52 protein-coding genes (2 of these 52 only partly in view) are annotated in these 56,635 nt (G+C 65.5%); 24 read left to right on the top strand and 28 right to left on the bottom strand.

Annotated features, from left to right (window positions below):
• The 3 genes in view from ygfZ to ACY34H_RS15930 are tightly spaced (at most 58 nt apart) and all read left to right on the top strand, a layout consistent with a single transcriptional unit that may run on beyond the window.
• Nucleotides 1-194, top strand: the 3' end of a protein-coding gene (gene ygfZ, locus ACY34H_RS15940; RefSeq protein WP_464978445.1) for a CAF17-like 4Fe-4S cluster assembly/insertion protein YgfZ. It extends 814 nt beyond the left edge of the window; only the last 194 of its 1,008 coding nucleotides appear in the window; its start codon lies beyond the left edge, outside the window; it ends in the stop codon at nt 192-194.
• A 58-nt stretch (nt 195-252) separates the two neighbouring features.
• Entirely contained in the window at nt 253-540 is a 288-nt protein-coding gene (locus ACY34H_RS15935; RefSeq protein ID WP_464978444.1) for a DUF4936 family protein, read from the top strand.
• Entirely contained in the window at nt 531-1,355 is an 825-nt protein-coding gene (locus tag ACY34H_RS15930) for an NRDE family protein (protein WP_464978443.1), read from the top strand. Before ACY34H_RS15935 ends, ACY34H_RS15930 begins: the two co-directional genes overlap by 10 nt.
• A 183-nt stretch (nt 1,356-1,538) precedes the next feature.
• Here the strand turns inward: ACY34H_RS15930 and nfsB are convergent, their stop codons facing one another.
• A complete protein-coding gene (gene nfsB, locus ACY34H_RS15925) occupies nt 1,539-2,192 on the bottom strand; it encodes an oxygen-insensitive NAD(P)H nitroreductase (protein ID WP_464978442.1) in 654 nt (217 codons plus the stop codon).
• A gap of 102 nt (nt 2,193-2,294) precedes the next feature.
• On the bottom strand, nt 2,295-3,317 hold the full coding sequence (locus ACY34H_RS15920) for a zinc-binding alcohol dehydrogenase family protein (RefSeq protein ID WP_464978441.1): 1,023 nt from the start codon (nt 3,315-3,317) through the stop codon (nt 2,295-2,297).
• Nucleotides 3,318-3,425: 108 nt separating this feature from the next.
• On the opposite strand from ACY34H_RS15920, the gene ACY34H_RS15915 reads away from it, so the two are divergent.
• A complete protein-coding gene (locus ACY34H_RS15915; protein WP_464978440.1) occupies nt 3,426-4,349 on the top strand; it encodes a LysR family transcriptional regulator in 924 nt (307 codons plus the stop codon).
• On the opposite strand, the gene ACY34H_RS15910 is transcribed toward ACY34H_RS15915, so the two are convergent.
• Nucleotides 4,335-7,331, bottom strand: coding sequence for a sensor histidine kinase (locus ACY34H_RS15910; RefSeq protein ID WP_464978439.1), 2,997 nt, complete (start codon nt 7,329-7,331; stop codon nt 4,335-4,337). The genes ACY34H_RS15915 and ACY34H_RS15910 overlap by 15 nt on opposite strands.
• Before the next feature lie 296 nt (nt 7,332-7,627).
• Here ACY34H_RS15910 and ACY34H_RS15905 point away from each other — a divergent pair, with 296 nt between their 5' ends.
• Nucleotides 7,628-8,383, top strand: a complete 756-nt coding sequence (locus tag ACY34H_RS15905; protein ID WP_464978438.1) for an SDR family NAD(P)-dependent oxidoreductase — start codon at nt 7,628-7,630, stop codon at nt 8,381-8,383.
• 15 nt (nt 8,384-8,398) lie between these two features.
• Nucleotides 8,399-9,448, top strand: a complete 1,050-nt coding sequence (locus ACY34H_RS15900; protein WP_464978437.1) for an alpha/beta fold hydrolase — start codon at nt 8,399-8,401, stop codon at nt 9,446-9,448.
• 9 nt (nt 9,449-9,457) lie between these two features.
• Here ACY34H_RS15900 and ACY34H_RS15895 read toward each other — a convergent pair whose 3' ends face one another.
• Genes ACY34H_RS15895 through ACY34H_RS15880 form a run of 4 tightly spaced genes read right to left on the bottom strand, consistent with a single transcriptional unit; the run spans nt 9,458 to nt 12,015 of the window.
• Nucleotides 9,458-9,883, bottom strand: a complete 426-nt coding sequence (locus ACY34H_RS15895; protein WP_464978436.1) for a GNAT family N-acetyltransferase — start codon at nt 9,881-9,883, stop codon at nt 9,458-9,460.
• Between the two features lie 27 nt (nt 9,884-9,910).
• Nucleotides 9,911-10,906 (bottom strand): NADP-dependent oxidoreductase, encoded by a 996-nt coding sequence (locus tag ACY34H_RS15890; protein WP_464978435.1) that lies wholly within the window; start codon nt 10,904-10,906, stop codon nt 9,911-9,913.
• 25 nt (nt 10,907-10,931) lie between these two features.
• The gene (locus ACY34H_RS15885) at nt 10,932-11,711 is read right to left on the bottom strand and encodes an SDR family oxidoreductase (RefSeq protein ID WP_464978434.1); all 780 of its coding nucleotides are present in this window, start codon (nt 11,709-11,711) and stop codon (nt 10,932-10,934) included.
• 1 nt (nt 11,712) lies between these two features.
• On the bottom strand, nt 11,713-12,015 hold the full coding sequence (locus tag ACY34H_RS15880; protein WP_464978433.1) for a Dabb family protein: 303 nt from the start codon (nt 12,013-12,015) through the stop codon (nt 11,713-11,715).
• A 203-nt stretch (nt 12,016-12,218) separates the two neighbouring features.
• Between ACY34H_RS15880 and ACY34H_RS15875 the strand changes: the two genes are divergently transcribed.
• Together ACY34H_RS15875 and ACY34H_RS15870 are read left to right on the top strand one after the other, a co-directional pair.
• Nucleotides 12,219-13,925 (top strand): MFS transporter, encoded by a 1,707-nt coding sequence (locus ACY34H_RS15875; protein ID WP_464978432.1) that lies wholly within the window; start codon nt 12,219-12,221, stop codon nt 13,923-13,925.
• A 183-nt stretch (nt 13,926-14,108) separates the two neighbouring features.
• Nucleotides 14,109-14,612, top strand: a complete 504-nt coding sequence (locus tag ACY34H_RS15870; RefSeq protein WP_464978431.1) for an N-acetyltransferase family protein — start codon at nt 14,109-14,111, stop codon at nt 14,610-14,612.
• A gap of 6 nt (nt 14,613-14,618) precedes the next feature.
• On the opposite strand, the gene hisC is transcribed toward ACY34H_RS15870, so the two are convergent.
• The 8 genes from hisC to queE form a co-directional block, all read right to left on the bottom strand.
• The gene (gene hisC, locus ACY34H_RS15865) at nt 14,619-15,677 is read right to left on the bottom strand and encodes a histidinol-phosphate transaminase (protein ID WP_464978430.1); all 1,059 of its coding nucleotides are present in this window, start codon (nt 15,675-15,677) and stop codon (nt 14,619-14,621) included.
• A 30-nt stretch (nt 15,678-15,707) separates the two neighbouring features.
• Nucleotides 15,708-16,586, bottom strand: a complete 879-nt coding sequence (gene nadC / locus ACY34H_RS15860) for a carboxylating nicotinate-nucleotide diphosphorylase (RefSeq protein WP_464978429.1) — start codon at nt 16,584-16,586, stop codon at nt 15,708-15,710.
• 10 nt (nt 16,587-16,596) lie between these two features.
• Entirely contained in the window at nt 16,597-17,739 is a 1,143-nt protein-coding gene (gene nadA / locus ACY34H_RS15855) for a quinolinate synthase NadA (RefSeq protein WP_464978597.1), read from the bottom strand.
• A 37-nt stretch (nt 17,740-17,776) separates the two neighbouring features.
• Nucleotides 17,777-19,375 (bottom strand): ABC-F family ATPase, encoded by a 1,599-nt coding sequence (locus ACY34H_RS15850; protein ID WP_464978428.1) that lies wholly within the window; start codon nt 19,373-19,375, stop codon nt 17,777-17,779.
• Nucleotides 19,376-19,464: 89 nt separating this feature from the next.
• Nucleotides 19,465-20,385 carry a muramoyltetrapeptide carboxypeptidase gene (gene ldcA, locus ACY34H_RS15845; RefSeq protein ID WP_464978427.1) on the bottom strand — a complete coding sequence of 307 codons (921 nt, stop codon included), beginning with the start codon at nt 20,383-20,385 and terminating at the stop codon, nt 19,465-19,467.
• A gap of 41 nt (nt 20,386-20,426) precedes the next feature.
• Nucleotides 20,427-20,966, bottom strand: a complete 540-nt coding sequence (gene tadA, locus ACY34H_RS15840) for a tRNA adenosine(34) deaminase TadA (RefSeq protein ID WP_464978426.1) — start codon at nt 20,964-20,966, stop codon at nt 20,427-20,429.
• Between the two features lie 55 nt (nt 20,967-21,021).
• Nucleotides 21,022-21,468, bottom strand: coding sequence for a 6-carboxytetrahydropterin synthase QueD (gene queD, locus ACY34H_RS15835; protein WP_464978425.1), 447 nt, complete (start codon nt 21,466-21,468; stop codon nt 21,022-21,024).
• An 8-nt stretch (nt 21,469-21,476) separates the two neighbouring features.
• Entirely contained in the window at nt 21,477-22,112 is a 636-nt protein-coding gene (gene queE / locus ACY34H_RS15830) for a 7-carboxy-7-deazaguanine synthase (RefSeq protein WP_464978424.1), read from the bottom strand.
• 370 nt (nt 22,113-22,482) lie between these two features.
• Here queE and ACY34H_RS15825 point away from each other — a divergent pair, with 370 nt between their 5' ends.
• The gene (locus tag ACY34H_RS15825) at nt 22,483-23,484 is read left to right on the top strand and encodes a sensor domain-containing diguanylate cyclase (protein ID WP_464978423.1); all 1,002 of its coding nucleotides are present in this window, start codon (nt 22,483-22,485) and stop codon (nt 23,482-23,484) included.
• On the opposite strand, the gene ACY34H_RS15820 is transcribed toward ACY34H_RS15825, so the two are convergent.
• Both ACY34H_RS15820 and ACY34H_RS15815 read right to left on the bottom strand, forming a co-directional pair.
• A complete protein-coding gene (locus tag ACY34H_RS15820; RefSeq protein ID WP_464978422.1) occupies nt 23,485-25,203 on the bottom strand; it encodes a DUF4214 domain-containing protein in 1,719 nt (572 codons plus the stop codon).
• A 163-nt stretch (nt 25,204-25,366) separates the two neighbouring features.
• The gene (locus ACY34H_RS15815) at nt 25,367-27,601 is read right to left on the bottom strand and encodes a prolyl oligopeptidase family serine peptidase (RefSeq protein WP_464978421.1); all 2,235 of its coding nucleotides are present in this window, start codon (nt 27,599-27,601) and stop codon (nt 25,367-25,369) included.
• 226 nt (nt 27,602-27,827) lie between these two features.
• On the opposite strand from ACY34H_RS15815, the gene ACY34H_RS15810 reads away from it, so the two are divergent.
• The gene (locus ACY34H_RS15810) at nt 27,828-29,678 is read left to right on the top strand and encodes a GGDEF domain-containing protein (protein WP_464978420.1); all 1,851 of its coding nucleotides are present in this window, start codon (nt 27,828-27,830) and stop codon (nt 29,676-29,678) included.
• A gap of 29 nt (nt 29,679-29,707) precedes the next feature.
• Here ACY34H_RS15810 and ACY34H_RS15805 read toward each other — a convergent pair whose 3' ends face one another.
• From ACY34H_RS15805 to ACY34H_RS15795, 3 genes are all read right to left on the bottom strand, one after another.
• Nucleotides 29,708-31,075: a tetratricopeptide repeat protein gene (locus ACY34H_RS15805; RefSeq protein WP_464978419.1), complete on the bottom strand. Its 1,368-nt coding sequence runs from the start codon at nt 31,073-31,075 to the stop codon at nt 29,708-29,710.
• Between the two features lie 178 nt (nt 31,076-31,253).
• Entirely contained in the window at nt 31,254-31,880 is a 627-nt protein-coding gene (locus ACY34H_RS15800) for a 3'-5' exonuclease (RefSeq protein ID WP_464978418.1), read from the bottom strand.
• Between the two features lie 9 nt (nt 31,881-31,889).
• Nucleotides 31,890-33,140 (bottom strand): Hsp70 family protein, encoded by a 1,251-nt coding sequence (locus ACY34H_RS15795; RefSeq protein WP_464978417.1) that lies wholly within the window; start codon nt 33,138-33,140, stop codon nt 31,890-31,892.
• A gap of 171 nt (nt 33,141-33,311) precedes the next feature.
• Between ACY34H_RS15795 and ACY34H_RS15790 the strand changes: the two genes are divergently transcribed.
• Both ACY34H_RS15790 and ACY34H_RS15785 read left to right on the top strand, forming a co-directional pair.
• Nucleotides 33,312-33,455: a hypothetical protein gene (locus ACY34H_RS15790; protein ID WP_464978416.1), complete on the top strand. Its 144-nt coding sequence runs from the start codon at nt 33,312-33,314 to the stop codon at nt 33,453-33,455.
• A gap of 153 nt (nt 33,456-33,608) precedes the next feature.
• Nucleotides 33,609-34,685 (top strand): LacI family DNA-binding transcriptional regulator, encoded by a 1,077-nt coding sequence (locus tag ACY34H_RS15785; protein WP_464978415.1) that lies wholly within the window; start codon nt 33,609-33,611, stop codon nt 34,683-34,685.
• A 59-nt stretch (nt 34,686-34,744) separates the two neighbouring features.
• Here the strand turns inward: ACY34H_RS15785 and ACY34H_RS15780 are convergent, their stop codons facing one another.
• The 4 genes from ACY34H_RS15780 to ACY34H_RS15765 all read right to left on the bottom strand — a co-directional run bounded on the left by ACY34H_RS15780 (nt 34,745) and on the right by ACY34H_RS15765 (nt 39,950).
• Nucleotides 34,745-35,062: a DUF3325 domain-containing protein gene (locus tag ACY34H_RS15780; RefSeq protein ID WP_464978414.1), complete on the bottom strand. Its 318-nt coding sequence runs from the start codon at nt 35,060-35,062 to the stop codon at nt 34,745-34,747.
• On the bottom strand, nt 35,055-36,734 hold the full coding sequence (locus ACY34H_RS15775; RefSeq protein WP_464978413.1) for a PepSY-associated TM helix domain-containing protein: 1,680 nt from the start codon (nt 36,732-36,734) through the stop codon (nt 35,055-35,057). Before ACY34H_RS15775 ends, ACY34H_RS15780 begins: the two co-directional genes overlap by 8 nt.
• 13 nt (nt 36,735-36,747) lie before the next feature.
• Nucleotides 36,748-37,044: an iron uptake protein gene (locus tag ACY34H_RS15770; protein WP_464978596.1), complete on the bottom strand. Its 297-nt coding sequence runs from the start codon at nt 37,042-37,044 to the stop codon at nt 36,748-36,750.
• Between the two features lie 260 nt (nt 37,045-37,304).
• Nucleotides 37,305-39,950 (bottom strand): TonB-dependent receptor, encoded by a 2,646-nt coding sequence (locus ACY34H_RS15765; RefSeq protein WP_464978412.1) that lies wholly within the window; start codon nt 39,948-39,950, stop codon nt 37,305-37,307.
• A 483-nt stretch (nt 39,951-40,433) separates the two neighbouring features.
• Between ACY34H_RS15765 and ACY34H_RS15760 the strand changes: the two genes are divergently transcribed.
• On the top strand, nt 40,434-40,622 hold the full coding sequence (locus ACY34H_RS15760; protein WP_464978411.1) for a hypothetical protein: 189 nt from the start codon (nt 40,434-40,436) through the stop codon (nt 40,620-40,622).
• Nucleotides 40,623-40,632: 10 nt separating this feature from the next.
• Here the strand turns inward: ACY34H_RS15760 and ACY34H_RS15755 are convergent, their stop codons facing one another.
• Nucleotides 40,633-41,688 carry a DNA-binding protein gene (locus ACY34H_RS15755; RefSeq protein WP_464978410.1) on the bottom strand — a complete coding sequence of 352 codons (1,056 nt, stop codon included), beginning with the start codon at nt 41,686-41,688 and terminating at the stop codon, nt 40,633-40,635.
• Between the two features lie 244 nt (nt 41,689-41,932).
• On the opposite strand from ACY34H_RS15755, the gene ACY34H_RS15750 reads away from it, so the two are divergent.
• Both ACY34H_RS15750 and ACY34H_RS15745 read left to right on the top strand, forming a co-directional pair.
• Complete coding sequence (locus tag ACY34H_RS15750; RefSeq protein ID WP_464978409.1) at nt 41,933-44,053, top strand: TonB-dependent receptor; 2,121 nt, start codon at nt 41,933-41,935, stop codon at nt 44,051-44,053.
• Between the two features lie 142 nt (nt 44,054-44,195).
• Nucleotides 44,196-45,227 carry a pentapeptide repeat-containing protein gene (locus ACY34H_RS15745; protein ID WP_464978408.1) on the top strand — a complete coding sequence of 344 codons (1,032 nt, stop codon included), beginning with the start codon at nt 44,196-44,198 and terminating at the stop codon, nt 45,225-45,227.
• Between the two features lie 9 nt (nt 45,228-45,236).
• On the opposite strand, the gene ACY34H_RS15740 is transcribed toward ACY34H_RS15745, so the two are convergent.
• The 3 genes from ACY34H_RS15740 to ACY34H_RS15730 all read right to left on the bottom strand — a co-directional run bounded on the left by ACY34H_RS15740 (nt 45,237) and on the right by ACY34H_RS15730 (nt 48,362).
• Entirely contained in the window at nt 45,237-45,956 is a 720-nt protein-coding gene (locus tag ACY34H_RS15740) for an SDR family oxidoreductase (protein ID WP_464978407.1), read from the bottom strand.
• A 33-nt stretch (nt 45,957-45,989) separates the two neighbouring features.
• Entirely contained in the window at nt 45,990-47,777 is a 1,788-nt protein-coding gene (locus ACY34H_RS15735) for a YbhB/YbcL family Raf kinase inhibitor-like protein (RefSeq protein ID WP_464978406.1), read from the bottom strand.
• A 69-nt stretch (nt 47,778-47,846) separates the two neighbouring features.
• Nucleotides 47,847-48,362 carry a chemotaxis protein CheD gene (locus tag ACY34H_RS15730; RefSeq protein ID WP_464978405.1) on the bottom strand — a complete coding sequence of 172 codons (516 nt, stop codon included), beginning with the start codon at nt 48,360-48,362 and terminating at the stop codon, nt 47,847-47,849.
• Nucleotides 48,363-48,565: 203 nt separating this feature from the next.
• Here ACY34H_RS15730 and ACY34H_RS15725 point away from each other — a divergent pair, with 203 nt between their 5' ends.
• The 9 genes from ACY34H_RS15725 to ACY34H_RS15685 form a co-directional block, all read left to right on the top strand.
• Nucleotides 48,566-49,954 (top strand): circularly permuted type 2 ATP-grasp protein, encoded by a 1,389-nt coding sequence (locus ACY34H_RS15725; protein WP_464978595.1) that lies wholly within the window; start codon nt 48,566-48,568, stop codon nt 49,952-49,954.
• Nucleotides 49,955-49,970: 16 nt separating this feature from the next.
• Complete coding sequence (locus ACY34H_RS15720) at nt 49,971-50,903, top strand: alpha-E domain-containing protein (protein WP_464978404.1); 933 nt, start codon at nt 49,971-49,973, stop codon at nt 50,901-50,903.
• 9 nt (nt 50,904-50,912) lie between these two features.
• Nucleotides 50,913-51,716, top strand: coding sequence for a transglutaminase family protein (locus tag ACY34H_RS15715; protein ID WP_464978403.1), 804 nt, complete (start codon nt 50,913-50,915; stop codon nt 51,714-51,716).
• A gap of 33 nt (nt 51,717-51,749) precedes the next feature.
• Nucleotides 51,750-52,586, top strand: coding sequence for a proteasome-type protease (locus ACY34H_RS15710; protein ID WP_464978402.1), 837 nt, complete (start codon nt 51,750-51,752; stop codon nt 52,584-52,586).
• Nucleotides 52,587-52,709: 123 nt separating this feature from the next.
• Nucleotides 52,710-53,210, top strand: coding sequence for a hypothetical protein (locus ACY34H_RS15705; RefSeq protein ID WP_464978401.1), 501 nt, complete (start codon nt 52,710-52,712; stop codon nt 53,208-53,210).
• 107 nt (nt 53,211-53,317) lie between these two features.
• Nucleotides 53,318-54,589: an alpha/beta hydrolase gene (locus ACY34H_RS15700; protein WP_464978400.1), complete on the top strand. Its 1,272-nt coding sequence runs from the start codon at nt 53,318-53,320 to the stop codon at nt 54,587-54,589.
• Nucleotides 54,586-54,987 (top strand): Hpt domain-containing protein, encoded by a 402-nt coding sequence (locus ACY34H_RS15695; protein ID WP_464978399.1) that lies wholly within the window; start codon nt 54,586-54,588, stop codon nt 54,985-54,987. Before ACY34H_RS15700 ends, ACY34H_RS15695 begins: the two co-directional genes overlap by 4 nt.
• 404 nt (nt 54,988-55,391) lie before the next feature.
• A complete protein-coding gene (locus ACY34H_RS15690) occupies nt 55,392-55,889 on the top strand; it encodes an SEL1-like repeat protein (RefSeq protein WP_464978398.1) in 498 nt (165 codons plus the stop codon).
• 222 nt (nt 55,890-56,111) lie between these two features.
• Nucleotides 56,112-56,635, top strand: the 5' portion of a protein-coding gene (locus ACY34H_RS15685) for a LuxR C-terminal-related transcriptional regulator (protein WP_464978397.1). The gene runs 139 nt beyond the window's last position; the window shows 524 of its 663 coding nt (coding positions 1-524); it begins with the start codon at nt 56,112-56,114; the stop codon falls past the right edge of the window.

Raw genomic sequence — 56,635 nt, 5'->3', positions numbered from 1 at the left:
TCGCGCCGGCCGATCCCGGCCAGCCCTGCGGCATGGTGGTCAATGCCGCGCCGAACGGCATCGGCGGTGTCGATGCGCTGGTCGAGATGAAGCTCGACGCGCTGGAAGCGGGCGACGTGCGCGCCTGTGCCGCGGACGGCCCCGCGCTGGCATTCCAGCCGCTGCCCTACGTACTGGACAAGCTGGAACTGTGATGAGGCCCTCTACCGAGAGCCTGGCCTCCATGGGCTCGTGTTCCATGAGCCCGTACTAATGGACCTTTACGTCTATTATCGCGTCCAGGCCCGCGACGCCGATTCGCTGCTGCCACGCGTGCGCGCGTTGCAGCAGGGCCTGGCGGCCGCCCACGGCGTGGTCCCGCAACTGAAACGTCGGCCGGACAGCCCGGACGGCGTGCAGACGTGGATGGAAGTCTACCCCGCCACCACGGCTGGTTTCACGGCAGCGCTGGCACAAGCCGTGTCCGCTGCCGGACTGGACACGCTGATCGCGGGTCCCCGACATACCGAAGCATTCATGGATATCCCCTCATGTGCCTGATCGTCTTTGCCTGGCGCGTGGTGCCCGGCGTGCCGCTGATCGCCGCCGCCAACCGCGACGAATACTATGACCGTGCCAGTGCCGCGGCCGCGCCGTGGGAAGAAAACCCGCAGGTGGTGGCGGGCCGCGACCTGAAGGCCGGCGGCAGCTGGATGGGCGTTACGCGGCCGGAGGAACCGGACTGCCGGTGGGCCGAGAACGTCTCGCCGCTGCGCGCCCGCTGCCAGGACGGCGGCATTGCGCCGGTCGACAGTGTCGGCAAGGCCCCGTCGCGCTTCGCGGCGATCACCAACATCCGCGCACCTCACGACTACGATCCGCACGCACCGTCGCGCGGCATGCTGGTGTCGAACTTCCTGTCGGCGACGATGAGCGCGCGCGACTATGTCGACCAGATACGGCCCGGTGCACAGGCCTACAACGGCTTCAACCTGGTGCTGTGCGACGGCGAGGAACTGGTGTGGTTCTCCAACCGCGGCGACGCGGATGCGCGCAATGGTCAGCCGCTGGGCCCCGGCGTCTACGGACTGTCCAACGCGCTGCTCGATGCGCCTTGGCCGAAGGTGGTCAAGACCAAGGCCCAGTTCGCCAGCTTGCTGTGCCTGGGCGCGCCCGAGGAAGCGTACTTCGAAATGCTGTCCGATACCGCCCGCGCCCCCGACCAGCGGCTGCCCGAGACCGGCGTTTCGCTGGAGCGGGAGCGGCAACTGTCCGCCGTGAAAATCGAGTCGCCCGACTACGGCACGCGCACCTCGACCGTGGTGAAGCTGTACGCCGAGGCCCCCGCCGTGCTGCACGAGCAGGTCTTCCGCTAAGCAAAACTGGGGACGTACCCCTGTTATCGAGCAAGATCAAAACTGGGGACGTCCCCCTGTTTTCGAGCAATATCACCGGCGCTGCGATACGCGCCTGCAGGAGTGGGTTATTTCCCACAAACACGGGTACGTCCCCGGTTTTGCCTGAAAACAGGGGTCCGTCCCCGGTTTTGCCGTGGTGGATCAGATGTCGGTGAACACCTGGTCGGCCGGCAGCCGCGACTTTGGCAGCTTCGCGTTGAAATCCTCGCCGCTGCTATAGCCCAGCGAGATGATCACGGTGCCCGTGAAGCCCTTGTCGCGCAGGCCGAGTTCCTGGTCCAGCACGTCGGCATTGAAGCCTTCCATCGGCGTGGCGCCCACGTCCAGCAGCGCGGCGGCCTGCAGCAGGCTGCCCAGCGCGATGTAGGTCTGCTTCTCGTACCAGAACGGCACGTCCTTCTGCGTGAAGCGGTGCAGGTTCGTGTACGACATGCGGCCGGCGTGCTGCGCCGACTTCGCGGCATCATTGACGAAGCGGCCATCCTTCGCTTCCTGCTCGAGCACGGCGGCCAACTGGGCTTCGTCCGGCGCTACCCTGGTGGCCAGCACGATCACGTGCGACGCGTCGCGGATCTTGGCCGCGTTGTACTGGAAGCCCGCCTCGGCGGCCCTGGCAATGCGCTCCTTGCCTTCCGGCGTGGCGGCGACGACGAAATGCCACGGCTGCGAGTTCACCGACGACGGCGCGAGGCGCAATACTTCGCGCAGCTGGTCGATGATCTCCGCCGGAACCTTGCGTTCGCGGTCATACGACTTCACGGTGTAGCGCTGGCGCGCCTTGGCAACGATGTCCATCTGTTTGATTCCCCTGCAAATTGATAAGTGAAAACGGGCGCCATGGTACCGCGCCGGGCCGGCTGGCGGCAACGCGGTACCGGCGGCTTGGAAGCCGGCGGCTTAGAAACCGGCGGCCTGGAAACCGGCCAGCACCAGCTTGCCGCGCGCCTTGCCGCTCTCGATGATCGCGTGGGCGCGGCGCAGGCTGGCGGCATCGATCTTGCCGATGCGTTCGCCGACGGTGGTCTTCAGCACGCCGCCGTCGACCAGGCCGGCCACGCGGTCGAGAATGTCGCGCTGGCGCGCCATGTCCGCCGTTTCGTACATCGAGCGGGTAAACATCAGTTCCCAGTGCAGCGAGATGCTCTTGCGCTTGAGCGGCATGGCGTCCAGCGTCTCAGGGTCATCGATCAGCGCGAACTGGCCCTGCGGGGCGAGGATGTCGACGATGTCGGCATAATGCTGTTCGGTATGCGTGAGGCTGACAACAATGTCCGCGTATTCGTAGCCGAGCTCCTGCAGCTGCGGCTTCATCGGCTGCGCATGGTCGATCACGTGGTGCGCGCCCAGCTCGCGTGCCCAGCCCGCGGTTTCCGGCCTGGAGGCGGTGCCGATCACCGTGAGGCCGGTCAGCTTGCGGGCCAGTTGCACGAGGATCGAACCGACGCCGCCCGAGGCGCCGATGACCAGCAACGTCCGCCCCGTGGCGCCCTGCTCCGGCACTTTCAGGCGATCGAACAGCAGTTCCCATGCGGTCAGCGATGTCAGCGGCAATGCGGCGGCATCGGCGAAGTCCAGCGAAGCCGGCTTGTGGCCGACGATGCGCTCGTCCACCAGGTGCAGTTCGCTGTACGAGCCGGGACGGGTCAGCGAACCGGCGTAATACACTTCGTCGCCCGGCCGGAAACCGGTCACCTCGCTGCCGACGGCTTCGACGACACCGGCCGCATCCCAGCCCAGTACGCGGGGCGCCGTGACTGCAGCGCCGCGGCGCACCTTGGTATCTACCGGGTTGACGGAAACCGCGTGCACGCGCACCAGCAGGTCGCGCGGGCCCGGCACCGGGTCGGGCAAGTCCATCTCGACCAGCGACTCCGGATGTTCGATCGGCAGGCCATGCCGGGTGTAGACCACTGCTTTCATTGTTGTTCTCCGATGGGGTTGAGTAGCGTATCTTATGACGCGACTGATAACTGAAGAACCCATATAATCGGTCAACACTTTCTCTATTCGAGTGAAAATCACCTGCCGATGACGATTCGTTTCGAAGACCTGTCCCTGTTTGTCCGCGCCGCCGCCTGCGGCAGCTTCACCAAGGCCGCGCGCGAAGCGAACCTGCTGCCGGGCCAGGTCAGCGCCGCCATCATGCGGCTCGAGCGCGATCTCGACACGCGCCTGTTCGCCCGCTCCACGCGCAGCCTGCGGCTGACCGGCGAAGGCGAGCGCTACCTGCCGTATGCCAAGGACGTGATCGGCCTGCTGCACAGCGGCCGCGAGGAACTGCACCGCAGCGACGACGTGCTGGCCGGGACGCTGCAGATCGCCGCACCGTCGGACTTCGGCCGCAACGTGCTGCTGCCATGGCTGACCGACTTCCGGCGCCGGCACCCGCAGCTGGAGCTGCGCGTGCAGTTTTCCGACCAGGTGACGGACGTGTTCCGCGATCCGGTCGATATCGCGCTGCGCTATGGCAGCGTGGCCGATGCCAGCTTCGTGGCGCTGCCCGTCGCGCCGGACAACCGGCGGGTTCTCGTGGCGGCGCCCGGCTACCTCGAGCAGTGCGGCACGCCGCAATCGCTGGACGAACTGCCGCGCCATTCCTGCCTGCTGTGGCATCTGCAGGGGCGCCTGTACGACAAGTGGGGCTTCCCGCTCGACAAGGGCCGGCGCACGGTGCACGTCCGGGGCCCGCTGGCCAGCGACGACGCCGACGTGGTGCGCCGCTGGGCCATTGCCGGCGAAGGCATCGCCTACCGGTCGTGGCTCGATGTCTGTGCCGACGTGCGCGCCGGGCGGCTGCGGATCGTGCTGCCGGAGCAGCCAGGCGAAGCGGCGCCGTTGCAGCTGATCTGCCCGCACCGGCGGCAGTTCTCGCCGGCAGTGCGGCAGTTGCACACGCTGCTGGCGGAACAATGCCGGGCGCTGGGCGGACCGCCCGCGTCAGGCGCCGGCTGAGCGCTTCCATGGCGGCAGGCGCGCGCGCCACAGCCGCCGCGGCGCTGCCTGGTAAGCGGCGCGCGCCGGGATCCTGATGCGTACCGCGGTGCCGCCGCCCGGCGCTGCCGTGACGGTAATGCGGCCGCCCAGGTGACGGACGCGCTCGCGCATGCCGACCAGGCCGAAATGCCCGGCGCGGCCCGATTGGGCCACCTTGCGGTCGATGCCCACGCCATCGTCGACGACCGCCGCTTCCAGCGCGCCTGGCAGGAAATGCAGCACGATGGCTATCCGGGTCGCCTGCGCGTGGCGCACGCTGTTGACGGCCGCCTCGCGCAACGCGCAGAAGATCTCGCCGGCGGCCTCGCCGCGCAATGCCCGCGCTTCGCCGCGCAGCTCGCAACGCAGCAGGTGATCCGAACCCGGCGCCAGCGTGGACACCGCGGCGCGCAGTTCGTCGAGCAGCTCGGCGGCGCGCGGCACCCGGCGCAGCGCCATGACTTCGTCACGCGTGCTGGCGATCAGGCGGTCGGCATCGGCCAGCGCGGTATCGAGCACGGCAGCCGATGGAGAATCCGGCGGCATCCGCATCACCTCCGCCTGGAAGCGCAAGACCAGGCCCTGCACCGCCTGCAGCAGCGTATCGTGCAGCGAGCGGGCGATGCGCTCGCGTTCTTCCAGGCGCGCAGTGGCGCGCTCCGTCGCGCGGCGCGCGGCCACGGCCAGCCGCCAGCGGTACAGCAGCCCCAGCATGAATAAGCCCGCCGCCGCGCCCAGCACGCGGAACCAGGCAGTCTGCCAGAATGCCGGTGCGATGTCGAAGACGATGGAAGCGCCGGCCGTGTTCCATACACCGTCCTCGTTGGCGGCGATGACCTGGAAGCGGTAATTGCCCGGTGCCAGGTTCGTGTAGCTGGCCGCGCGCTCGTGCTGCACGTCGCGCCAGTCCGGGTCGACGCCTTCCAGGCGGTAGCGCAGCCGGGCCCGCTCGGGGATCGACAGCGCCGTCGCGGTGAACGCCAGTTCCACCGTGCGGGTACCCTCGGGCAGTTGCAGCCCATCGGCCGCCGGATAGTCCCGGCCGCCGGCGCGCAGGGAGCGGATCAGGACGCCGGGCGCCCTGCCGTTGCGCGGCATCGCCAGCGGATCGAGCCAACCCGCCCCGGCCATCGTGGCATAGTAGATGCGCCCCTGCACCGCAGCGAGCGCCGGCAGCGGGCGGACCGGTGCCACCTGGCCGCGCAAGCCGTCCTCGAAGTTGAACAGTTCCCCTTCGACGGCCTGCCCCGGCTGCGCCCAGGCCCGCGCGAGGGCACGCGCATCCACGTGATGCAGGCCATCGAGCCCATGCAGCCAGAGCCCGCCGCGCTGGTCGACAGCCATGCCGGCCACGCCCAGCATGGGGCCGGTTCGCTGCAGCGCCAGCGGATGAACGCGCTCGCCGTCGAGCCAGAAGACGCCGCGCTCGCCGCCCGCGAGCAGCCGGCCGCGGTAGTCCGCCAGGCTGAGGACGTGGCCGGTGCCGAGGCCCTGCTGCGCCGTCACCAGCCGCACGCCATCCTGCGTCAGTTCGCCAAGGCGGCCGTCGGTGAAGCCGAGCCAGGTCTGGCCGCGCGCGGTTGTCAGCATGCTGATCGGGGTCGGATCGGCGATGCCGCGCGTGCGCGTGTCCTGCGTCCAACGGCCGTCCTCGAAGCGCCACAGGCCCTTCCGGATCAGCGACACCAGCAGGCGGCCCTGCCGGTCCACGGCCAGGGCCTGGACTTCCACGCCCCACTGGTCGGCACCGGGCAATGCGAAGCGCCGTCGCTTGCCGCCGTTGAATTCCCACAGCGCGTCGGTGGTGGCGACCCATACCCGCTCGGCGCTGGCCCGCAGTACGACGTTTGCGCCACGGAGCCCGGTAGCGCGGCGGCTGCCGTCTGCGGCGAGGCGCATCAGCGCGCCACCGCTGGGGCCGTACCAGACTTCGTCGCCCAGGCCCGGCATTGCCAGCCACGAGGTAGCGCCAGCACCGTCGGGCAGCCGGTGCAGGCGGTGCCGCCGGTAACGCTCGACGCCCGCCACCGTCGCCACCCACAGGTTGCCTTCACGGTCGACCAGGCTGGTGGTGGTGTAGCGCGCCATGCCCCCCGGGCGCTCGAATCGTTCGGCAGGCGCCAGCACGCCATCGGCGCCGGCTGCCAGGCGCACGAAACCATCGTCGCGCGACGTCCACAGCGTGCCGCCGGGACCGCCGACCAGCAGGTCGTCGTAGCGGCGCGGCTGGTCCAGTGTCAACGTCCGCGGCGGCGCGCCGGCGGCCAGCTCGACATAGGCCCGGCCCGGCAGCATGACGACCTCCCGGCCGCCGATGCTCGAGGTGCCCGCCATCGGCGCCCTGAACACCCGCTCGAAGCGCGCCGCGCCGCGCGCCATGGCGTAGTATGTGTAGTCGGACTGATAGGAGTAGTTGAAGACAGCCCAGACGGTATCGTCGCGGTCGACGCTGACGTACATCGGCGATTGCGCCGGTGAACCCGCACCCGGCGGCTCCCAGCGGCCGTCGCGCAGGCGCATCACGCCGCGGCTGGTGCCGGCATACAGCGTGCCGCGGCTGTCCCTGGCCAGCGCGGTCACCGAACCGCCCGGCAAGCCCTTTCCGGGCCGGTAGTGCGTGGCACCGCGCGGCGAAAACAGACTCATGCCGCCGAACATGTAGCCGACCGCCAGGCCATCCGGCGTCGCCTGCATGCAGGTGATGTTATCGGACGACAGCGCGGCGCCGTATACGCTGGCGGTGCGCGCGAAGCGCACCCCGTCGAAGGTGTACAGGCCGGCAGCCGTGGCAAACCACAACAGGCCGTCGCCGGTTTGCGCAATCGCCACCGCGGTTTGCGGCGCGCCTTCAGCCTGGGCCCAGCTGCGCCGTTCGTGGCTCCGACCGTCCGCCGTGGCCCCCGCCACGTGCCCCAACCACAGCCACAGCGATAACGTGGCCAGCGCGCCTTTCCAATTCATACAACCCGGCAAGAATTCAACTCGCCGCAAGTCTAGCGCGAGGGGTGGCATGGCGCACTTCCCCACAAGGGGTAATGCACGCAATGCCTATTGGGGTAGCCCGGCGCCGTCCGGCAGCGTCCAATAGCGGCTTCTTGTATCCCAACGTATCCACCATGCAGGCAGACACACCGGCTTGCGCCCGACCGCATTCCCGACATCCCCGGGATACGCCGCGGCGTTTCAATGGAGGGGTCGTCGGGGCGGCGGGCATCGCAAGCCGGCACCCGGCCCAACCCAACCATGAAAGGACTTCGATGAACTCCAGTTCAACCATTACCGGCAGCAGCGCCAGCACCAGGACGGCGCTGGTCTTCGGCGGCTCGCGCGGCATCGGCGCGGCCATTGCCCGGCGCCTGGCAGCCGATGGCGCCAACGTGGCGCTGACCTACGCGACGGCCGAAGCGAAAGCCGCCGAAGTGGGCCGCGCCATCGAATCGGCAGGCCGGCATTCCCTGGCGATCCAGGCCGACAGCGGCAGCGCGGCGGACCTGCAGGCGGCAGTGCAGCGCACCGTGGCGCGTTTCGGCGCGATCGACATCGTCATCGTCAATGCCGGCATCCTGCACCTTGCCGACGTGGCCGGGTTCAGCATCGAACAGCTTGACCGCATGCTCGACGTAAACGTGCGCGGCGTATTCCTGGGCATCCAGGCCGCCCTGCCGCACATGCGCGCCGGCGGCCGGATCGTGACGATCGGCAGCAATGCGGCGGTGCGCAGCGGCCATCCGGGTTCGAGCGTCTATGCGATGACCAAGGGGGCCGTGGCCGTGATGGTCAAGGGGCTGGCGGTGGACCTGGCGCCGCGCGGCATCACCATCAACAACATCCAGCCCGGCCCGGTCGAAACCGACATGACCGCCGACATGATCGGCATGGTGAAGGAATGGATTCCGCTGGGGCGCGTGGGCCAGCCCACGGAGATCGCCAGCCTGGCCGCATGGCTGGCCGGCGCGGAGTCCGGCTACATGACGGGCGCGAGTTTGACGATCGATGGCGGCATGTCACTTTAAAACAAGGAGAGCAACATGAACAAAGCAGTCAACCAGCGCCGCAGGACCTTCCTGAACACCGCCGCCCTCGGCATTGCCGCGAGCCAGGCCGGCTTCCTCGGCGGCGCGGCCGCCTCGACGGCCGCGGCATCGTCCGGCGCGGGCGGCATCTCCCCAGCCACCAGTACCTTTACCGCTATCCGGCAGGTTCGCGCCGGCGTGCTCGATGTCGGCTACGTCGACGCGGGTCCCGCCGACGGCCAGCCGGTCGTGCTGTTCCACGGCTGGCCGTACGACATCCACGCCTTCATCGACGTGGCCCCGATTCTCGCCGCCGCAGGCTACCGCGTGATCATCCCGCACCTGCGCGGCTATGGCACCACCCGCTTCCTCGCCGCGGACACGCCACGCAACGGCCAGCAGGCCAGCTTCACGGCGGACGCGCTGGCGTTCCTCGATGCGCTGAAGATCGACAAGGCAATCGTGGCGGGCTTCGACTGGGGCGCGCGGATCGCCACCACGCTGGCGGCCCTGTGGCCGCGGCGGTTCCATGGACTGGTGTCCGTCAGCGGCTACCTGATCGGCAGCCAGCAGGCGAACAGCAAGCCGCTGCCGCCGAAAGCCGAACTGCAATGGTGGTACCAGTACTACTTCGCCACGCCGCGCGGCGAAGCGGGCTACCGCGAAAACACCCATGCGTTCGCGCGGCTGATCTGGGAGCTGGCCTCGCCGCAGTGGAAGTTCGACGACGCGACGTTCGAGCGCTCGGCGGCCTCGCTCGACAACCCGGACCACGTCGCGATTTCAATCAGCAACTACCGCTGGCGGCTCGGGCTGGCGCCCGGCGAAAGCCGCTATGACAGCCTGGAGCAGCAGCTGGCCGCCTTCCCCGACGTCACTGTGCCGGCCATCACGATGGAAGGCGATGCCAACGGGGCGCCACACCCTGCCCCGGCGGCCTATGCAAAGAAATTCACCGGCAAATACGAGCACCGGCACCTGGCCGGAGGAATCGGTCACAACCTGCCGCAGGAGGCGCCACGCGCGTTCGCGCAGGCCATCCTGGACGTCGCCAGGCTGGTGTAAGGAGCGCCGTCAGAACCGGTGCCGCATCTCCACGTGGGCGATGCCCGCCTCGTAAAACTCGTCGCCCACCTGTTCGAAACCGTGCGCGCGGTAGAACGGTGCGGCATGCGTCTGCGCCGAGAGCAGCACGTCCGGGTGCCCCCGTTCGCGGGCATGCGCCATCAGCCCGCGCAGCAGCGCGCCGCCGATGCCGGTGCCGCGCACGCCTTTCATGACGGCCATGCGGCCGATATGCCCGTCCGGCAGCAGGCGGCCGGTACCGACCGGGGTGCCGGCCGCGTCGTAGGCGACCGCGTGCAGGCAGACGGCATCCTTCTCGTCCATTTCCAGTTCGGCGGGAACATTCTGCTCCTGCACGAAGACGGCGATGCGGATCACCTGTGCATCGGCGCTGAGCGTGGCCCAGTCGCCATAGCGGATTTCATGCGGATTCATGCTCTCCTCGCTATCATGCTCACCTCATTAAACAAGTTTCACCAGTTGCTTGCCGAAATTCCGGCCTTTCAGCAGGCCGATGAAGGCGTCGGGTGCGGACGCCAGGCCGTGCGCCACCGTCTCGCGGTACTTGAGCCGCCCCGCCGCCACCAGTTCTCCCAGCTCGGCCAGCCCGGCCGGCCAGCAGTCCAGGTGCTCGGTGACGATGAAGCCGCGCAGCGTAATGCGGTTGGCCAGCAGCAGCCGCACGTTGCGCATCGGGATATCGGCGCCGTTGTAGCCTGCGATCATGCCGCACAGGGCCACGCGGGCAAACGGGTTGGTGCGCGCCAGCGCGGCATCGAACACTTCGCCGCCGACGTTCTCGAAGATCCCGTCGATGCCGTCCGGCGCCGCCGCCTTCAGGTCGGCGCGCAGGTTGCCGGCACGATAGTCGACACAGGCGTCGAAACCCAGCTCGCGCACAACGTAGTCACACTTCTCGGCACCGCCGGCGATGCCCACGACGCGGCAGCCGCGCAGCTTCGCCAGCTGGCCGACGGCGCTGCCGACCGCGCCGCTGGCCGCTGAAATGCAGACGGTCTGGCCGGCCCGGCTTTCCAGGATGTGGTTCAGGCCATACCAGGCCGTCATGCCGGGCATGCCGACAGCGCCGAGGTGGGCGGACAGCGGCACGGCGGCCGGGTCCAGCTTGCGCAGGCCGGTACCGTCCGACACGGCCATCTCGGCCCAGCCGCCCATCGCGGCGACCAACTCGCCCGCCGCGAACGACGGATGACGCGAAGCGATCACTTCGCCGACGGTGCCGCCGATCATCGTTTCGCCCAGAGCCTGCGGCGCCGCGTAGCTGCGCGCATCGTTCATGCGGCCGCGCATGTACGGGTCCAGCGACAGGTAGTGGTTGCGGATCAGCAGTTGCCCTGCCGCGAGATCGGGCACCGGCACCGTTTCGCGCCGGAAGTGTTCCGGCGTGACCTCGCCTTGCGGACGGGCCGCCAGCACGATCCTTTGATACGTATTCATTTGCTTGTTGAATCCATTCAGTATGTCAGACGGCGGAAACGCCGCCGTCGATGGCCAGGACCTGGCCGGTGATGTGCCGCCCCGCCCGGGACGCAAACAGCACGACGGCGCCTTTCAGGTCGTCGTCACCGCCCAGCCGGCCCAGCGGCGCATCGGCGGCCAGCCGTTCGCCCATGTCGGCCAGCAGGCCGCGCGTCATCTTCGACGGGAAGAAACCCGGCGCGATGGCGTTGACGTTGATGCCGTAGGGCCCCCATTCGCCGGCCAGCGTTCGCGTGAAATTGACGATCGCGCCTTTCGACGTGTTGTACGCCAGCGTCTTCATCGTGCCTGGCGGATTGCCGGCCAGGCCGGCGATCGACGCGACGTTGATGATGCTGCCCGAGCGGCGCGGGATCATCGAGCGGCGGCCGATGGCTTGCGTCAGCAGGAACACACCGCGCACGTTCAGGTTCATGACCTTGTCCCACGCTTCGGGCGGCGTATCCTCGGCCGGCGCGGCCCAGCTGGCGCCGGCGTTATTGACGAGGATGTCGACGTGACCCAGCTTGTCCAGCGCGGCCAGCGCGAGCGCATCGGCCGCGGCGGGATCGGCCAGGTCGGCAACGACGGCGTGCGCCGCGATGCCCTGCGCGGCCAGCGTGGCCAGCGCTTCGTCGAGCCCGGCTTGCCGGCGCCCGCTGAGGACGACCGAGGCGCCCTGCTCGCCGAGTGCCATGGCCATCTGCAGGCCCAGCCCGCGCGAGCCGCCCGTGACCAGGGCGGTTTTGCCGTGCAGGCTGAACAGCTCACGCACGGCGGTCACGTCACACCTCGTAATCCATGCACTGGCGCCCTTCGCGCACGGCGGCAATGAACGGCTTCAGTGCCACGTGTTGCGGATGGTCCAGGTAGGCATCGAGCGCGGCCTTGTCGGCGAACTCGGAGTACAGCACCACGTCGTACGTCGCTTCCAGCCCGGGCTGGGCCAGTACCACTTCGAAGGTGCCCATGCCCGGCACCAGGCCGATGCAGGCGTCCAGCAGTTCCTTCACCTTGCGCGCGTTGCTGGCGCGATCGGCGCCCTCGGCTTCGTCCTTCAGCTTCCACATGACGATGTGCTTGATCATTCGTGCATCCTTGTTGTTTGCTTAAGAGTACAAGCGCGGGAGGATACCACAGCACCGGAGGGAGGACGCCCGGCGGCCGCCGATCCGTCAGTTTCGTGTAAGTTTCATGAAAGAATCGCGTAAGGTTCGGCGCCCACACTGGGCTGGCCAAAATAACCGGGGGTTACCCGGACGGCACAACCGATAAACTGGAGACTACTATCATGGCTACAACATCTGGCACCGCGGATCCGCGGAACCTGGGGGGCAAGGGGAAGTCCACGCCGATGACAAAGGAGGAGAAGAAAGTCATCTTTGCTTCCTCGCTCGGCACCGTGTTCGAGTGGTACGATTTTTACCTGTACGGTTCGCTTGCATCGATCATCGCCAAGCAGTTCTTCATTGGCGACCCGACCACCACCTTCATCTTTGCCCTGCTGGCGTTTGCCGCCGGCTTCATCGTGCGTCCGTTCGGCGCCGTCGTGTTCGGCCGCCTGGGCGACATGATCGGCCGTAAATACACGTTCCTGATCACCATCCTGCTGATGGGCCTCTCCACGTTCATCGTCGGCCTGTTGCCGGGCCACGCGTCGATCGGCATCGCCGCACCGATCATCCTCGTCACGCTGCGCATCCTGCAGGGCCTGGCGCTGGGCGGCGAATACGGCGGCGCGGCCACCTATGTCGCCGAGCACGCGCCGGAAGGCAAGCGCGGCCTGTTCACGTCGTGGATCCAGACCACGGCGACGATGGGCCTGTTCCTGTCGCTGCTGGTGATCCTGGCGACCCGCACCGCTGTCGGCGAGGAAGAGTTCCAGGCCTGGGGCTGGCGCATTCCGTTCCTGGTCTCCGTGCTGCTGCTGGGTATTTCGGTATGGATCCGGATGGCGATGCAGGAGTCGCCGGCGTTCGCCAAGATGAAGGCCGAAGGCAAGACGTCGAAGGCGCCGCTGTCCGAAGCGTTCGGCCAGTGGAAGAACCTGAAGATCGTCATCCTGGCGCTGATCGGCCTGACGATGGGCCAGGCGGTGGTGTGGTACACCGGCCAGTTCTATGCGCTGTTCTTCATGGAAAAGACGCTGATGATCGAGTCGGCCACCGCGAACATCCTGATCGCGGTCTCGCTGCTGCTGGCCACGCCGTTCTTCGTGATCTTCGGCGTGCTGTCGGACCGGATCGGCCGCAAGTGGATCATCCTCGGCGGCTGCCTGATCGCCGCGCTGACCTATTTCCCGATCTTCAAGGCGCTGACGCACTACGGCAACCCGCAACTGGCTACCGCGCAAACCAATTCGCCGGTGGTGGTGGTGGCCGATCCGGCATCGTGCCACTTCCTGTTCAACCCCACCGGCACCAAGAAATTCCCGTCATCCTGCGACATCGCCACCAGCGTGCTGTCGGCTTCGTCGGTGAACTACACCCGCCAGGATGCGCCGGCCGGCACGGTTGCCACGATCAAGGTGGGCGACAAGGAGCTGACCTCGTTCAACGCGGTAATGACGGCCGACAACCTGAACTTCGATGCCGCCAGCAAGGCGCAGGAAACCGCCTTCAAGGCCCAGGTGACCACGGCCATCCGCGACGCCGGCTATCCGGCCAAGGCCGATCCGGAACAGATCAACAAGCCGATGATGGTGCTGCTGCTGTTCATCCTGGTACTGTACGTGACGATGGTGTACGGCCCGATCGCCGCGATGCTGGTCGAGATGTTCCCGACCAAGATCCGCTACACCTCGATGTCGCTGCCGTACCACATCGGCAACGGCTGGTTCGGCGGCCTGCTGCCGACCACGGTATTCGCGCTGGTGGCGTTCAAGGGCGACATCTACTACGGCCTGTGGTACCCGATCGTGATCGCCCTGGTGACCTTCGTGATCGGCGCGCTGTTCGTTCGCGAGACGAAGGACCGGGACATCTACGCGGCCGACTGATCGTCCGGTCGCCGCAACGGATCGCAAGGCCGCCTACGGGCGGCTTTTTTGCTGCCGCGTTGGTGTCAAAACAACACCGGGGACTGTCCCCGAATTTTTACAACACCAGCGACCGTCCCCTAATTTTGGCAACTTTTTCACCGGCCGCTACAATGGAGAATCGCTAACTCGACAATAAAAACCATGGTCGATTCCACACTGACGATTCGCCCCTTCACGGCAGCCGAATGGCCCGCCTGGCGGGCGCTGCGCCTGCGGGCGCTGGCCGATTCCCCCGATGCGTTTGGCGCGACGCTGGCCGATGCGCAGGCGCGTGCGGAGGGAACCTGGCAGGCATTGCTGGCGCAGACGGTGGCGTCGCCGCATCACCTGCCGCTGCTGGCCGAGGTGGCGGATCTGCCGGCCGGCCTGGCGTGGGCCAACGCCGAAGGAAGCAGCGTGACGCTGTACCAGGTATGGGTGGCGCCGGAGCATCGTGGCCGTGGCATCGCGCAGGCGCTGCTGGCGCGGGCGATCGGCTGGGCGCGCGAGCGTGGCGCAAAGGCGGTCGAGCTGGACGTCACCGCGGGCGATACGCCGGCTGTGCGGCTTTACAGGAGAATGGGATTCAGCGAAACGCGGGAGCCGGTTCCGATGGCGAACCGGAACGGGCTCCAGGAACAGGCCATGCGCCTGCCCCTAGACTGAAGCGGCTTACGCCACCAACGTACGCAGCGCGGCGACCAGCTTGCCGCACTCGGCGTCGGTGCCGATCGAGATGCGCAGGAACTGCTCGATGCGCGGCTGCCGGAAATGGCGGACCAGGATGGCACGCTCGCGCAGCGCCGCGGCCAGTGCCGCCGCGTCGTGGCGCGGATGGCGGACGAACACGAAGTTCGCCTGCGACGGCAGGACCTCGAAACCCAGCGCCCGCAACTCCTCGCCGAGGCGTTCGCGGCTGGCCATGATGGCGTCGCGCGTCTGCTTGAAATATGCCACGTCCTCGACGGCGGCCACCGCGCCGGCCTGTGCGACCTGGCTGAGCGGGTAGCAATTGAAGCTGTTCTTCACCCGCTCCAGCCCGGCGATCAGGTCCACATGGCCCAGCGCGAAGCCGACGCGCAGGCCGGCCAGCGAACGCGATTTCGAGAATGTCTGGACCACCAGCAGGTTGTCATGACGATCGACCAGCGTCGCCGCGCTGCTCGCGCCGAAGTCCACGTAGGCTTCGTCGATCACCACCACCCGGTCCGCGTGCATGGCCAGCAGGCGTTCGATGGCCGCCAGCGGCAACGCATGGCCGGTCGGCGCGTTCGGGTTGGCCAGGATGACGGCACCGCACGGCTGGTCGTAATCGGCCACGTCGATCTCGAAGCGATCGTTCAGCGGCACCGTGCGGTGCGCGATGCCATACAGGCTGCAGTAGGTCGGATAGAAGCTGTAGCTGATGTCCGGCGACAGCAACGGCAGGTCGTGCTTCAGCAGTGCCTGGAACACGTGGGCCAGCACTTCGTCCGAACTATTGCCGACGAAGACCTGCTCGCGCCGCAGGCCGTGGCTGGCCGCCAGCGCATCCTTCAGGGCGGTGCCGTTCGGATCGGGATACTTGCGCAAGCCGTCGGCAGCCGCTTCGCGCATGGCGGCCAGCGCCAGCGGCGACGGGCCGTACGGGTTTTCATTGGTATTGAGCTTGACCAGGCCAGGCATTTGCACCTGTTCGCCCGGCGTGTACGGGGTCAGGCGGTGGACAACATCACTCCAGAAACGGCTCATGCACTTCCTTCGGTTGATTTCGCGGGAAGATCAGCGCGCGGCGCCGTCGACGATACGCAGCGAATAATCGGTGGCCCTGACGTCCTTCGTCAGCGCGCCGATCGAGATGCGGTGCACGCCGGTCTCGGCGATTGCGCGCACGGTGTCGAAATTGACGCCGCCGGAAGCCTCCAACAACGCGCGGCCCCGGTTCACCTGGACCGCTTCGCGCATCAGCGCGAGATCGAAGTTATCGAGCAGGATCGAGGTGGCGCCTGCATCGAGCGCTTCTTCCAGCTCGGCGAGGTTTTCCACCTCGACCTGGACCGACACATTGCCGCCGACGGCCTTGGCCGCCACCAGCGCGGCGGTGATGCCGCCCGCCGCCGCGATATGGTTTTCCTTGATCAGGATGCCGTCGTACAGGGCCAGGCGCTGGTTCTGGCCACCGCCCACGCGCACCGCGTATTTCTGCGCCAGGCGCAGGCCCGGCAGCGTCTTGCGCGTGTCGAGAATGGCGGCGCGCGTGCCGGCGATCGCATCGACATAGCGGCGCGTGGCCGTGGCCACGCCGGACAGCAGTTGCAGGAAGTTCAGCGCCGAACGTTCGGCGGTGAGGATCGCGCGCGCCGGGCCGGCCAGCGTGCACACCGGCGTGTCGGCCTTCATGGCTTCGCCTTCCGCGTAATGCCATTCGATGCCGATCGCCGGGTCCAGCGCATGCATGATGCCTTCGAACCAGGGCGCGCCGCACAGGACCGCGTCTTCGCGCACGATCACGCGCGCGATGGCGCGGCTGGTTTCCGGTACCAGGTTGCCGGTCAGGTCGCCGGTGCCGACGTCTTCCAGCAGCGCGGCGAGCAGGTTGCCTTCGAAGGCGCGGGTCAGCGCCGCGTCGAAAGGCGCGAAACGATTCACTAATGTGCTCATAATGAGGTACTCATGCAGGTCCGATTCCCGAGAACAGTCTTGCTTCCTTGGCCAGGTCCGCGCCCGGCGCCACGCTGGCCTTCTTCGCCGCGGCGAAATCGAGCATGCGGTTGATCGACACCTTGGCCTGCTCGCCCACCGCCGGATCGACGTGGATTTCGTTGGACAGGTTTTCCAGCACGTCGGCCAGGTTGCGCAGGCCGTTCATGGCCATCCACGGGCAGTGCGCGCAGCTTTTACACGTGGCGCTGTTGCCGGCGGTCGGCGCTTCGATGAACGTCTTGTTTGGCGCGGCAAGGCGCATCTTGTGCAGGATGCCGTTGTCGGTGGCGACGATGAATTTGGTTGCCGGCAGGCTGACGGCGGCCGCGATCAGCTGCGACGTGGAGCCGATGACGTCGGCGTGATCGACCACGTTGGCCGGCGATTCCGGGTGCACCAGCACTTTCGCATCGGGGTGCTCGGCCTTCAGCAGATCGAGCTCGACGCCCTTGAACTCGTCGTGCACCAGGCAGGAGCCCTGCCACAGCAGCATGTCGGCGCCGGTCTGCTTCTGGATGTACGACCCCAGGTGCTTGTCCGGCGCCCACAGGATCTTCTTGCCCTGCTCGTGCAGGTGCCTGACGATGTCCAGCCCGATCGACGACGTGACCATCCAGTCGGCACGCGCCTTCACGGCCGCGCTGGTATTGGCATACACCACCACGGTGCGGTCGGGATGCTGGTCGCAGAAGGCAGTGAATTCATCGGGATCGCAGCCCAGGTCAAGCGAGCAGGTCGCATCCAGGTCCGGCATCAGGATGGTTTTTTCCGGCGACAGGATCTTCGCCGTCTCGCCCATGAATTTCACGCCCGCGACCACCAGCGTCTGCGCCGGATGGTCGCGGCCGAAGCGCGCCATTTCCAGCGAATCGGAAACGCAGCCGCCGGTTTCCTCGGCCAGGTCCTGCAGGTCGCCATCCACGTAGTAGTGGGCGACCAGCACGGCATTGCGTTCGCGCAGCAGGGTGCGGATGCGCTCCTTCAGCAGGATTTTCTCGTCCGCCGGCACCGGCGCCGGCGTGCGTGCCCACGCGTGGGCCACGCAACTGCCGCCCTGCTCGTTCTGCTCCAGCAGCGGCTTCTCGTACTCGACGGTCTTGATCGGGGTGATTACCGAATTGGCTACGCTGTTCATCGCTCTTGTACCGTTAGTTGATGCCTTGGCTGGTCAGGTATTCCTCGTAGTTGCCGCGGAAGTCGACCACTTCGTTTTCCTTGATCTCGATGATGCGGTTCGCCAGCGACGACACGAACTCGCGGTCGTGCGAGACGAAGACCAGCGTGCCGGCATATTTGTCCAGCGCGATGTTCAGCGATTCGATCGACTCCATGTCCATGTGGTTGGTCGGCTCGTCGAGCAGCAGCACGTTGTGGCGGCCCAGCATCAGCTTGCCGTACATCATGCGGCCCTTTTCACCACCGGACAGCACGCGCACGGATTTCTTCACCTCGTCGCCGCCGAACAGCAGGCGGCCAAGGATCGAGCGCACGGCCTGGTCGTCGTCGCCCTCTTTCGTCCAGCGGCCCATCCAGTCGGTCAGGTTGGCGTCGGTGGCGAAATCCTCGGTCGGGTCCTGCGGCATGTAGCCGACGTTGGCGTTCTCCGCCCATTTCACGAAACCGGTGTCCGGTTGCAGGCCGGCCAGCTCGCCGGCGATGCAGCGCAGCATCGTGGTCTTGCCGGCGCCGTTCGCGCCGATGATGGCGATGCGCTCGCCCGCCTCGACCAGGATGCTGAAGTTCTTGAACAGCGTCTTGTCGTAGGTTTTCGAGATGCTGTCGACTTCCACGGCCAGGCGGTGCAGCTTCTTCTCGCCTTCGAAGCGCACGAACGGATAGGCGCGCGAGGACGGCTTGATATCTTCCACCTTGATCTTGTCGATCATCTTGGCACGCGAGGTTGCCTGGCGGGCCTTCGACTTGTTGGCCGAGAAGCGGCGCACGAAGTCCTGCAGTTCGGCGACCTTTTCCTTGGCCTTGGCGTTGTTGGCCAGCTGCTGGTTGCGGGCCTGCGTGGAAGCGAGCATGTACTCGTCGTAATTGCCCGGGTAGATCTTCAGCGTGCCGTAGTCCATGTCGGCCACGTGCGTGCACACCTGGTTCAGGAAGTGGCGATCGTGGGAAATGATGATCATCGTCGAGTTGCGCTGGTTCAGCACATCCTCGAGCCAGCGGATCGTATTGATGTCCAGGTTGTTGGTCGGTTCGTCGAGCAGCAGGATGTCCGGGTTCGAGAACAGCGCCTGCGCCAGCAGCACGCGCAGTTTCCAGCCCGGCGCCACGGCGCTCATCGGCCCCTGGTGCAGTTCGATCCCGACACCGGCACCCAGCAGCAGTTCGCCGGCGCGCGCCTCGGCCGTGTAGCCGTCGTATTCGGAAACCTTGCCTTCCAGGTCGGCGGCCTTCATGTAGTCGTCGTCGGTCGCTTCCGGGTTGGCGTAGATCGCGTCGCGTTCCTGCATCGCGGCCCACATCTCGGTGTGGCCCATCATGACCACGTCCAGCACGCGCATTTCCTCGTACGCGAACTGGTCCTGGCGCAGTTTGCCCAGGCGTTCGTTCACATCCAGCATGACGTTGCCGGCCGACGGCTCAAGGTCGCCGCCGAGGATCTTCATGAAGGTGGACTTGCCGCAGCCGTTGGCGCCGATCAGGCCGTAGCGGTTGCCGTCGCCGAACTTGACGGAGATATTCTCGAACAGCGGCTTGGCGCCGAATTGCATGGTGATGTTTGCGGTGGATAGCACTGATGAGCCCTTGCGTTGATGTATTTCGATGAACCGCGCATTTTATCATTTCCATTGCCTGCCCGGCACGGGGCAGGCAAGCACGACCGTCAGCGCTGCGGCGCGGCCAGCGTCGGATAATCGCTCACGACGAGGTCGAAGCCTTCCGCGTCCGACGTCAGGCGGGCCAGGCCGCCGAACGGCAGCGTGCACCGGTGTTTCACGTGGCCGAACGGCAGCCCCGTCAGCACGGGGATCGGCAGCGTGGCGCGCAGGTAGGCCAGCATGGCATCGAAGTCGTAGCCATTGTCGAACGGGGCCAGCCGGTAGCCGGAAAAATCACCCAGCACCAGCGCGCGCTGGCCGTCGAGGGCGCCCGCATACAGCAACTGCAGGAGCATCCGTTCGACGCGGTAGGGATGCTCGCCGATGTCCTCGAGGAACAGGATGCCGTTCGGCACGCGGGCGAAGTACGGCGTGCCGACCAGGTGGTTCAGCATGGCAAGGTTGCCGCCCCACAGGCGCCCTTCCACGTCGACGAGCGGATTGCCGGTGGCCGTGCCGCGCACCGCATGGGCCGGCCCGCGCAGGCAGCTCCAGAACTGCTCCAGCGTGTATTCCACCGGTTCGTCGCGGATGAAATCGTCGCAGATCATCGGGCCGGCAAAGCTCTTGCGGCCGGTGGCGGCCATCAGGCCCATCTGGAATGCGGTGAAGTCGCTGTAGCCAGTGAACAGCTTGCCGCTGTCGGCCATGGCCCGGAAATCGATGCGCGGCAGGATGCGCGACATGCCGTACGAGCCGCGCAACGCGATGACGACCTGCACCTCGGGATCGCGCGCGGCCGCCTCGAGCTGCGCGAGCCGTGCGGCATCGGTGCCGCCGAAGCGCTGGAACTTCTCGCCCGGCTGGTAATAGCTATGGACCGTGCAGCCCTGCTCTTCGAGCCGGGCGATGCCGCGCGCCAGCGCCGCTTCGTCCAGTGCGTAGCCGCCCGGGGCAGCGATGGCGATACCGATATTGTTCAACATGATTCCGCAAGAGACCCGCGCAAATGAAAGGCGCTGTCATCTTACTCGGCGCTACCGCCCCCAGCAAGACGCGCGGCGACGATCGCGGCCCGCTCCGCCTCGTTTTTGCGCTCGGCCTCGCTTTCGCGCTCGGCCCGTGCGGCGCGCGAGGCGGCGCGGCGGCTGGCGAAGAATGCCTTCAGCAGGTTGCCGCATTCCTCTTCGAGCACGCCGCCGGCGGCCGCCGTATGGTGGTTCAGCTGCTCCGATGCGAACAGGTCGACGACCGAGCCGGCGGCGCCGGTTTTCGGGTCGCGCGCGCCATACACCACTTTTGCCAGCCGCGCGTGCATCATGGCCCCGGAACACATCACGCAGGGCTCGAGCGTCACGTACAGTTCGCAGCCGGGCAGCCGGTAGTTGCCCAGCGCCTGCGCGGCGGCGCGCATCGCCACGATTTCCGCGTGCGCGGTGGGATCGTGGCCGGCGATCGGCTGATTGAAGCCGCGCGCGATGACGACGCCATCCTTGACGACGACAGCGCCGACCGGAACCTCGCCGAGGTCCCAGGCGCGCTGCGCCTCGGCGAGGGCCTCGCGCATGAACGCGGCCTCGCCGCCTGCAGCGTGCCCGTCAACTCCTGCTTCGGGCCCCGCTTCAGGCATCGGTGATCTCGGCCCAGCAGTTCGGCGTCTCGTGCAGGACCAGCTTGTGCAGCTTCAGGCCGGTGCCATAGCGGTCCTTGTAGGCCGCCTTGAGGATGTCGAAGGCGACGGCGGCCAGGTTTTCCACTGTGGGAATGCGATCGATGACGACGGTCTTGTGCCCGGGCAGCGAGGCGAGGAATTCCTTGACGGCACTGTCCTTGTCGTAGACGAGGAAGGCATGGTCCCACACGTCGACCAGATGCTCCTTGGCGAGCGCCTTCACGTCGGAAAAGTCCATGATCATGCCATTATCGGAATTGCCTTCGCTGGAAATCACCTCGCCGGTCAGCGTGATCTCCAGCGTGTAGCGGTGGCCGTGCAGGTTGCGGCACTGGCTTTTGTGGTCGGGAATGCGGTGGCCGGCGTCGAATTCCAGCTTGCGGGTAATGGTCAACATGGGAAGAGTCAGGGAATGTTCAGGAGTTTGTGGGTCTGCAGCGACAGCTTCCATTTCGGATGGCGCTTGCACGTCTCGATCGCCAGCGTGGTGTTGAAAGCAGCCAGCGGGCCGTCCATCGGCTGCACGAAGAAGTTGTCGAAATCCAGGTGTTCATAGTCGGCAAGATCCTGCCCGGCCTGCGGGATCACTACCTTGAGTTCGTTGCCTTTCGAAACCACCAGCTGCGAGCCCATTTTCGGGCTGACGCAGATCCAGTCGATGCCCGGCGGCACGGCGACAGTGCCATTGGTTTCGATTGCGATCGTGAAGCCGGCGGCATGCATGGCGTCGATCAGCGGCGCATCCAGTTGCAGCAGCGGCTCGCCGCCCGTGAAGACAACGTACTTGCTGGCCGGGTAAGTATCCGGCCACAGGCTGTCGATCACTTCCGCCAGTGCCTGCGGCGTGGCGAATTTGCCGCCGCGCTCGCCGTCGGTGCCGACGAAGTCCGTGTCGCAGAACTGGCACGTGGCCGTGGCACGGTCGCTTTCGCGGCCGGTCCACAGGTTGCAGCCTGCAAAGCGGCAGAATACCGCAGGCCGGCCGGCATGGGCGCCTTCGCCCTGCAGCGTGTAGAAAATCTCTTTGATACTGTAAGTCACGATGAATCCTGGTGGGCCTGGCGCCAGCCGCGCGGGCGGGCCGGGCCGAAATGGCGAACCTTCGATTATATGCCAAAAGTCGCACGGGGCGCCTTCCCACGGTCAGCCAGACGGTCGGCAGCGGGTGCCCGGCCGGTTCGGCAAGGCACCCTGCTTAGATGATCCGCAGCAATACAACGAAACACGATGCCTCAGCCGCTCCGCCCAGGCCGCTTGCGGCACTTTTGTTCTGAATCAAACGCAGGTCGGATACCGCGCTGCACAATCAAGACTCAGCGCAAGAAAAGCAGAAATAACTGAGCAACAACACTGTCAGCAAGCATAACGCACAGCTTCGACATCAATCGCACCGACTACCGCGGAACAGCCAATGAACAATTCTCAGAAAGCGCAACACCTGATGGATTTCAGCCACGCAGGCCAGTCTGCCGGCGATGCGTTCAGGCTGCTGGAGCTGCTCGCCATTCCCGCTTTCGTGCTCGATGCGCGCGGCCACGCGATCGCATGGAACCGCGCATGCGAGCGGCTGACCGGCGTACCCGCCTTCGAAGTGCTGGGCAGCGCCGACGCATGGCGCTGCTTCCATCGCGAGGCGCGGCCGACGCTGGCCGACCTGGTGGTGCAGGAACGCACGCACGAGGCCGGCTCCCTGTACGACGCCCACGCCCAGCTCTGCGACGAGCCGGGTCACCTGAGCGCCGAAGGGTGGTGCGACATGCCGCGTTCCGGACGGCGCCGCTACCTGGCGGTGGATGTCAGCCCGATATGCGACGAGTACGGCCGCCTGGCCGCCGTGGTGGAAACGCTGCGCGACATGACCGATGAGAAGCAGGCCCAGATTTCACTAGAACAGCTGGCCACCCGCGACGGCTTGACCGGCCTGGCCAACCGTCGCTGTTTCGACGACACGCTGCACGCAGAATGGCAGCGCGCGCTGCGCCAGCAGCAGCCGCTGTCGCTGCTGATGGTGGACGTGGACAATTTCAAGCAATACAACGATGCGTACGGCCACGTCGGCGGCGACGAATGCCTGCGGCGCATCGCCGGCGCGGTGGCAAAGGAAATGCGTGCAAACGACCTGGTGGCGCGCTACGGCGGGGAGGAATTCGCCGTGATCCTGCCGAACCAGTCGCTGAAAGGCGCAGCGATCGTTGCGGAGCGCATGCGCTGCCGCGTCGAGCAGTTGCACCTGCCGAACCTGGGCGCGGCCAAGCGGTTCGTCACGATCAGCATCGGTGCCGCGACGGCGCTGCCGGCGCCGGAATACGAGCCCGCCCAGTTGCTGGCCACGGCCGACGCCGCGCTGTACCGCGCCAAGCACATGGGCCGCAACCGCATCAGCCTGCCGCGGGAAACCGAAGGGGCGGCCTGATCAGGCGAACGGCAGGTAGTCGACGCCGTCGCTCAGCGCGCCGACCAGCGTGGCCCGGAACTCGGCGGATTCGGAGAACTCGGCCAGCACGTTGCCGCGCGCCGCGCCGTTGCCCAGCACATCGAGCCAGTAAGCGAATCCGGCCTGGTCGTAGGCCCGGTCAAGCACGTTGGCGTACAGCTGCGTCAGGAAGCCGGCGTTGTCGAGCATGCCATACAGCTGGGTAAACTCGGGACTTTGCGCGAATACCTGCGCGACGTTGCTCAGCGTCTGGCCGCCATCGGCCCCCTGCAGCCAGTAGCCGAGGCCCGCCGCGTCGGGAGCACGGTCGAATGTCGCCTCGTACAGCCGATACAGCCGGCCAGCCGCGCCATCCACGTCCAGCGCCACCGATCGATCGGCGAACTGCACGCGCTCGACGCCGACCAGGATGTCCGTGATGCCGGAGGATGTGGCGGTGACCAGGAAGCCTTCGCTGCCGGCCTTGACCTGGTAACCGGCCCGGTTGCCGGCGAAGATCACCACGTCCAGTCCCGCGCCGCCATCGATGCGCACGCTGCCGGCCGGCGCGGTGAGGATGTCGTCGCCGCTGGTGCCCACCGGCCCGGCGAGCGCACCGAAAGCATCCCACCCCAGCGTGAGGTCGGCGAACCGCAGGCTTTCGATGCCGGTCAGCAGATCGGTGCCCTCGCCCGTCACCAGCAGCGTATCGCCATCGCGTACCACCGTATAGCTGGCGAAGTTTTTGGTGAACACCACGGTATCCTGCCCTGCCCCGCCGGCGATCGTGTCATTGCCGGCGCCAAGGTGGAACGTGTCGGCGCCGCCGCCGCCCGTCAGGCGGTTGCCGGTGCCGTTCGCGTAGAACGTATTGCTGCCGGCGCCGCCGATCGCGCTTTCGATCGTCACGTTGTAGGCGATCGAGATATTATGCAGGCCGCGCGCGGTCTCGCTGAACGCGCCCGCGTTCAGGTTGATCACCGTGCTGCCGGTGCAGGCGGAAAAATCGAGCGTATCGGCGCCGCCGGCATCCCAGATGCACATCGGTGCCGTGGCGTTCGTCAGCCGGTAACTGTCGTTACCGGCGTGGTAGCTCATGTTGGCGCCATACAGGTACTGGATGGCCTGGATGTCGTACAGCATCGCCGTGGTCGCGAACGTGCGGTTGATGGCGTAGCTGCTGGGATCGTTATACGACATCTGCGTATAGTCGCCGTTATCGGTCGACGCTGGCAGGAACGGGCCGTCGGCGCCGCCGCCGGACGAGTTGTAGTTGCCTGGATGCTTAAGCCCCAGCATGTGGCCGATTTCATGGACCAGCACCGACGGACCGTAGGTGCCCGGCGTGAAGATCGTGTTGTAGGCCGCGTCGGCGTCGTTGTTGACATACATCTGCACTGCGCTCACGCCGATATCCGGCAGGTAGGCATAGGCGCTGCTGCCGCTTTGCGAATTCGTACCGAACTGCAGCTGGCCGGTATCGGCCGCCGCTTCGACGAAGGTGATCTTGGCTACCGCCGCCCATTGGCCGAGCGCATCGCGCACCGCAGCCTGCTGGGTTGCCGACATGGCCTTGAAGCCGTCGCGATCGTCGGCCGATGCCCCGAACGGCGTGCGCGTGAGAAAGCCGTAGGTCAGCGTGACGGGGGTCTCCGGCATGCTGTTCCAGCTGCTGTAGACGAGGGCATCGATGGCATTGTTGCCGGTCGTGAAACTCATGGTGGATGTGGCGAGAACGGTTGGGTCGGATGGTAGCACGCCGCGGGTGGCGGATGCGGCAGTACGGCATGAAGTTGCATTGTAGCATCAACACAAAACCTGTTGCACATAAGAAAAAGGGCGCCGAAGCGCCCTTGTTGCAACGTTGCGACTGCGACCGGCGTTACAGTGCGCTGCCCTGCGCACCCGCCGATGACTCACCCGCCGATGATGCGCCGACCGCTGCCGTCGTGTCCGGCGCGTTCGACATGCCCAGCGTGCGCGACAGGAAGCCCCAGCGGTCCGCCACTTCCTCGATCTGCTTCGAAGTCGGCTTGCCGGCACCGTGGCCGGCCTTGGTTTCGATGCGGATCAACACCGGTGCCGGGCCGCCCTGGGCCGCCTGGGCGGCGGCGGCGAACTTGAAGCTGTGCGCCGGCACGACGCGGTCGTCGTGGTCGGCCGTGGTGACCATCGTGGCCGGATAGCAGGTGCCGGCCTTCAGGTTGTGCAGCGGCGAGTACTTCACCAGTGCCTTGAACTCTTCCGGGTTGTCGGACGAGCCGTAGTCCGATGTCCATGCCCAGCCGATGGTGAACTTGTGGAAGCGCAGCATGTCCATCACGCCGACCGCCGGCAGCGCCGCGCCGAACAGGTCGGGCCGCTGCGTCATCGCAGCGCCCACCAGCAGGCCGCCATTGCTGCCGCCGCCGATCGCCAGCTTGGCCGGCGACGTCACCTTGTTGGCAACCAGCCATTCGGCCGCGCCGATGAAATCATCGAACACATTCTGCTTGCGCAGCTTGGTGCCGGCCTGGTGCCATTCTTCACCATACTCGCCGCCGCCGCGCAGGTTGGCCATCACGTAGACGCCGCCCATTTCCACCCACGCCAGGTTGGCGACCGAAAACGCCGGTGTCAGCGGAACATTGAAGCCGCCGTAGCCGTACAGGTAGGTCGGGTTACTGCCGTCGAGCTTGATGCCCTTCTTCGCGACGATGAACATCGGCACCCGCGTGCCGTCCTTGCTGGTGAAGAATTCCTGGCGGGTTTCATAGGCAGCAGGATCGAAGTCCACCTTCGGCTGCCGGTAGACGGTGCTCTTGCCCGACTTCAGGTCGTAGCGGTAGATCGTCGTCGGCATGGTGAAGCTGGTGTAGGCGTAGAAGGTTTCCGTGTCGCCTCGCTTGCCGGCGAAACCGCCTGCGGAGCCGATGCCGGGCAGCGCCACGTCATGCAGCGGCTTGCCCTTCAGGTCGAATACCTTGACGGCGCTGTACGCGTCGGCGAGGTATTCGGCGACCAGCTGGCCGTTGACGATGTTGGCGCCCTTCAGGGTCTGCTGCGTTTCGGGCACGATGTCGGTCCACTTGCCGTCCCTTGTATCGATGGCGGCGATGCGCGATTTCGGCGCGTTCTTGTCGGTGACGAAATAGAACAGCGGGCCGTCGTTGTCGATGAACGAGTACGACGCATCGAACGCCTCGAGAAGCCCGGCGACCTTGCCATCCTTCTGCTTCAGGTCCTTGATGAAGACACGGTTCTTCGGATCGGTACCCTGGGTGGCATTGATGACGAGGTAGCGTCCGTCATCGGTCACTTCGGCATGGAAGCCCCATTCCTTCTGGTCCGGACGGTCGTAGACGAGGACGTCGCGCTCCTGCGGCGTGCCCAGTTTGTGGAAGTACAGCTTCTGGAAGTAGTTGACACCGGCCAGTTTGGCGCCTTCCGCCGGTTCGTCGTAGCGGCTGTAATAGAAGCCCGAACCGTCATGCGCCCAGGCTGTGTTGGAGAATTTCACCCACTTGATATGGTCGGCGGTGTCCTTGCCGGTCTCGATGTCGCGCACGCGGATCTCGTTCCAGTCCGAGCCCGATGCCGCGGTACTGTAGGCCAGGTGCCTGCCCTGCGGGCTGATGGCGGTGCCGGCCAGCGCCACCGTGCCATCGGCAGACAGCTTGTTCGGGTCGAGCAGCACGCGCGGCTGGTCGGTCAGCGTTTTCAACGTATACAGCACCGCCTGGTTCTGCAGCCCGTCGTTGCGGCTGTAGAAGTAGCGGCCGCCTTCCTTGAACGGCACCGAGTACCGCTCGAAGTTCCACAATTGCGTGAGACGCTGGCGGATTGCCGCGCGCTCGGGAATCTGGCCCAGGAAGCCTTGCGTCAGGCGGTTCTGTTCATCGACCCAGTGCTTGGTCTCGGCGCTGTTGGCATCTTCCAGCCAGCGGTACGGGTCGGCGATCGTGGTGCCATGGTAATCGTCACGCTGGTCGACTTTCTTGGTGACCGGATAGGCCAGGGGCGACTGCTGGCCGGTGCGGGCCGCGCAGGTTTGAGCCTGGGCCTGGCCGGCGGTGCCAGCCAGCAAGGCAGAACAGACAGTAGCGACGGTAGCGAGGGTGGCGCGTTTCAGATGCATGAATATCCTTGTGATGTGGAAGCCCGCTTTGGCGTAGCGAACTTTTCGATCATAGCGTCAACCATGGAAAATAAGAAAGGTTCTGCCGGCGCGAACGACGCAGTTTATTCGGTCGTTTCATCAACTGGTCACAATTTGTTCATACCATTCGTGCGACTTGTTATTGTGAACCGACGTGAATCCCGCCTCCGCCTCATTGCCTGCCAACGCTGCGCCTGTCGCCACCATGACCGCCGACCTCCTGCACGCCGACAGCCTGCACGCCAATCTCCTGCCCGCCAACGTCAGCTACCTGCGCGCCCATGCCGGCGATCCGGCCTGCACGCACCTGCTCGGCATCCTCGCGCGGCGGCGGCTTACCGCGCTGTTCCAGCCCGTGATCCGTACGCAGACAGGCGAGATCATCGGCTATGAGGGCTTGATCCGCGGCCCTTCGAACAGCCCGCTGCATGCACCGATGAAGTTGTTCGGGGCGGCGCGCGAGCATGGCTTGACGCTGGAAGTGGAATACCTGTGCCGCCGCATCGTGCTGGAACGTTTCGCCGAACTGGCGTTGCCGGGAAAGCTGTTTCTCAACGTGAGTCCCGAATGCCTGCTGCCGCGCCGCGGCGCCGGCGATGGCGAAACGCTCGGCTGCATCCGCGAACTCGGCCTGCGCCCCGACCGCGTGATCATCGAGCTGACAGAGAATCAGCCGACCTACGACTATGAGCTGATGCGTGAAGCGGTGCTGCATTACCGGGCGCGCGGCTTCGAGATCGCGATCGACGACCTGGGCGAAGGGTTTTCCAGCCTGCGGCTATGGTCTGAACTGCGGCCCGACTACGTGAAGATCGACATGCACTTCATCCAGGGCATCAACCACGACCCGGTCAAGCTGCAGTTCGTTCGCTCGATCCAGGAAATCGCGGAGAAGTCGCATACGCTGGTGATTGCCGAGGGCATCGAGAAAAGCGCCGAGCTGATGGTGTTGCGCGACCTCGGGGTCGCGTTCGCGCAAGGCTACCACCTGGGCTACCCGCAGACCAACCCGGCGCGTACCCTGCCGGCCGAAGTGATCGACACGCTCGCCCGCACCGGTGTGGCAGTCTACCCGCAGCGCGGTGCCGGGAAGACTGCCGTGAACATCCTGAAGCTGCTGCATTGCGTGCCGGCCGTGCCCTCGGCAACGACCAACAACGATGTGTACCTGCGCTTCGAAGCCGATCCGCAACTGATGATCATCCCGGTGGTGGATGACGGTGTACCGCTGGGCCTGATTTCGCGCTTCGCAATGATCGATCATTTCGCCCGTCCTTACGAGCGCGAGCTGTACGGTCGCAAGTCTTGCCGGCAATTCATGGACCCCAAGCCGCTGATCGCCGACAAGGACACCACCCTGCAAGACCTGTCGTACCGGATGGCCGCCTCGGACGCGCACCACCTGTTCAACGGCTTCATCATCACCGATGGCGGCCGCTACCTCGGCATGGGCACTGGCCACGACCTGATGCGCGAGATCACGCAGTTGCAGATCCATGCGGCGCGCTACGCGAACCCGCTGACCGGCTTGCCCGGCAACGTGCCGGTCAACGAGCATATCGATCGCCTGCTGCACAGCGGTACGCGGTTCTGGGTGTGCTATTGCGACCTCGACTACTTCAAGCCGTTCAATGACGTGTACGGCTACCGGCGCGGCGACGACGTCATCGGCCTGCTGGGCAGCATCCTGGCCCGGCACAGCGACCCTGACCGGGATTTCGTCGGCCACATCGGCGGCGACGATTTCGTGGTCCTGTTCCAGAGCGAGGATTGGGAAGCGCGCTGTCGTGCCATGCTGGCCGAGTTCGCCACCAGCGGACCGGGCTTCTACAGCGCCGATGACCGTGAACGGGGCGGCTACCTGGGCGAGGACCGGCAAGGCCGAAAGGTATTTCATCCACTGATGAGCCTGTCGGTGGGAGCGATCCGGGTGGCGCCACACCAGTTTCACTCGCATCACCAGATCGCCACCAGCGCCGCGGAAGCAAAAAAGCAGGCCAAGAAGATCCACGGCAACAGCCTGTTTCTCGACCGCCGGCAGATACCGGCGCGTTGAATCGCCGGCTGCAGGGTGGCCGTTCCGGCTCAGGCGCGGTGGGCGTCGCGCCAGCGCCGCGTCATCCGTTCCGCTGAGCCGATTTCCTCGCGCGTCAGCTTGCGTTCGATCAATTTACGGTTGTTGCACGCCGTTGCATCGCCCGCCTCGGCCGCCAGCGACATCCACATGTACGACAGGACCGGATCGCGCTCGACACCGCGGCCGCCGGCATACATGCCGCCCAGGTTGTACTGGGCCAGCGGATGGCCCTGCTCGGCGGCATTGCGGTACCAGCGCACCGCCTCGGCATCGTCCTGCGGCACGCCCTGCCCGTTCGCGTACATGACACCGAGGTTGTTCTGCGCACTGGCGTCGCCCTGCTCGGCGGCATTCCGGTACCAGGCGACGGCGCGGGCTTCGTCCTTCGGTACGCCGTGGCCATTTGCATAGATGACGCCGACATTGAACTGCGCGTTGGGCGCCCCCTGGTCGGCTGCCTTGCGGTACCAGGCCAGCGCTTCGGCGGGATCGCGGCCGACCCCTCGCCCCTGCGCATACATGCCACCCAGGTTGTACTGCGCCAGCATGTGACCGGCGCTGGCGGCGCGGCGGTACCAGTCGAAGGCCAGCGCTTCGTCCTTGCGGGCGCCGTAGCCGTTCGACAGCATCACGCCCAGGTTGAACTGGGCATCGACGTCGCCCTGCTCGGCGGCGCGGCGCAGCCAGGAGCAGGCACGTTCCAGGTCCACCTGCACGCCGCGGCCCTCGGCGTAGGCGACGCCCAGGTGGCGCTGCGCGGCAGCCATGCCCTGCGCCGCAGCCTGGCGATACCAGGCCACCGCCTGCGTGTCGCTCTGCAGCACGCCATGGCCGCGCCGGTACATCAGGCCGAGGTTCAGTTGCGCGGTCGCGTCGCCCTGCAGCGCGGACTTGCGGAACCAGGCCAGGGCGAGCTGGAAATTGCGCCGCGTGCCGAGCCCTTGCGCATAGGCTTCGCCAAGCAGCGCCTGCGCGCTGGCGATGCCCTGTTCGGCGGCACGGCAGAACCAGGTGAGCGCCGTTTCATCGCTGCGCGGAACGCCGCGGCCCTTTCGATACATCATGCCGAGGTTCTGCTGCGCCGAGGCATCGCCCTGCCGCGCAGCCATGCGGAACCAGAACACCGCTTCGGTATCGTCCGGCTTCGTGCCGGCGCCGTTGTAGTACATGGCGCCAAGATGGTTCTGGGCAAAGGCAATGCCTTGCAATGCCGACAGGCGCATCCAGATGAAAGCGGCATCGTCGTCGCGTCCGACGCCCCTGCCGCGCTTGTACATCAATGCCAGGTTGAACTGCGCGTATGCGTCGCCCTTCTCCGAGGCCCCGTGAAACCATGCATAGACATCGACATCCTTGCTCGAGTAACGGTTGTTCATGCCAGCTCCCCATCCTGCGCGTCGGTATGTTGTATAAAGCTTAATAAACGATTGCGCATACCTTTTGAGAAGCGTCAATCGCTCGACCGGTTTGCCATGGTCAATGGCGCGGTGGAAAACGTTGACGCGGCACGGGGCGCCGTACGGCGCCGCGGGCTAGGAAGAGCGGCCGGGCCGCTCAGCCCGGAGTGGCGGACTGCTTGCGCAGGAAGGCGGGGACCTTGGCGGCGGCCAGCTTGTTGACGGACATCAACAGCGTCGGCTCGACGGCGGCGATGCCATAGCTTGACGCAAGATGGCGGCCGATGTGCAGCAAGACCTCCGCCGCCACCTCGGCATCGGCTTCGGCCCGGTGGGCGCTACCGCGGAACGGAATGCCAAGCTGGCTGCCAAGGTTGCCGAGCTTGTAGCTGTACAGCTGTGGATACACGCGCCGCGACAGTTTCAGCGAGCACACCGTTCCCACATGCGCAGGTGCCAGGCCCAGGCGCATGCTTTCGGCGCGCAGGAATTTTTCGTCGAAACTGGCGTTGTGGGCGGCCAGTGCGTCGGCACCGATGAATTCCAGCAGGCGCGGCACGACTTCGTGCGCCGACGGCGCCGTATCCACCATCTGCTGGGTGATGCCCGTCAGGCTTGTGATGAACGCCGGGATGCGCACGCCGCAATTGACGAGCGAAACGTAGCGTTCGACAACCACGCCCTCGGCGATGCGCAGCGCCGCCACTTCGGTAATGCGGTCGCCCATGTCCGGCGACAGGCCAGTGGTCTCGAAGTCCAGCATCACGATCGATTTGGTCAGCATGTGTTCTCCTCAGCCGAATTGCCGGACGGCGTCAAGCGCCAGGCCAGCGCCAATGCTGCCGAAGCGGTCGCCCTCGACACAACGCGCGGCCGGCACCGCGGCGGCAATCCGCTCGCGCAATGCCGCCACGCCGGAAGAACCGCCAGTAAAGAAGACGGTATCGACCTGCTCCCTGCGGACGCCGGCATCGGCCAGCAGGCGCTCGACGCTACCGCCCACCGTGTCGACCAGCGCGCCGATCGCGGCGACGAAGCATTCCCTCTCGACGTCCAGTGCGAGCGGCGGCGCCAGGCGCTCGAGCTCCAGCCGCACCAGGGGTTGATCCGAAAGGGCAATCTTGGTTTCCTCGACGCGCATCGCCAGCCAGTGGCCGGCGCGGTCCTCGATCAGGTTTTGCAGCCGCCGCAGTTTTTGCGGCTCGCGCGCGTCACGCACCAGCTCGCCCAGCTGGGTCGACATCTTCCTGGTGTAGGCCTGGTTGATCGTATGCCAGGTTGCCAGGTTGAAGTAATAGCTGGACGGTACCGCGCTGCCGTTCTTCAGCTCGCTACCGTGGCCAAGCTGAGGCATCACGGCGGCCAGGCTCAGGTATTTGTCGAAATCGGTGCCGCCGATATGCACGCCGGCATTGGCCAGGATATCGTCCCGGCGGTCGGCCCTGCTCATCCGCGACGGCGCCAGGCGTACCAGCGAAAAGTCCGAAGTCCCGCCGCCGATGTCGGCGATCAGCACCAGTTCCTCACGATCGATCTGCGATTCGTAGTCGAACGCGGCGGCAATCGGTTCGTACTGGAATGCCAGGTCGCGGAAGCCGGCGGCGCGGGCTATGTCGGCCAGTGTGTCCTCGGCCAGCCGGTCGGCGGCCGGATCGTCGTCGACGAAATGCACGGGCCGGCCAAGTACCGCGGCGTCGAAATGGCGGCCGGCAGCATGTTCGCCACGACGCTTCAATTCGCGGATGAACTGGCCCAGCAGCTCGCGGAACGACAGTGCCCGGCCAGCCACTTCGGTCTGCCCATCCATCAGCGGCGTGCCCAGCAGGCTCTTCAGCGAGCGCATCAGGCGCCCTTCGTAGCCGGCCAGGTAATCGGCCAGCGCGGCACGGCCGAACGTGACCTCGTCGTCATCGGCGTTGAAGAACACCACCGATGGCAGCGTGACCTTGCCGTCTTCGAGCGGCAACATCACGGGCCGGCCCGGTTCTACCCACCCGACCGTGGAATTGGACGTGCCGAAGTCGACACCGCACGCTGTTGCCATCGCTACCTCATCTGAAAGGGGCAAAATTTTACCAGAGTTGGATTGACCTGAATCAAATCCTGCACCGCGTAGATAGTTACGCTAGGAAATTCGACAAGACAGGAGACCGATATGGCAGGCTACAGCAGAGGTTCTGGACAGGTACGGTACAAGGTAAAGGATGAGGCCAGGATGGCCGGAGAGTCCGCCATCGGCCACGGAAGTTCCCGGCACAGCCGCACGCGCGACCGGCTGCACAATGGCTGGCGCCGTCGTGCCGGCGCAACCGGCGTGCTGCTGGCGGTGATCGCGGTAACGATGATGATTGCCGGGTAGCGGTAGCGCGACAGTTGCGAGCCAATGCGGAGATTTCCGTACGGAAATAGTTGCCAGTAGGTAAGTTCATGCGTTATCCTCAACCGAAACGGCGCCGCCACGGGCCAACACGATACGATGAGAAAAACAAAGACACCACCTCCGGTAGAAAGCGTGGCCGCCATCAGGGCAGCCGAATGCAGGGCCGCGGTCGTCCGTGAAAACCGGCGGGTCACCTCCTACGACGTGGCGCTCGTGGCCGGCGTATCGCAATCGGCCGTGTCACGCTGCTTCAAGCCCGGTGCCAGCGTGTCGCCGTCGACCTACGCGCGTGTGATGAAGGCCGCGGCCGGGCTCGACTACATCCCCAACGCGGCCGCGCGCAGCCTGATCACGCGGCGCTCCAACATGGTCGCCGTGGTGATGTCCCATATGGCCAATCTGCACTATCCGGAAGCACTGGCCGAACTGTCCCAGCAACTGACCCGGCGCGGCAAGCGCGTCCTGCTTTTCACGATACAGCAGGAAGCGGAAGTGGAACATATCCTCGGCGATATCTGGCAATACCAGGTGGATGGCGCGATCATCGCCGCCAGTGTCAGCGATGAACAGGTACAGGAATTCGAACGGCGCGGCCTGCCGCTGGTGATCTTCAACCGCAACCTGCGTGGCCGTACCGTCAACAGCGTGCTGTGCGACCAGTACGAAGCCGGCCGCATGATCGCCACGCGCCTGGCTTCTGCCGGGCATCGCCAGTTCGGCATCCTGGCCGGGCCGGATGGCTCGACGGTCGCGACGGAGCGGCGGACAGGTGCATGCGATCGGCTGCATGAGTTGGGCCTGCCGCCACCCGTCGTGGTCGCGGGCCAGTTCGACTACGCCAGTGGCGCACGGGGCCTGCGCGACATCATCGAACGCCTGGGCAGACTGCCGGACGCCGTCATCTGCGGCAACGACGTGATGGCGCTCGGCTGCCTCGACCTGGCACGCCATGAACTGGGAATCGACGTGCCGGGCACGATGTCGGTCGCCGGATTCGACGCGGTCGAACCGACCGGCTGGCTGAGCTGCAATCTCACCACGCTGCGCCAGCCGATGCATAACATGGCGCTGGCGGCGGCCGACCTGCTGACCTCCATGATCGAATCACACGGCAATCACCTGGCGGAAAAACGTACCTTTGCGCCGCAATTGGTGGAAGGCGCTACGGCCCGCCTGGTCCCGCTCGCGGGCGCGTCACTGGCCGCTTGATCGCGGCGGCTCGACGATCTTCGGACTGGCCTGCCGGCGCAGGCCGGGCACGTTGCCCGTCAGCGGCCGGACCAGAATACCAGCGCGGCCAGCAACGGTGCGCGCCAGGTCAATGTAAATGCCACCGCCAGCGCACCGGCAGCGAGCGACATCAGCCACACCAGCACCGCGATCGAGGCGGAATCCGCCAGCAGACACAGCACTAAAGCGGTTGCAAGCGCCATTGCGCCAAGCCAGCGCAGCCGGCGGGCCAGCATCGCCGGCCGCGGCATCGCTCCCCGCGCCTGTTGCCAATGCGTTTCCATCGACAATGCGAACCACCCCATTCCAGCGACGCTCGCGACGAGTGCCGCCAGCAAGATCAGCGCATCACGCATGGCCAGCCTCCATCGCCACGGTTTTCGCAGCGGCCGGCATCTCGGCGCGGCGCTGCAGCCGGCGTGCCGCGAGGAAGGCCAGGCCGGCGCCCGCCAGCATGAACAGGTCGGCGCCCGCCACCGGCCAGTAACCCGCGCCAACGGTGCGCAGAAGGTGGTCCCCCGTGGTAATCCAGTTCAGCACCGGCGCCACGATGCCGAGCACGGCGATTGCCAGGCACTGTTCGCGCCAGGCCGGCGCCAGGCGGCCCGCGGCGACCGGCGCGGTACGCCATACCGCGTGCGCCATCGCCAGCCCCCAAACGCCCCAGAAGCAGTATTTCTCCATGTCGCCGCGCCATGGCCAGCCGGCTGGCATGGCATCCGGCAACAAGCGGTTGGCGATCAGCATGCCAAGCGCCGCGATCACCATGCCGGTGACGGTGGTCACCGCCAGCGCATCGACCACGCGGGCACCGGCACTGCCCTGCTTGGCATGCTGGCGCTTGCGCTTTTCGACGAAGAACAGGAAACCGGTCGCGATACAGGCGCAGCCAGCCAGTCCGCCCAGCACATACAGCCAGCGCAGCAGCCAGTGGCGGAAATGCTGCAGGTGCAGGCCGGTCAGGAATTCGTTGATGCGGGCCACCACGGTAGGCGGCGGATCCTCGCGCAGCAGTTCACCCGTGGATGCCTTGAAATGGATCCCCTCTCCGGTGAGCGCAATGCGGTCGGTGCCGGCACGGTAAATCGACACATAGCCATTGGCGTCGCCCGGGAACTGCACGCCGAGGAAGCCGACATCGCCCGCCATTCCCTTCGCGGCCCAGCGGCGCTGTGCCTCGGCAACCATGGCATCCACCGGCGCCAGCGGCGCGGCAATACCGGCGCGTTCGTGCGGCAGCCCGGTTTCCAGTGCCTCGACCTGCTCGTGCTTTTCATGCAGTGCTTCGAGCTGCGTGTGGGTGACCGGGAAGTAAATGCCGGCAAAGATCACCAGGCCGGTGAAGGCAAAGAAGAAATGGAACGGCAGCGCTACTACGCCGGTCAGGTTGTGCAGGTCCAGCATGCTGCGCTGGGTACTTTTGTTCGGCCGGAACGTGAACAGTTCGCGGAACAGCTTGCGGTGCATGATCACGCCGGTGACCAGTGCCACCAGCATCATCAGGGCAGCAAAGCCGACGATCCAATATCCCAGGCTCTTCCATTCGACCGTCAGGCTGTAGTGCAGCGGATAGAAAAAGCCGCTGCCGATCTTCAGCCGGTCGTCCGGCAGCGCCGTGCCGTTTCGGGGATCGACGGTGCGCAGTGCGAAGATCGTGGTTTCCTTTTCCTTTGCATTCGGTACTTCGTAGCCGACGAACAAACCCAATACGGGATCGCGGTGCGTGGTATAGGCGCCCAGCCGGGTCACGGTCTCGAAGCGTTCCGGCAAAGGGCCGTTGACCTGGTCGCGCATCGCGGCACGGGCATCCTCGAGCGGCTGCATGTCCTCGAAGACGGGACGCAGCAGCTTGTCGAAGGATGGCATCGGCTGCGGCTCGAAACGCGTGGCGGGAATGGCCCAGCGGTCGATCTCGCGGTCGAACACCGACAGTGCGCCGAAGAAGAACACCACCATCAGCACGAAGCCGAGGAACAGGCCGAACCACGTGTGCAGCCAGGCCATGGTGAGGCGAAAATTCTGGAACATGGTCAGCCTCCGTTCAAACGAGTTGTTGTTGCAGCAGCGTCGCGGCGCTGGCCAGCAGCGCGCCGCCGCCGGCCAGTACCAGCCAGACGCGCGGCAGGCTGCGGGCCGCAAAGGCCAGCAGGAAGGCAACCAGGAACACCAGGAACCCGATGAGATAGGACAGGTGCTCGGCATCGTGGAACTCCATGCCTGCGGCGAACAGCAGCGCCGTGGCGAAGGCGATCACGCCCCAGGTGAAGGCATAGCCGCCAAGCACGGCGGCGGCCGTGCGGGAGACGATGTGAAGACGGGATGAGGTCAGTGCGGCCATGGCGGTATCGGGTTCGTTGGAGGCGCTCCATTCCTTGCGCAACAAGCCGCTGGACGCATCGGGAACGAGAACTTTAATGAGAATTATTCGCATTTTAGCAGCCGTTTCCCCGCAGGCCAACCACCACGCCACGGATATTTACGGGAATTTGCAGGTGTGCGCGCGGCGCATGAAGAAAAAAGCGCGCTGCCGGCCGGGGCCGCGCAGCGCGCTTCGTCAACCACCCTGGCGGGCGGCGTGGTAGACCACTACCTGCCGGGTTACAGCTTCCAGCGCAGCGTCAGGCCGATCACGCGGTCGTAACGGCGGACGTCGCGTGGGTTGCTGGCGATGCCGTGGTAGTCGTTGTACTTGCGATCGTTCAGGTTTTCAACGTCGAGCGTGATGCCCATGTTCTCGTTGATCTTGTACGAGATCGACGCATCCACCGTCTCGATCGGATCGACGATCAGGTCGATCGGGCCGATCGGCGCGGCGATTGCGCGGTAGTTGAACGCGTCGACGAACCGGCTGCGATAGTTATAGGCCAGGCGGCTGGACCATGGACCGCGTTCGTACAGGCCAACGATGTTGAAGGCGTTCTTCGACATGCCCTGGAACGGTGCTTCCACGCCATTGTCCATGAAGTGCCCCTTCATGTACGTGTAGTTCGCCTCCATCCCGAAACCGCTCAGCCAGCCCGGCAGGAAGTCGTAGAACTGGCGGTAGCCGATCTCGATGCCTTCCAGCTGCCCTTCGTTGACGTTGCGCGGACGGTCCATGCGGTACTGCTTGCCGTCGAACGTTTCCATCGCTACCGAGCGAATGATGTAGTTCTCGAACTTGTGCTTGAACACGGTAGCGGTCAGGCTGCCGGTCGGCGCGAAGTACCATTCCAGCGCCACGTCGGCGTTCTTGCCGGTGACAGGCTTCAGGTCCGGATTGCCGCCGATGCCGCCGTAGATGCCCAGACCGTCCGGCGTCGCGCCCAGCGAAATGCCCGGGTTGAAGTCGCCGAAGGCCGGACGCTGGATCGTCTTGCCTGCATTGAATCGGCCGATCAGCGTGTCGGTCAGGTTGGCCTTGACCGTCAGGTTCGGCAGCACGTCGGTGTCCGACGATTTCTTGTTCACGGCAACCGGCTGGTTGTCGATGTTCGAGAAGCCGTTCACGTCCAGTTTGGTCTTGACCACGCGCACGCCCAACGTGCCTTCGACCGGCACCGATCCGGCGTTGAAGCCGAAGCGGGTCTTGCCGTACAGGGCGCTGGTGTCTTCGTTGTTGGTGTACAGCGAATACGGGTCAGGCGCCGTCTTGCCGTTGCGGCCATACATCTGGCGCCATGCGTCGATGTTGCGGTGCTGGTAGTCGCCGCAGATGACCAGCCATTGATTCATGCCGTAGTCGTTCGAGAAGCGCTGCGATGGGCAGGTCAGGCCGGGCAGCGAGCTGACGGCAGGCAGGCCGGCAACCGCCGGCAGGAAGTTCAGGCTCTCGTGCTGGTAGTGCGCACTGCGCTTGGCCAGGCGTACGCCCACGCTGAATTCGCGGAAGAAGTTCTCCTCGCCATTGTTGTACGTGGCATCCGCGCGCCAGTCCTTCGACTGGCCGCCCGAGGCCTGCCAGTTGTCGATGAAGTTATGCAGCGTGTAATTGTTCGGGTCCAGCATGTTGTAGCCGGGGTAGTCGAACCGCGCGCCGCCATTGACATAGGTCTGCGCCGTGATCGTGGTCGGATGCGCCAGCATCTCCATGATCGGAAATTCCTGTTTCCAGCGGCTGGTCGTGCGCACGAACTCGGTAGTCACGCGCAGATCCGGGGTGACGTTCCACTTGGCACCGATCGCCCCCTGGTGGGTTTCCGAATCGTCGCGGGGCGCCTGATTCGAGCTCAGCGCTTGCGGGCTGCTGGACGAGGTCACCGTGTCGACCTGGTTGGTACCCGGGAATACCGTGTATTGCGTGGTCGGCCCCCAGCCCAGTTGACCGAGGAAGTACTGACTTTCCCGATCGTGATCGATGCGGGTCGACCAGCCTTCCGCATACAGTTCCACGCCGCGCACAGGCTTGTACTGGAATGCCCAGTTGGCGGCATAGCGCTCGCGCACGCCCGTCGTGCTCGAGTGGCCCAGGTCGTACGGACCGGTCACTGCCGAGTTCGGCTTGCTGGTATTGTTGGTGACGGTATTGTCCGGCGGAGAATTCCAGGTCACTTCATCGAAGTAGTGGCCCTTCTGGTAGGACACGCCCAACAGCGCGCCGAATTCGCCCAGGTCGTTCTTCCAGCGGTTCGAGATCATCCCCGACACCTGCGGATCGGTGGTGTCGGCCTTGTCGCGATTTTCCGCGCGGCCGGTCAGGCTGGCCGAGAAGCCTTTGAAGTCGAATGGCCGTGCGGTGCGTACGTCGATCACGCCGGCGGTGCCGCCTTCGACCATCTCCGCACCCTGTGTCTTGTAGACGTCGATGCGCTGGAGCATGGTGGTCGGGATGTCGGCGAGGTACAGGTTGCGCCCCGTCGAGGTGTAGACCTCGCGACCGTTCAGCAGCGTGGTCAAGCCCGGCAAGCCGCGGATGATCACGTCGGTGGCCTCGCCGCCGCCGCGGCGCACCTGCACGCCGGTAACACGGCCGAGGATCTCGGCCACGTTCTTGTCCGGGAACTTGCCGGCCTCTTCCGCGACGATCGAATCGATCACTTCATCGGAATTCTTCTTGATCGTCTGCGCACTTTGCGCGGCGCGGCGGACACCGGTAACAACGACCGCGACCGGCGCGGAAGTGGCCTGCGCTTCCGCGACGGCCTGGGCGTTCTGCGCCCAGACGGAAGCACTGCTGAGAATGCCGGCGGCAGCCAGCACGGCGACCGACAGCTTCATTTTCATGTGATGGGATGGGGGAGTGTGACCGAACGAAGTCGTTGTCATCGTAGATCTCCTGATCATTATAGTTTTTGTCAAAGACGTGTGCTACCACTGTCAACTTGATGCTGCGAGCCAATAGTAGGGAGGTCACCGAGCTCGATCCAATGACTTTTTTAGGGTATCCGATACCATAATCGATATGGCATAACAGTTTGATAAACTTCTGCGCTGCAACTTTTGTTGTTCTTGAGCACGCCGGAGCCGGACCACGGCACGCTTGTTTATTGATTTGAAAGGATTTAATTTCATTTCCCGTTGCGCGAATCGGCCACAAACGCGCAAGCAATAATCAAGCGCCGATCAATTGCCACTGCCGCCCAAGGCGCCGCCAATGCCCTCCTACCGTGCGGCATTGCGTAATCTGTAGCAAATGCACCACACCTGACCCTGCCATTCATCATGGCGCTATTTGCTTCGAATCGGTATAGGTCGACCAGAACCATCGCTGCCCTCCTGTTGAGATACTTCATGTTTATCAGGAGGTGAATGGACACAGCCGATGGCAGCGCAGTGCTGAAGGTGCTGGAGCAAGTCCAGCTTCCCGGCGAGAAATTCGCTCAATTGCAGGATGTTCATGCCGCTTCGGGGAGACGCGGTCTGGACTGCTACCGTTCACCCGCCAGCCCGCCGGATGCGACAACCGCCGCTGACGCCGTACCGGGCGCTGGTGGGTGATTCAAATGCTTCAGTCAGCCGGCGGTCGGCTACGTGACCTGCCCGGCGTGGCGCGATCCGCAGCGTGGCGCAGGGCACTCTCCAGTGCCGCGGCGCGGCCGGCCGCTGCCGCGGCTTCTGCCTGCGCGGCTGCCAGCTCGCGCCGCACGGCCGCAAGTTCGCCGTTCGCCTGGTCGCGCGCGGCGAGCACGGCGGCTGCGCTGCCGTCCAGCATGCCGATGCGCTGATACAGCTCGGTGGTCCGCGACTGCGCCTCGTGCAAATCGGCACGATGACGTTCGGCGGCACCTGCCGCCGCCGCCCGCTCCGCCTCGAGCGCTTGATGCAAGCGGTTGGCACTGGCACGTTCGCGCTCCACTTCCTGTGCGGCCTGCTGGCGCAACTTGTCGGCCGAGTCTCGCTCGGCCGACCATTGCACACGGAGCTTGTCGAGCGCAGCCGCATGGTCGCGCTCCACCGTCTTGAACCAGGCATGTTGCTCGTTAAGCTCCTTGCGCGCATCGTCGATGCGTTGCCGCAGCTTGCCGGCCATTGCTTCGCTGGCGGCAAGCTGGTGGCGCAGCGCCGCAACCTCCTTGCGGACCACGGACATCGCCGCCTGCTCCGAGGATAGTGCGCCTTCAAGCACGGCAACGCGCGCATTTGCCGCCTCTTCCGCCTGGCTCGCCGCGGCGCTGCGCGCCTCGGCCTCTTCGCGCAGCGCCGCAAGCGAGGCCCCGGCAGCCTCCTGGGCCTGCCGCCACAACGCCGCCAGCAACTCACCCGCGCCGGTCCGCAGGCTTTCAGGTATATCCGGCCCCTCGACCGTTACCCGGCTGCGCTCGCGCAACTGGCTCCAGAACCTTGCCAGCGCTTCGGCGGGCGCCGACATGCTGCCCTTGCGTACGAGCTGGTAAAGGCGATTCGCGGTTGGCGTCAAGCCATAGCGGAAAAACATGAGCCCGCATACTTCGCGGTAAAGCTCCTGTGTGTTGGTGTAGCGCGCCCGCAAGTCCTCGACATCGCCCAGTAAAAGAGTTTCGGCAGTTTTTGCCGCAGTTCCGTTCTCGACAGATAATGGTTCCATGATGGCTAGGGACTCAGTAAATAATACAACGTATTATGTATTTTTATCGACAGCATTTCAATCCACACGCAGTTCATCTGGGATGCCACAACAGCAGCGTCGACTGAGCGAGCCGGCCGAATGTTATCGAAACGAAAAAATGATCATTTGATACACTATCGAGATTAGTTAGATATTTGCTGTTGCATTTCGGAACGGGTATCATTTTAGGTTTTCTCTACACAAAATAACAGGAGCCCCCTGCATGGTCCGACCGCACCCGATACCGCATGCCCTGGCGCTCACCTGGTTTGCGCTGGGACATTTGCCGGCGCGGGCCCAGGATGCGGCGCTCGCCGAAGTGGTCGTCACTGCGACGCGCAACGCGAAGTCGGTCGACAGGATTCCCGGTGCGGTCTCCGTCATTGCGCAGAGGGAGCTGGCGACCCAGTACTTGCTGGCGGATGATCCGTCCGCCGCGCTCGCCACGTATATCCCGGGGTATGCGCCAAGCCGGCAAAAGATCTCCGCCACCGGAGAGTCATTTCGCGGAAGGATGCCGCTGATTCTTCTTGACGGCGTTCCCCAGTCGAACCCCTTGCGCGCCGGCATGCGCGAAGGATATTTCGCGGATACCGCCATCATCGAGCGCATCGAAGTGATTGCCGGCGCCTCCGCCGTGCAGGGAATGGGCGCCACGGGCGGCATCATCAACTACATCACGAAGACGCCGCGGCAGGCCGGCACCACGTTTGCCGTCCATGCCAGGGCGGCAAGCGGATTTCGCCATGACAACCTGGACTGGAAGACCGGTTTTTCGGTGACCCACAAATCCAGCGCGTTCGACCTGCTCGGCTATGCCAGCGTGCAGCGGCGCGGCATGGCCTATGACGGGCAGGGACGGCGCATCGGCATCGATGCGCTGCAAGGCGACACACTTGACGCCGGCGGCCACGATGTGTTCGTAAAGGTTGGACGCGACTTCGGCGACCAGCGCCTGCAGCTGACGGTCAACCGCTTCAATTTCCGCGGCGAGCTCGACTACCGTACCGTCCCTGCCGATTTCGTGCAGGGCATACCTACCTCGTCGGCGCCCGGCCGCCCCCCCGGCAACCCGGCACGCAACGACGTGCGCACTGCCAGCCTCGATTACCGTCACGATTCACTGCTGGGCGGTACATTCACTGCACAGGTATTCAGCCAGGATTTCACGGCGCTTTACGGAGGCAGTAACACGATCACCTTCCAGGATGCCCGGCTGGCGCCAGTCGGCAGGCTGTTCGACCAGTCGGAGATCAACGCCGACAAGCACGGGGCCAAGCTCACATGGTCACGCCCGGACTTGCTGGCGAAAGGGCTTGAACTGACGCTTGGCCTCGATCGCCTGCGCGACCGCAGTGGCCAGCGCATGGCGCTGACAAACCGCACCTGGGTACCGACGCTCGATTTCACCTCCACCGCACCGTTCGCGCAGCTCGAATTCGACGCCGGGCCGGTCACCGTGCGCGGTGGCGTGCGCCGCGAGTCGGCCAGCCTCGACGTCGGCGCATACACCACGCTGTGGTCGTATGGCGGCGTCCACGTCGGCGGCGGCAGGCGCTCGTTCGACAAGGCGGTCAAGAACATCGGTGCCGTGTGGCGCTTTGCCCCGGCATGGTCGGCTTTCATGTCGTCGTCCGAGGGTTTCGGCCTGCCCGACGTTGGGGTGGTGTTGCGCGGCGTGAACCGGCCCGGACAGTCCGTCGACACGCTGTTCGAACTCCAGCCTGTGATCACCCGCAACCAGGAAATCGGCGTCAACTGGCGCGGCGTGCGCGGCAGCGCTGGCGCGTCGTTCTATGACTCGCGTTCAAAGCTGGGAACCGTGATGCGGATCAATACCGAAGGCCTCGGCGTGCTGGATCGCGTGCCGACCACTGTGCGCGGCTGGGAAGTCTCCGCCGAGTTCCGCCCCGCCGGGACACTATCGGCGTTCGGCAGCTATGCCCGGACGATGGGCAGGACGGCAGCCGCTCCGGGTGCACCGATGGACCTGGCACTGGGCGCGCGTTCGCAAGGCCCGGACAAGCTGGTACTCGGCGCAAACTGGCAGCCACTGCCGCGCACGCAATTGCGGCTGCAAGCAACGCGCCTGGCGAACCGCGACATCAATATCGGCCGCACGGCCGGCCCGATCAACCTGGAGGAGCACTTCCGGGGTTATTCGCTGGCCGATCTGGCGGGCACCTGGGACACTTCCTGGGGCCGGTTCGGCATCGGCATCGAGAACCTGGCAGATCGCCAGTACATCGGCTATTACCCGCAATCCGTGAATTTCCGGGACCCGCTGTCCTATTTCGCCGGCCGCGGCCGCACCTACTCGGCAAGCTACGCACGCAGCTTTTGACGCCCTCGCGCTGCATAGTTCCCCAGAATTGTTTGCGTTTTATCAAAACTGTTGCATCTGCCTGAGCCAGGGGCTGAATCGAGCGGGGTGACAGGTCCATAATCGGCCTGGGTACGACATGTACCGACGCTGGAGACCGGTCATGAACATCTTTACGTCAGCGCTGTGGGGCAAACTGCGCCGCCCTGCCATTCGCAACCCTGCGCAGGCGCAGGCGCTCGCCCCTGCGCAGTTGCGCGAACTGCTGATAGCCGGCGTGCCGATGGCGGGCCGCGACCTGTCGGGTGCCGACCTGCGTGGCATGGTGCTCGATGGTGCCGATCTGTCCGGCGCGGTGCTGGAGCGTGCCGACCTGCGCGGAGCCAGCCTGCGCGGCACATTGCTCCGCCACGCCTTGCTCACCGGCGTTCTGCTGGACGGCGCGGATTGCTCCGGCGCCCGCTTCGACGGCGCCTGCCTCGATGGCAGCCGGGCCGAACATGCGCGCCTGTGCGGCGTCTCGCTGCGCGGCGTCAGGGCCAACGATGCTTGCTGGCCCGGCGTCGACCTGAGCGACGCGCTGCTCGATGAATTCGTGGCCGTCGGCATCACGCTTTCCCATGCCGTACTGGACCGCAGCCGGGCAACCTCGATGGTGCTGCTCGACGCGCATGCCGAGGCCAGTCGCTGGCGCGGCGTGCGCTGGGACAAGGTGCTGGCGCTGAGGGCGCACTTGCCCCATGCCGATTTCCGCCAGGCCCGCTTGCGCGGCTGCGCCCTCAGTGGCGCCGCCCTGGCGGGCAGCACGTGGCAACATGCAGAACTCGACGGGCTGCAGGCGGGCGCCGGCACCGATTGGCAGGGTGCACTGCTGCGCGGTGCCCGCGCAGTCGACTGCAACTTCCATGGCGCGCGGCTGGCCGGTGCCGACCTGTCGGGAGGCCGCTTCGTGCGCGCCGATTTCGGCACCTGCGACCTGACCGGCACCCTGCTCGACAATGCGCATTTCCCGTTCTGCAGCCTGATCGGGGCTCGCCTTCAGCAGGCCCGTGCCCGTGGTGCCGATTTTGCCCGTAGCATATGCCGCCGTGGCGATTTCACCGGCGCGGCCATCGATGGCGCACGGTTCGCCTGGCCAGGCACGGGCGGCGGCGATCTGGCACTGGTGACCAGGCTGGCCGCCAGCATGCCGTGACATGGCGGGTCACATTCCCAGGTCACGCAAGTCGGCTAGCGGCGTCGTGCCGAAGCGAGCGCTTGAGACGTACTCGACCAGTTGCGCGCCAGCTGCGCCTGGTTCGACCAGGGCGCCATCGCGCTTGAGTGCGATAAAACGCCCGATACCCGGGAAATCATGCTCCGGCGTGGCACGGATCTCCGCTTGCATCGCCGTGTCGATGACGCCGGGTGCAATGCTGGCAATCGCCAGGCCCGGTACCGCGTCGAGGGCGACCGCGCGCGCATGCATGTCCAGCGCGGCCTTGCTCGCGCAATAGCTGCTCCAGCCGCTGTAAGGCGCCCTGCCCGCACCGCTGGACACGTGCACCACGCGGCGGTCGGGGCAGCCGCGCGTGGCGGCCACGAATGCGTCGGTCAGCACCAGCGCGGCGGTGACGTTCACCGACACTGCCAGCGCCAGACGTGTCGCGCCTTGCGCGCCGGGCGCGCCGACCGGCTGCACGACACCGGCATTGTTGACGAGCAGTGCGCGGTCGGCGCCGTCGAGGAAGGCGGCCAGTTCGCCGCCTTCCAGCCAAGCCTGCAATGCGGCCGTATCGGCCAGGTCGAGCACAATCTCGCGCACGCCGGCCAGCGCCGGATTACCGTGGCGCGCGATGCCCATCACTTGCGCGCCGCGCGCCAGCAGCGCGCGGGCAATGCCCTCCCCCAGTCCGCGGCTGTGCCCTGTGACGATGGCTTTCATCGTTCCTCCAATCAGCTCAAAGCGCCATTGTAGTCACTTGGGCGGTTTTTCTTTCTGGGCATAACGGCCGACCAGCGCGCCCTTCGCCAGCACATGGCCCTGCATGGCAGCCAGCAGCTGGTCGCGATCGGCGCCGAACGGCACGTCGAGCACTGTGTCGAGCGCAAATACCTGGAAGTGATAGCGGTGGGCGGTGTCGCCGACCGGCGGACGCGGCCCGTAATAGCCGATCGAGCCGCGGGTATTGCGCCCCTGCAGCACGCCTTCCGGCTCCGTCAGGCGCGGCTGCTCCTGCACGCCTTCCGGCAGTTGCGTCACGCCGGCAGGAATGTTCCAGGCCAGCCAGTGCACGAATGGCGCCACCGGTTTCGCATCGGGATCTTCCGCGACGATCGCATAGGATCGGGCGCCCGGCACCGCGCTCCATGCCAGCGGGGGCGATACCCCATCCGCATATTCCGAAAACCGCCTATCCAGCGACGCACCGTCGCGAAACGCCGCCGAGCTGAGCGCGATCCGGCCGGCGCTGCGGGCCTCCGGCCTGTCCTTCGCCAGCGGCACGCCGTTACCCCTGTTGGCCTGCCGCTCCATCACGGACCCTGGCGCGGGAGCCGCGGCCGCGCCTTTTGCGTCGCCACCGTAGGCGATCCGGTAGATCACCCCGTTGGCATCGTCGGCCATCAGCAGCGCCCCATCCCTTGCGACAGCCAGGCCCACCGGACGGGCAATATGGGTGCGGCCGCTATCGGTGAGAAATCCGGTGACGAATGGTTCGATCGACTTCGGCTGGCCGTCCGCAAAGCGCACGCGCACGATTTCATAGCCAGAGGCAGTGCTGCGGTTCCACGAGCCGCGCATCGTCGCGAACGCATCGTTCTCGTATTCAGCCGGAAAAGCGCCATGGCGGTAGAACACCATCTGCATCGGCGCCGCATGCGCGGTATAGCCGAGGTTCATGGGTACACTGCGCTCTTTCCACTGTTCTTTCGTGATCTCGCCCTGCGGTGTGCTTTGCGGATAAATGCTGCCGCTGCCATAGACGTGCGGCCAGCCGTACTGCTTGCCCATCTCGAGCTTGTTCAGCTCTTCCTGCTGCTCGTCGTCGCCAAGAAAATCGATGCCATGGTCGAAGCCCCACAGCTCGCCGGTACGCGGGTGCCAGTCGATGCCGATTGTATTGCGCAGGCCGCTGGCAAAGATGGTGCGCTGCTTGCCGTCCGGCGATGCACGCAGCACGGCCGCGTTTTCCGGATTGCTTTCGTTGCAGGCGTTGCAGGTGGAGCCGGCCGTGATGTACAGCATGCCGTCCGGCCCGAATGCCAGCGTTCGATTCGCGTGCTGACCGGCATCGGGCAGATCGCCGATGATCAGCTCGAGAGCCCCCAGCCGGCCGTCTCGCAGAATGTCCGCCGTGAACACTTCCTTGACCGTGGCCAGGTAGAGCCGGTTGTCGCGAATGGCCAGTCCATGCGCCCCGGCGCGACTGGCGACCTTGACCGGCGCCCCGTCGGCACGGCCGTCGCTGTCCGTATCGCGCAACAGCAGCACGTCGCCCTGGTCGCGGCGGCTGACATACACGTCGCCATTCGGCGCCACCGCCAGGATACGGGCATTCTTCAGCCCGGTCGCGAATGGCGCCACCGTAAACCCGGCTGGTGCCTTGAGCGCGGCGATACGCTGCGGCGTCGCCTCGACCTTGGCGGGCTTCCAGACGGCGGTGGCGATGGCCACACGGGTGCCATCGCCCTGCTGCGCGGCGGCACCGGTCGCCAGCGCGAGCAGCGCCAGTGCCGCCTTGTTGCTGAATGCTCTACTGTTCATCGCGGTCCTCCGAAGTGCTGGACCTGAAGCCTGCCACCGCCGCCCGCGCCGCGCCGTGCGCGCGCACACTCAAGCTGTAGCGAGACGGCGCGTATCGTAGGACAGCGCTGCGCAGTCGAGGGTGATGCGCGAACCGTGGCTGCCGCCGAGGAACTGGTGGACCACGCGCAGGCCATACGCGCCCATCGCACGTTCGAAGGCGATGATGTTGCGTTCGCCGACGCGCATCGGCGACTGCCCACCCTCGAACAGGCTGGCACCGCCGGCCACGACGACCTCGAGTTCGCCATACTCGGCCGGCCGCGCTCCCAGGCTGCGCAGCAGCGCAGGCACGGCATTACTGACGTAACGGACATCGATGCCGGCATCACCGGCAGGCGCCTCGCCAAGCAGGCAGTGCGCCAGGGCGCAGCGCTTCTTGCGGCGCCACAGGATGCCGATGCCGACACATGAACCCAGCAGCGCCGTCAGTTTCGCGTTACCCGTGCCGACCGCGAACGCGCCGGCCCACACGTGCCGAACGTCAGCCTGCGGAGAGCGGGAAGCGGAGCCGGGCGTTGCCGGGCGCGAAACGGTGAAGGACATGCGAACCCAATCTGAGAGTTGTCAGGAAAATGCTGGCGCCGGACATTGATTGGGTCGGCACGCAATGATGCACTGAGGAAACTCAACTGTAAAGGTTTTTCACGGTTGTGGACCGCCATGCCAATCGTGCACGAGGTTGGCACAGCTATTGCATAAACTTACATATTCGCGGGAGGAAAACCATCGTGCAGTTCTACAATGAAATGACGGCGCCGGACGGCGTCCGGCCCCATTACCGGGAATTCGACCGCTGGCTTGGCCAGCAAACGCCCGAGTCGCTCGAACGCAAGCGAATCGAGGCGGACCTGACGTTCCGCCGCGTCGGCATCACGTTTGCCGTGTACGGCGACGATGCGGGCACCGAGCGGCTGATACCGTTCGACGCGATTCCCCGCATTATCCCAGCCGCCGAGTGGGCACACCTGCAACGCGGCCTGGTGCAGCGGGTGCAGGCGCTGAACATGTTTATCCACGACATCTACCACGATCAGCACATCATCCGGGCCGGCGTGGTACCGGCCGATCAAATCTATCGGAATGCCCAGTACCGGCCTGAAATGCAGGGCATCAGTGTGGTGTCCGACATCTATGCGCACATCGCCGGCGTCGATATCGTGCGCGCCGGCGCAGGCGAGTTTTACGTACTCGAGGATAATCTGCGGGTGCCGTCCGGCGTCTCGTACATGCTCGAGGACCGCAAGATGATGATGCGCCTGTACCCCGAACTGTTCGCGCGGCACCGCGTTGCACCGGTCGACCATTACCCCGACCTGCTGCTGGACAACCTTCGATCGGTTGCCCCGGTTGGTGCGGCGGACCCGACGGTGGTAGTGATGACGCCGGGGATGTACAACTCGGCGTATTTCGAACACGCCTTCCTGGCCCAGCAGATGGGCGTCGAACTGGTCGAAGGCAAGGATCTGTTCGTCAGCGACAACGCCGTCTACATGCGCACCACCCGCGGCCCGCGCCGGGTCGACGTGATCTATCGCCGGCTGGACGACGATTTCCTCGACCCGCTGGCGTTCCGCGCCGACTCGTCGCTGGGGGTGCCTGGATTGCTGTCGGTCTATCGTGCCGGGCGCGTGACGCTGGCCAATGCGATCGGCACCGGCGTGGCCGACGACAAGTCGATTTATCCCTACGTGCCGGACATGATCCGCTTTTACCTGTCCGAAGAGCCGGTACTGAACAACGTACCGACCTACCAGTGCAGGAAAAGCAAAGACCTCGAATACACGCTGGCGAACCTGCCCGACCTGGTGGTGAAGGAGGTGCATGGCGCCGGCGGCTACGGCATGCTGGTCGGGCCCGCCTCGACCAAGGCGCAAATCGAGGATTTCCGCGCCCGCCTGCTGGCCCGGCCGGACGGCTACATCGCGCAACCGACACTGGCGCTGTCGAACTGCCCCACGTTCGTCGCCGCGGGAGTGGCGCCGCGCCATATCGACCTGCGTCCATTCGTACTGTCCGGCAAGACGACCTCGATCGTGCCTGGTGGCTTGACGCGCGTCGCGCTGAAGGAAGGCTCGCTGGTCGTCAATTCCTCGCAAGGTGGCGGCACGAAAGATACCTGGGTACTGGAAAACTGACGATGAAGGAAACACGATGCTGAGCCGTACCGCCGACCACCTCTACTGGATGGCGCGCTATACCGAGCGCGCAGAGAATACCGCCCGCATGCTGGATGTGAACGTGCAGACCGCGCTGTTGCCGCAGTCGGACGCCGATGCACAACTGGCATGGCGCGCGATGCTGGGCATTTCCGAACTGCAGCAGGCTTACGATAGCCACCATGCCGCGCTGTCGCCGCGCGACGTGATCGATTTCATGGTGCGCGACCCGTCCAATCCGTCATCGATTGCCGCCTGCCTGAACGGCGCACGTGAAAACGCCCGCGCGGTACGCGGCGCGCTGACCACGGAAGTATGGGAAGTGCAGAACCAGACCTGGCTGGACCTGCAGTCCAAGCTGCGCGAGCGGCTGCACGAACGCGATCCGGTCCAGTTCTTCGAGTGGGTCAAGTACCGCTCCCACCTGTCGCGCGGCGTGACGATCGGCACGATGCTGCAGGATGAGGCGGTGCACTTCATCCGCCTCGGCACGTTCCTGGAGCGGGCCGACAATACGGCACGGATCCTCGACGTCAAGTACCACCGCGGCGGGGACGAGCGGGGCCGCGATTTCTATTACTGGGCGGCGCTGCTGCGCTCGGTTTCCGGGTTTGAAACCTACCGCAAGATGTACCGCGACGTGATCACGCCGGAACGCGTGGCCGAGATGCTCATGCTGCGGGCCGACATGCCGCGTTCCCTGCTGGCCTGCATGGAAGCGCTGGTGGACAACCTGCGCCAGGTGCGCAATGCCACGTCCGGAGAAACCGAGCGCCTGGCCGGCCAGCTGCATGCGGAACTGCGCTTCGCCCGCATCGAAGACATCCTGCAGGATGGCCTGCACGACTACCTGACCAGGTTCCTGCACCGCATTTATGAACTGGGAAATCGCGTGAGCCGCGACTTCCTCGTGCCACTGGCCGCTTGAGGAGACACCATGCAACTGTCGATCCGCCATGAAACCCGCTATACATACACTGAGCCGCTGGCCTATACGATCCAGCAACTGCACCTGACGCCGCGCATCGAACCGCAGCAGCACGCGGTGCACTGGAAGCTGCTGGCACCCGGTCACCTGAATGCCTATATGGACGCCTACGGCAACCAGTCGCATATGCTGACGCTCGACCAGGCCCATGGCGCGCTGTCGATCGTGGCCCAGGGTGTGGTCGAGACCAGCGCACCCTGGCAAGGCCGGATCGCCGCCAACGATTCGCTGTCGCCACTGATCTACACGGTGCCGACCAGGCTCACGGCGCCGACACCGGGCATCCTGGAACTGGCCGCCGCCTGCCTGCCGGAGGGCCGCGCCCGTACTCGCCACCTGATGAAGCTGGCCGAGCACATCTTTGGTGCGGTACGGTATCAAAGCGGTGCGACCGAAGTGACCACGCCGGGCAACGTCTCCCTGCAGCTGGGGCGCGGCGTATGCCAGGACCATGCCCATATCTTCCTGGCGTGCTGCCATGCGCACGGCATTCCGGCACGCTATGTGTCCGGCTACGTCGATCCGGAAGATACCGGCCATGCCGCCAGCCATGCATGGGTGGACGCATGGGCCAGCGATCCCGGCTACGACGGCTGGGTCAGCATCGACGTCACCCATTCGCGGCTGATGACGGATGCCTACTGCCGCATCGCTGTCGGCCGCGACTACGAAGCCGCCGCCCCGGTGCGCGGCGTGCGCCACGGTGGCGGTGAGGAGGCGCTCGATGTGGACGTCCGCATCGTCCAGCAGTAGGATTTCCTTCGACGATTTCTTAAGAGTCATCCCATGACATACTGTGTTGCGATGCGCCTCGACGCGGGGCTGGTCTTTCTTTCCGACTCGCGCACCAATGCCGGTGTCGACCAGATCGGCACGTTCCGCAAGATGAATGTGTTCGAGAACCCGGGCGACCGCATGATGGTGCTGATGACCGCTGGTAATCTGTCGATCTCGCAGTCGGTTCTGCAATTGCTGCACGACTTTGTCGGCATCAATGGTTTTACCATCTGGACGGCGCCGAACATGTACGAAGCGGCGCGCATCGTCGGTGAGGCGGTGCGTACCATTCACCAGCGTGAAGCGCAGGCGCTGGCGCAGTTCAATATCGAGTTCAACGTGGCGATCATTTTCGGCGGGCAGGTCCGCGGCGAAGCGTGCCGGCTGTTCCAGGTCTATTCCGCCGGCAACTTTATCGAGGCGCACGACGAGAATACCTATTTTCAGATCGGCGAGGCAAAGTATGGCAAGCCGATTATCGACCGGGTCGTCACACCCAGGTCATCGCTCGATGACGCCGTCAAGTGCGCGCTGATCTCGATGGACTCCACGCTGCGCTCCAACATCTCGGTGGGCCTGCCGCTGGACCTGCTGGTCTACGAGACGGGCAGCCTGGCAGTGACGCGCTTTGTCGCCATCGATGAGAAAAACGCCTATTTCCAGATGCTGCGCGGCTCCTGGGGCAAGCAGTTGCGGCAGGTGTTCGAAGGCATCGAGGCGCCGCAGTGGCAGGCCCTGCCCAGCGCAGGCGATCAACCGGTGCGCATGCCCCTGCCGGAAGCGGTGCCGCCAGGGCCGCCGCCTCCCGTGCCGCAATCGCTGGCGCAGCAGTTCGGTGGCTCCTAGCATCACGTCCGGAGACGGCGTGCACGCTATCGCCTGCCAAGCGTACCAGTGGCAGCGAGCACTGGACTTGCCCGCTGGTCGGACTATGCTGAATGATGCGTGGAAGCAGCCAGCGGGAGGCATATGCACGAGCAGCAGGAGCAGCAGGAGCATGGTGGGAACCCGCGGCCGGAAGCGATTCCCTCGCAGGAAGAGCGCGCCGCATTCCTTGGCATCGTCCAGGCCAGGCGGCTCGCGGTAGGCCGGGCCGCGGAACGATTGCGCCGCCGCGACAATGTGCTGACGCTGTTGAGCGTGCTTGCCAGCGCCGTGGCAACGGTGCTGACGGCCGGACCGGCACTGGGCGGGCTGGAGCTGACCCGCGCGCTGGGATCGGCTGGGCCGGATGCGCCAAGCTGGCGCATCCTGTGTGGCGTGGCGAGCATTTGTTCGCTGCTGGCGGCAGTTGCCACCAATTTGCACCGCCAGCAGGAAGTCACAACCCGCCTGGCGCGTTGCCAGGCCGGAGCAGCCCGGCTGGAGGCGCTGGAGTTGCAGGTCACATTCCAGCGCGCGTCGCTTGCGGACGCGACCGGCGAGTATGGACGGATCATTGCCGAACTGCCGGCCTTGCCGGGGCAATAGCAACGGCATGCCCCACCTGCGGGTGGGGCGGCACGCTTGACTTCCGACTGGACTTGCAATGCGGCCTGTGGTGAGATACGTCATGCCACAGCCCGGAGCCAGACCGCATGGATGTGATTACTACCGCATTGACCGCCGCCATCGCCGGCGGGGGCACCGATGCCGCTTACACGATGCTGAAATCTCGCCTGACGGGCAAGTCGCCGCGCGTTGATGAAGCGATTACCGATCTGGAGCAGGATCCCGGCTCGCTGTCGCGCCAGTTTGCCGTCTCGGATGCGCTTGCCGCCGCCGGGCTTGCCGGCGACCGCTATCTTCGCGCAGCCGCGCGCAACCTCGTCGAGGAAGTGGACCGGCGCCGTGCATTGCGCGCGCCGTCAGCGCATCAGCCGGGTGTGGTGCTGCAGGTTTTCTTTGCCACCGACCGCCAGCCAACCGGCGACCGGCATCCGGCACGCCAGTTTGGCGCAGCACGGGGTGAGCTCAGCTATGGCAGTTGCGAAGTCGGCATCGAGCGCGGCCTTGCGGACGAACCAGCGCTGCCAACGGAGCTGAGGCAGTTGTCGAGGCCCGATCCGGATGGTCACGCGCTGCTGCTGCGAGCGGAAGTCACTCCGCCACAGCCATTTTTCATCAACTTAACGGAAAGCATCGCCAGGGCCGGCAATACCGCCCTGCTGTTCGTGCATGGGTATCGCGTGAGTTTCGAGGATGCCGCGCGCCGCACCGCACAGATCGCCAGCGACCTGCGCTTCACCGGCGTGCCACTGTTCTACAGCTGGCCTTCGCAAGGCCGCCTGTCCGGATATGCCGTGGACGAGTCCAACGTGGAATGGACACTGCCACGCCTGGCGGCTTTCCTGACCGATCTGCTCCAGCAAACGCCAGTGGAGCGGCTGTACTTGCTGGGACACGGAATGGGTAGCCGGGCGTTGACACGCGCCGCCGCCGCCGTGACAGGTGGCCGCCCCGACCTGGCATCGAGAGTGTGCGAGATCATGCTGGCGGCGCCCGACGTCGAAGCGTCGGCGTTTGCCGGTGAGCTCGCCCCCGCCTTGGCTGCGACCGGCAGCAGGATAACGCTGTACGCCTCGTCGGGCGACGAGGCCCTGCAAGTGGCGCAGCGCACGCGCCCCTATCCGCGCGCGGGCGATAGCGGCGACACACTGGTCGTGACGTCCGGCGTGGAAACCATCGACGCGAGCGCCGTCGACACCAGCCTCATTCGCGTTTCGCGCGATGCCGCACGGCAATCCGCACTGGAAGACATGCGGCAACTGATCGCCCGGCAACTCCCTCCGTCGGAACGCGCCGGTCTCCGGGTTGTGGAGATACCCGCAGGCCGCTACTGGACATTCAATGAACGGGAGGTTTCATGACGGCATACGCAAGCGCTTCGGACGAGACGATCTTTTGTGTCGATGATCTTGTCGATCGAATGGGCGGCGATGCGCGCGCCGTGGCCAAGGTGGTGCACCGTGTGCGTGCGTGCATCGGCAGCGGCATCGCGCCGCTGAATCTGGCGGGCGAAGCGGTGCAGCAGGCACGTTTCATGGAAGCGCGACGCATCCTGCACAATCTGCGGCACGATGTCAGCGAACTCGGCGCCAGCCGGTTCGTCGGCGCGTGCCTTGCGCTCGAGTTGGCGCTTGCCGAAGGAAGAGTCATCGAGATTCCCCTGTTGTTCACCGCCGCGGAAGCGGAACTGCGGCTCGTCATGGATCACGCCGGCGGCTGGCTCGACCAGCACGCGGGCCGCGCAGCCCAGCGCGGCTGAATATGAAGGCTCTTCACTCGCGGCCCGTATTACTTCCATTCGCGGGTTGCGCCAGGGCGATTCATGCAGCCTGAACCGTACTAACGTCTCGTTACAATTGTTACCCTGCACGCTGGTGCTCCCCGGCCTTTCCGCAAAGTCAACATGCTAAGATCGCAAACGTTACAGTTCGACTGATCTGACGGACCGGTTGCCGAGCGATGCTAGCCGTACGGAGCCTGCCTCGTGCGCGTGCGTGCGCTCCAACTCAACAGCAATCGGTATCATTTGCATCTTCGACAGCGCGGTGCGGCCGCTGTACTGCCGCGCAGATGCGCTTGCGGCGCAGCCCTGCAGCGCAGGCTTTGCGCAGGCCTTGCAGCGCAGACTCCGCAGTGCAGACTCGATAAGGCAATAAGAACAATATGGAATTATTCAACAAGTCCGGCGCGTTGATAGCCTCAGTGCTGGTCATGGTCGGCGCCTTGATTGCCTGCCAGGCAAAGGAAGGATCGATGCCGCCGGCGCCTGTCATCGAAGCGGTGGCGCAGCGGCTGGGCGCGCATGGCGGCGCTGCTGCGGAGCGCAGGCTGCGAGAATGGGCCGAGCAAGGTTCCATTGTGGCCAAACGCGAGCTCGGTATGCTTTACCAGAATAAAACACCTCGCCGCGGCGAAGCGATGCGCCTGTTTGAGGAAGCTGCGCGCGCTGGCGATGCCGAGTCGGCATTCCAGCTTGCTGAGATGTATCACCGTGCCGGAAATGGCAATGGAAGCGGCCGCGAGCCGGACAAGGCTTGGCCGCTCTACGCCCAAGCGGCCGAGCATCGGCATCCCAAAGCAGTGTTGCGCCTGGCATCGTTGGCGCAAGGCGGCAGCGAGGAAGCGGCCCGCTGGCTTGCCGCTACCGGGCGCGTGAAATAGCGCTGATTGCCGCCGTCTTTACCAGGAAGCGGCCCCTGGCGTGCAGCGTCGCCGCGGTGTTTGGTTTCCTCCATGGCACTTTGGCGAGCGCATGACCTGCCTGCGTGATTCTCCGGATTTAACGCCTTTAACATCACTTAACTTGCCTTCTCCTCATTGCGGTTTCATTATGAATGCATGAGAAGCAACAGCCATCTGCTGTTGCGGAACAGGAGAAATACCATGCAAGCCAATCAGCCTTCCGTCCACATCATGCATGCCGATGCCATCATGGCAGCCGGCATTCACGCCGTGCTTTCCGCGCAGGGTGAGTTTTACCTGACGCTGCAAGACCGGCAACCGCAGGGTCAGGCACATGCGCGCGTCATCATTGCCGATTACGATAGCGGTATCATGCTGGCCCGGCAGTTGTCTCCGGACCGTTTCGGCGTCTCACCGCGCGTCTTGATCCTGACCCAGCTGGATAAGGAGTGGCAAGTACGCACCGCGATGGACAGTGGAGTACATGGCTATCTGCTGCAGGGGTGCTCGCCGGATGAACTGGTACGTGCGGTACGGCAACTTAGCCAAGGCATGCGCTACCTGGCCGAGGCTGTCACACGCTGCGTCGCAGACAGCCTGAGCCGCGAGTCGCTGACCGGAAGGGAAACAGATGTCCTACTGCTCCTTGCGCGCGGGTGTTGCAACAAATCGATCGCACGCGAGCTGGGAATTGGTGTCGGCACGGTCAAGACCCACGTGAAGGG

This window comes from Pseudoduganella sp. jia 9, assembly GCF_055502615.1.
Note: the sequence above shows the minus strand (reverse complement) of the source record. Positions and strands in the feature narration are given on the sequence as shown.

Bases quoted from the DNA above. Each gene is read 5' to 3' on its own strand.
- ACY34H_RS15935 (WP_464978444.1), top strand. From the start codon at position 253: ATGGACCTTTACGTCTATTATCGCGTCCAGGCCCGCGACGCCGATTCG.
- ACY34H_RS15930 (WP_464978443.1), top strand. From the start codon at position 531: ATGTGCCTGATCGTCTTTGCCTGGCGCGTGGTGCCCGGCGTGCCGCTG.
- nfsB (WP_464978442.1), bottom strand. From the start codon at position 2,192: ATGGACATCGTTGCCAAGGCGCGCCAGCGCTACACCGTGAAGTCGTAT.
- ACY34H_RS15920 (WP_464978441.1), bottom strand. From the start codon at position 3,317: ATGAAAGCAGTGGTCTACACCCGGCATGGCCTGCCGATCGAACATCCG.
- ACY34H_RS15915 (WP_464978440.1), top strand. From the start codon at position 3,426: ATGACGATTCGTTTCGAAGACCTGTCCCTGTTTGTCCGCGCCGCCGCC.
- ACY34H_RS15910 (WP_464978439.1), bottom strand. From the start codon at position 7,331: ATGAATTGGAAAGGCGCGCTGGCCACGTTATCGCTGTGGCTGTGGTTG.
- ACY34H_RS15905 (WP_464978438.1), top strand. From the start codon at position 7,628: ATGAACTCCAGTTCAACCATTACCGGCAGCAGCGCCAGCACCAGGACG.
- ACY34H_RS15900 (WP_464978437.1), top strand. From the start codon at position 8,399: ATGAACAAAGCAGTCAACCAGCGCCGCAGGACCTTCCTGAACACCGCC.
- ACY34H_RS15895 (WP_464978436.1), bottom strand. From the start codon at position 9,883: ATGAATCCGCATGAAATCCGCTATGGCGACTGGGCCACGCTCAGCGCC.
- ACY34H_RS15890 (WP_464978435.1), bottom strand. From the start codon at position 10,906: ATGAATACGTATCAAAGGATCGTGCTGGCGGCCCGTCCGCAAGGCGAG.
- ACY34H_RS15880 (WP_464978433.1), bottom strand. From the start codon at position 12,015: ATGATCAAGCACATCGTCATGTGGAAGCTGAAGGACGAAGCCGAGGGC.
- ACY34H_RS15875 (WP_464978432.1), top strand. From the start codon at position 12,219: ATGGCTACAACATCTGGCACCGCGGATCCGCGGAACCTGGGGGGCAAG.
- ACY34H_RS15870 (WP_464978431.1), top strand. From the start codon at position 14,109: ATGGTCGATTCCACACTGACGATTCGCCCCTTCACGGCAGCCGAATGG.
- hisC (WP_464978430.1), bottom strand. From the start codon at position 15,677: ATGAGCCGTTTCTGGAGTGATGTTGTCCACCGCCTGACCCCGTACACG.
- nadC (WP_464978429.1), bottom strand. From the start codon at position 16,586: ATGAGCACATTAGTGAATCGTTTCGCGCCTTTCGACGCGGCGCTGACC.
- ldcA (WP_464978427.1), bottom strand. From the start codon at position 20,385: ATGTTGAACAATATCGGTATCGCCATCGCTGCCCCGGGCGGCTACGCA.
- tadA (WP_464978426.1), bottom strand. From the start codon at position 20,966: ATGCGCGAGGCCCTCGCCGAGGCGCAGCGCGCCTGGGACCTCGGCGAG.
- queD (WP_464978425.1), bottom strand. From the start codon at position 21,468: ATGTTGACCATTACCCGCAAGCTGGAATTCGACGCCGGCCACCGCATT.
- ACY34H_RS15825 (WP_464978423.1), top strand. From the start codon at position 22,483: ATGAACAATTCTCAGAAAGCGCAACACCTGATGGATTTCAGCCACGCA.
- ACY34H_RS15820 (WP_464978422.1), bottom strand. From the start codon at position 25,203: ATGAGTTTCACGACCGGCAACAATGCCATCGATGCCCTCGTCTACAGC.
- ACY34H_RS15815 (WP_464978421.1), bottom strand. From the start codon at position 27,601: ATGCATCTGAAACGCGCCACCCTCGCTACCGTCGCTACTGTCTGTTCT.
- ACY34H_RS15810 (WP_464978420.1), top strand. From the start codon at position 27,828: ATGACCGCCGACCTCCTGCACGCCGACAGCCTGCACGCCAATCTCCTG.
- ACY34H_RS15805 (WP_464978419.1), bottom strand. From the start codon at position 31,075: ATGAACAACCGTTACTCGAGCAAGGATGTCGATGTCTATGCATGGTTT.
- ACY34H_RS15800 (WP_464978418.1), bottom strand. From the start codon at position 31,880: ATGCTGACCAAATCGATCGTGATGCTGGACTTCGAGACCACTGGCCTG.
- ACY34H_RS15795 (WP_464978417.1), bottom strand. From the start codon at position 33,140: ATGGCAACAGCGTGCGGTGTCGACTTCGGCACGTCCAATTCCACGGTC.
- ACY34H_RS15790 (WP_464978416.1), top strand. From the start codon at position 33,312: ATGGCCGGAGAGTCCGCCATCGGCCACGGAAGTTCCCGGCACAGCCGC.
- ACY34H_RS15780 (WP_464978414.1), bottom strand. From the start codon at position 35,062: ATGCGTGATGCGCTGATCTTGCTGGCGGCACTCGTCGCGAGCGTCGCT.
- ACY34H_RS15775 (WP_464978413.1), bottom strand. From the start codon at position 36,734: ATGTTCCAGAATTTTCGCCTCACCATGGCCTGGCTGCACACGTGGTTC.
- ACY34H_RS15770 (WP_464978596.1), bottom strand. From the start codon at position 37,044: ATGGCCGCACTGACCTCATCCCGTCTTCACATCGTCTCCCGCACGGCC.
- ACY34H_RS15765 (WP_464978412.1), bottom strand. From the start codon at position 39,950: ATGACAACGACTTCGTTCGGTCACACTCCCCCATCCCATCACATGAAA.
- ACY34H_RS15760 (WP_464978411.1), top strand. From the start codon at position 40,434: ATGGACACAGCCGATGGCAGCGCAGTGCTGAAGGTGCTGGAGCAAGTC.
- ACY34H_RS15755 (WP_464978410.1), bottom strand. From the start codon at position 41,688: ATGGAACCATTATCTGTCGAGAACGGAACTGCGGCAAAAACTGCCGAA.
- ACY34H_RS15750 (WP_464978409.1), top strand. From the start codon at position 41,933: ATGGTCCGACCGCACCCGATACCGCATGCCCTGGCGCTCACCTGGTTT.
- ACY34H_RS15745 (WP_464978408.1), top strand. From the start codon at position 44,196: ATGAACATCTTTACGTCAGCGCTGTGGGGCAAACTGCGCCGCCCTGCC.
- ACY34H_RS15740 (WP_464978407.1), bottom strand. From the start codon at position 45,956: ATGAAAGCCATCGTCACAGGGCACAGCCGCGGACTGGGGGAGGGCATT.
- ACY34H_RS15735 (WP_464978406.1), bottom strand. From the start codon at position 47,777: ATGAACAGTAGAGCATTCAGCAACAAGGCGGCACTGGCGCTGCTCGCG.
- ACY34H_RS15730 (WP_464978405.1), bottom strand. From the start codon at position 48,362: ATGTCCTTCACCGTTTCGCGCCCGGCAACGCCCGGCTCCGCTTCCCGC.
- ACY34H_RS15725 (WP_464978595.1), top strand. From the start codon at position 48,566: ATGACGGCGCCGGACGGCGTCCGGCCCCATTACCGGGAATTCGACCGC.
- ACY34H_RS15720 (WP_464978404.1), top strand. From the start codon at position 49,971: ATGCTGAGCCGTACCGCCGACCACCTCTACTGGATGGCGCGCTATACC.
- ACY34H_RS15715 (WP_464978403.1), top strand. From the start codon at position 50,913: ATGCAACTGTCGATCCGCCATGAAACCCGCTATACATACACTGAGCCG.
- ACY34H_RS15710 (WP_464978402.1), top strand. From the start codon at position 51,750: ATGACATACTGTGTTGCGATGCGCCTCGACGCGGGGCTGGTCTTTCTT.
- ACY34H_RS15705 (WP_464978401.1), top strand. From the start codon at position 52,710: ATGCACGAGCAGCAGGAGCAGCAGGAGCATGGTGGGAACCCGCGGCCG.
- ACY34H_RS15700 (WP_464978400.1), top strand. From the start codon at position 53,318: ATGGATGTGATTACTACCGCATTGACCGCCGCCATCGCCGGCGGGGGC.
- ACY34H_RS15695 (WP_464978399.1), top strand. From the start codon at position 54,586: ATGACGGCATACGCAAGCGCTTCGGACGAGACGATCTTTTGTGTCGAT.
- ACY34H_RS15690 (WP_464978398.1), top strand. From the start codon at position 55,392: ATGGAATTATTCAACAAGTCCGGCGCGTTGATAGCCTCAGTGCTGGTC.